At 33.6% G+C, this 57,671-nt stretch carries 48 protein-coding genes and 3 pseudogenes (1 of these 51 running past the window's edge); 49 read left to right on the top strand and 2 right to left on the bottom strand.

The annotated features are described in order from the left end of the window. From ABWP20_RS10400 to ABWP20_RS10370, 7 genes are all read left to right on the top strand, one after another. Nucleotides 1–43, top strand: partial view of a recombinase family protein gene (locus ABWP20_RS10400; RefSeq protein ID WP_353095732.1) — the end only. The gene continues 1,547 nt to the left of window position 1, outside the view; the window shows 43 of its 1,590 coding nt (coding positions 1,548–1,590); its start codon lies beyond the left edge, outside the window; it ends in the stop codon at nt 41–43. Nucleotides 44–53: 10 nt separating this feature from the next. Then, a complete protein-coding gene (locus ABWP20_RS10395) occupies nt 54–968 on the top strand; it encodes a recombinase family protein (RefSeq protein ID WP_353095731.1) in 915 nt (304 codons plus the stop codon). A gap of 1 nt (nt 969) precedes the next feature. After that, nucleotides 970–2,622, top strand: coding sequence for a recombinase family protein (locus ABWP20_RS10390; protein ID WP_503012533.1), 1,653 nt, complete (start codon nt 970–972; stop codon nt 2,620–2,622). Nucleotides 2,623–2,858: 236 nt separating this feature from the next. Further along, nucleotides 2,859–3,074 carry a helix-turn-helix domain-containing protein gene (locus ABWP20_RS10385; RefSeq protein WP_353095730.1) on the top strand — a complete coding sequence of 72 codons (216 nt, stop codon included), beginning with the start codon at nt 2,859–2,861 and terminating at the stop codon, nt 3,072–3,074. 323 nt (nt 3,075–3,397) lie between these two features. Next, the gene (locus tag ABWP20_RS10380; protein ID WP_353095729.1) at nt 3,398–3,835 is read left to right on the top strand and encodes a hypothetical protein; all 438 of its coding nucleotides are present in this window, start codon (nt 3,398–3,400) and stop codon (nt 3,833–3,835) included. Nucleotides 3,836–4,005: 170 nt separating this feature from the next. Next, nucleotides 4,006–5,631 carry an AAA family ATPase gene (locus tag ABWP20_RS10375; protein WP_353095728.1) on the top strand — a complete coding sequence of 542 codons (1,626 nt, stop codon included), beginning with the start codon at nt 4,006–4,008 and terminating at the stop codon, nt 5,629–5,631. Between the two features lie 31 nt (nt 5,632–5,662). Next, entirely contained in the window at nt 5,663–6,976 is a 1,314-nt protein-coding gene (locus ABWP20_RS10370) for an LlaJI family restriction endonuclease (protein WP_353095727.1), read from the top strand. Nucleotides 6,977–6,999: 23 nt separating this feature from the next. Here the strand turns inward: ABWP20_RS10370 and ABWP20_RS10365 are convergent, their stop codons facing one another. Next, nucleotides 7,000–8,196 carry a DNA cytosine methyltransferase gene (locus tag ABWP20_RS10365; protein WP_353095726.1) on the bottom strand — a complete coding sequence of 399 codons (1,197 nt, stop codon included), beginning with the start codon at nt 8,194–8,196 and terminating at the stop codon, nt 7,000–7,002. 330 nt (nt 8,197–8,526) lie between these two features. Here ABWP20_RS10365 and ABWP20_RS10360 point away from each other — a divergent pair, with 330 nt between their 5' ends. The 38 genes and pseudogenes from ABWP20_RS10360 (at nt 8,527) to ABWP20_RS10175 (ending at nt 48,364) form a co-directional block, all read left to right on the top strand. Beyond that, nucleotides 8,527–8,670, top strand: coding sequence for a hypothetical protein (locus tag ABWP20_RS10360; protein ID WP_353095725.1), 144 nt, complete (start codon nt 8,527–8,529; stop codon nt 8,668–8,670). A gap of 436 nt (nt 8,671–9,106) precedes the next feature. Next, complete coding sequence (locus ABWP20_RS10355; RefSeq protein ID WP_353095724.1) at nt 9,107–11,176, top strand: ATP-dependent nuclease; 2,070 nt, start codon at nt 9,107–9,109, stop codon at nt 11,174–11,176. A 2-nt stretch (nt 11,177–11,178) separates the two neighbouring features. Next, nucleotides 11,179–13,245, top strand: coding sequence for a UvrD-helicase domain-containing protein (locus ABWP20_RS10350; RefSeq protein ID WP_353095723.1), 2,067 nt, complete (start codon nt 11,179–11,181; stop codon nt 13,243–13,245). A gap of 452 nt (nt 13,246–13,697) precedes the next feature. Beyond that, nucleotides 13,698–13,934, top strand: coding sequence for a hypothetical protein (locus tag ABWP20_RS10345; protein WP_353095722.1), 237 nt, complete (start codon nt 13,698–13,700; stop codon nt 13,932–13,934). Between the two features lie 29 nt (nt 13,935–13,963). After that, a complete protein-coding gene (locus tag ABWP20_RS10340; RefSeq protein WP_353095721.1) occupies nt 13,964–14,356 on the top strand; it encodes a GNAT family N-acetyltransferase in 393 nt (130 codons plus the stop codon). A gap of 3 nt (nt 14,357–14,359) precedes the next feature. Further along, a complete protein-coding gene (locus tag ABWP20_RS10335) occupies nt 14,360–15,178 on the top strand; it encodes a hypothetical protein (protein ID WP_353095720.1) in 819 nt (272 codons plus the stop codon). A 75-nt stretch (nt 15,179–15,253) separates the two neighbouring features. Further along, nucleotides 15,254–16,912, top strand: a complete 1,659-nt coding sequence (locus ABWP20_RS10330) for a hypothetical protein (RefSeq protein WP_353095719.1) — start codon at nt 15,254–15,256, stop codon at nt 16,910–16,912. Then, entirely contained in the window at nt 16,902–17,861 is a 960-nt protein-coding gene (locus ABWP20_RS10325; protein WP_353095718.1) for a hypothetical protein, read from the top strand. The genes ABWP20_RS10330 and ABWP20_RS10325 overlap by 11 nt, the downstream gene beginning before the upstream one ends. Before the next feature lie 379 nt (nt 17,862–18,240). Next, the gene (locus ABWP20_RS10320) at nt 18,241–19,272 is read left to right on the top strand and encodes a hypothetical protein (RefSeq protein ID WP_353095717.1); all 1,032 of its coding nucleotides are present in this window, start codon (nt 18,241–18,243) and stop codon (nt 19,270–19,272) included. After that, nucleotides 19,269–20,879 (top strand): hypothetical protein, encoded by a 1,611-nt coding sequence (locus ABWP20_RS10315; RefSeq protein WP_353095716.1) that lies wholly within the window; start codon nt 19,269–19,271, stop codon nt 20,877–20,879. Before ABWP20_RS10320 ends, ABWP20_RS10315 begins: the two co-directional genes overlap by 4 nt. 577 nt (nt 20,880–21,456) lie before the next feature. Further along, a complete protein-coding gene (gene pdxR, locus ABWP20_RS10310; RefSeq protein ID WP_353095715.1) occupies nt 21,457–22,872 on the top strand; it encodes a MocR-like pyridoxine biosynthesis transcription factor PdxR in 1,416 nt (471 codons plus the stop codon). A 242-nt stretch (nt 22,873–23,114) separates the two neighbouring features. Beyond that, a complete protein-coding gene (locus ABWP20_RS10305; protein ID WP_353095714.1) occupies nt 23,115–23,576 on the top strand; it encodes a pyridoxamine 5'-phosphate oxidase family protein in 462 nt (153 codons plus the stop codon). 254 nt (nt 23,577–23,830) lie between these two features. Beyond that, a complete protein-coding gene (locus tag ABWP20_RS10300; RefSeq protein WP_353095713.1) occupies nt 23,831–24,652 on the top strand; it encodes a pyridoxamine kinase in 822 nt (273 codons plus the stop codon). A 47-nt stretch (nt 24,653–24,699) separates the two neighbouring features. Then, complete coding sequence (locus tag ABWP20_RS10295) at nt 24,700–25,260, top strand: pyridoxamine 5'-phosphate oxidase family protein (RefSeq protein ID WP_353095712.1); 561 nt, start codon at nt 24,700–24,702, stop codon at nt 25,258–25,260. Between the two features lie 1,104 nt (nt 25,261–26,364). Continuing rightward, the gene (locus tag ABWP20_RS10290; RefSeq protein ID WP_353095711.1) at nt 26,365–28,146 is read left to right on the top strand and encodes a hypothetical protein; all 1,782 of its coding nucleotides are present in this window, start codon (nt 26,365–26,367) and stop codon (nt 28,144–28,146) included. Nucleotides 28,147–28,154: 8 nt separating this feature from the next. Continuing rightward, complete coding sequence (locus ABWP20_RS10285; protein WP_353095710.1) at nt 28,155–29,390, top strand: IS1096 element passenger TnpR family protein; 1,236 nt, start codon at nt 28,155–28,157, stop codon at nt 29,388–29,390. Nucleotides 29,391–29,401: 11 nt separating this feature from the next. Continuing rightward, nucleotides 29,402–29,800 carry a hypothetical protein gene (locus ABWP20_RS10280; RefSeq protein WP_353095709.1) on the top strand — a complete coding sequence of 133 codons (399 nt, stop codon included), beginning with the start codon at nt 29,402–29,404 and terminating at the stop codon, nt 29,798–29,800. Nucleotides 29,801–29,923: 123 nt separating this feature from the next. Further along, nucleotides 29,924–30,100 (top strand): hypothetical protein, encoded by a 177-nt coding sequence (locus ABWP20_RS10275; protein ID WP_342293232.1) that lies wholly within the window; start codon nt 29,924–29,926, stop codon nt 30,098–30,100. 135 nt (nt 30,101–30,235) lie between these two features. Further along, complete coding sequence (locus ABWP20_RS10270; RefSeq protein ID WP_353095708.1) at nt 30,236–31,057, top strand: ParA family protein; 822 nt, start codon at nt 30,236–30,238, stop codon at nt 31,055–31,057. Then, nucleotides 31,014–31,940: a ParB/RepB/Spo0J family partition protein gene (locus ABWP20_RS10265; RefSeq protein ID WP_353095707.1), complete on the top strand. Its 927-nt coding sequence runs from the start codon at nt 31,014–31,016 to the stop codon at nt 31,938–31,940. Before ABWP20_RS10270 ends, ABWP20_RS10265 begins: the two co-directional genes overlap by 44 nt. Before the next feature lie 31 nt (nt 31,941–31,971). Then, nucleotides 31,972–32,916, top strand: a complete 945-nt coding sequence (locus ABWP20_RS10260) for a DUF6017 domain-containing protein (protein ID WP_353095706.1) — start codon at nt 31,972–31,974, stop codon at nt 32,914–32,916. A 75-nt stretch (nt 32,917–32,991) separates the two neighbouring features. After that, on the top strand, nt 32,992–33,468 hold the full coding sequence (locus ABWP20_RS10255; RefSeq protein WP_353095705.1) for a PcfB family protein: 477 nt from the start codon (nt 32,992–32,994) through the stop codon (nt 33,466–33,468). Next, the gene (locus ABWP20_RS10250) at nt 33,465–35,240 is read left to right on the top strand and encodes a VirD4-like conjugal transfer protein, CD1115 family (protein WP_353095704.1); all 1,776 of its coding nucleotides are present in this window, start codon (nt 33,465–33,467) and stop codon (nt 35,238–35,240) included. Before ABWP20_RS10255 ends, ABWP20_RS10250 begins: the two co-directional genes overlap by 4 nt. A gap of 45 nt (nt 35,241–35,285) precedes the next feature. Further along, entirely contained in the window at nt 35,286–35,501 is a 216-nt protein-coding gene (locus ABWP20_RS10245) for a Maff2 family mobile element protein (RefSeq protein ID WP_057994831.1), read from the top strand. An 11-nt stretch (nt 35,502–35,512) separates the two neighbouring features. Then, nucleotides 35,513–36,382 carry a VirB6/TrbL-like conjugal transfer protein, CD1112 family gene (locus ABWP20_RS10240; RefSeq protein WP_353095703.1) on the top strand — a complete coding sequence of 290 codons (870 nt, stop codon included), beginning with the start codon at nt 35,513–35,515 and terminating at the stop codon, nt 36,380–36,382. Nucleotides 36,383–36,411: 29 nt separating this feature from the next. Then, nucleotides 36,412–36,825: a PrgI family protein gene (locus ABWP20_RS10235; protein ID WP_353095702.1), complete on the top strand. Its 414-nt coding sequence runs from the start codon at nt 36,412–36,414 to the stop codon at nt 36,823–36,825. Then, nucleotides 36,764–38,263: a VirB4-like conjugal transfer ATPase, CD1110 family gene (locus ABWP20_RS10230; protein ID WP_503012532.1), complete on the top strand. Its 1,500-nt coding sequence runs from the start codon at nt 36,764–36,766 to the stop codon at nt 38,261–38,263. The genes ABWP20_RS10235 and ABWP20_RS10230 overlap by 62 nt, the downstream gene beginning before the upstream one ends. A gap of 770 nt (nt 38,264–39,033) precedes the next feature. Next, on the top strand, nt 39,034–40,809 hold the full coding sequence (gene ltrA, locus ABWP20_RS10225) for a group II intron reverse transcriptase/maturase (protein WP_353095701.1): 1,776 nt from the start codon (nt 39,034–39,036) through the stop codon (nt 40,807–40,809). A gap of 93 nt (nt 40,810–40,902) precedes the next feature. Further along, nucleotides 40,903–41,820 (top strand): annotated as a pseudogene (locus tag ABWP20_RS10220) (VirB4-like conjugal transfer ATPase, CD1110 family); the annotation flags it as partial. A gap of 10 nt (nt 41,821–41,830) precedes the next feature. Further along, nucleotides 41,831–43,588: a C40 family peptidase gene (locus ABWP20_RS10215; RefSeq protein WP_353095700.1), complete on the top strand. Its 1,758-nt coding sequence runs from the start codon at nt 41,831–41,833 to the stop codon at nt 43,586–43,588. An 11-nt stretch (nt 43,589–43,599) separates the two neighbouring features. Next, nucleotides 43,600–43,848, top strand: a complete 249-nt coding sequence (locus ABWP20_RS10210; RefSeq protein ID WP_353095699.1) for a DUF4315 family protein — start codon at nt 43,600–43,602, stop codon at nt 43,846–43,848. Then, nucleotides 43,838–44,365 carry a DUF4366 domain-containing protein gene (locus tag ABWP20_RS10205; protein ID WP_353095698.1) on the top strand — a complete coding sequence of 176 codons (528 nt, stop codon included), beginning with the start codon at nt 43,838–43,840 and terminating at the stop codon, nt 44,363–44,365. Before ABWP20_RS10210 ends, ABWP20_RS10205 begins: the two co-directional genes overlap by 11 nt. Then, complete coding sequence (locus tag ABWP20_RS10200) at nt 44,350–44,544, top strand: hypothetical protein (RefSeq protein ID WP_353095697.1); 195 nt, start codon at nt 44,350–44,352, stop codon at nt 44,542–44,544. Before ABWP20_RS10205 ends, ABWP20_RS10200 begins: the two co-directional genes overlap by 16 nt. Continuing rightward, entirely contained in the window at nt 44,544–44,717 is a 174-nt protein-coding gene (locus tag ABWP20_RS10195; RefSeq protein WP_353095696.1) for a hypothetical protein, read from the top strand. The genes ABWP20_RS10200 and ABWP20_RS10195 overlap by 1 nt, the downstream gene beginning before the upstream one ends. Further along, entirely contained in the window at nt 44,714–46,792 is a 2,079-nt protein-coding gene (locus tag ABWP20_RS10190) for a DNA topoisomerase 3 (RefSeq protein ID WP_353095695.1), read from the top strand. Before ABWP20_RS10195 ends, ABWP20_RS10190 begins: the two co-directional genes overlap by 4 nt. A gap of 4 nt (nt 46,793–46,796) precedes the next feature. Further along, entirely contained in the window at nt 46,797–46,967 is a 171-nt protein-coding gene (locus ABWP20_RS10185) for a hypothetical protein (RefSeq protein ID WP_353095694.1), read from the top strand. Continuing rightward, on the top strand, nt 46,968–48,143 hold the full coding sequence (radC, locus tag ABWP20_RS10180) for a RadC family protein (RefSeq protein ID WP_353095693.1): 1,176 nt from the start codon (nt 46,968–46,970) through the stop codon (nt 48,141–48,143). Between the two features lie 2 nt (nt 48,144–48,145). After that, the gene (locus tag ABWP20_RS10175) at nt 48,146–48,364 is read left to right on the top strand and encodes a transposon-transfer assisting family protein (protein ID WP_353095692.1); all 219 of its coding nucleotides are present in this window, start codon (nt 48,146–48,148) and stop codon (nt 48,362–48,364) included. Between the two features lie 447 nt (nt 48,365–48,811). Here the strand turns inward: ABWP20_RS10175 and ABWP20_RS10170 are convergent, their stop codons facing one another. Then, entirely contained in the window at nt 48,812–48,979 is a 168-nt protein-coding gene (locus ABWP20_RS10170) for a hypothetical protein (protein WP_353095691.1), read from the bottom strand. A 16-nt stretch (nt 48,980–48,995) separates the two neighbouring features. Between ABWP20_RS10170 and ABWP20_RS10165 the strand changes: the two genes are divergently transcribed. From ABWP20_RS10165 to ABWP20_RS10150, 4 genes and pseudogenes are all read left to right on the top strand, one after another. Next, the gene (locus ABWP20_RS10165; RefSeq protein WP_353095690.1) at nt 48,996–49,409 is read left to right on the top strand and encodes a toll/interleukin-1 receptor domain-containing protein; all 414 of its coding nucleotides are present in this window, start codon (nt 48,996–48,998) and stop codon (nt 49,407–49,409) included. 187 nt (nt 49,410–49,596) lie between these two features. After that, nucleotides 49,597–51,477, top strand: a complete 1,881-nt coding sequence (locus ABWP20_RS18475) for a hypothetical protein (RefSeq protein WP_503012531.1) — start codon at nt 49,597–49,599, stop codon at nt 51,475–51,477. 2,001 nt (nt 51,478–53,478) lie between these two features. Further along, nucleotides 53,479–56,208, top strand: a pseudogene (locus tag ABWP20_RS18470) (helicase-like domain-containing protein); the annotation flags it as partial. Between the two features lie 583 nt (nt 56,209–56,791). Next, a pseudogene (locus tag ABWP20_RS10150) lies at nt 56,792–57,622 on the top strand (reverse transcriptase N-terminal domain-containing protein); the annotation flags it as partial. Nucleotides 57,623–57,671 lie beyond the last annotated feature (49 nt).

The following is a 57,671-nucleotide window of genomic DNA, read 5'->3' as shown; positions in this document are numbered from 1 at the left end:
ACTTATTAATAATCTAGAACTAACAGAATATCAAGGAAAGTGAGGTGCTAGATATGCAAAGACGTATGCCAATAGGCTATAAAATAGTAGATGGAAAAATAGTGCCCAATGCTGAGAAAGTAGAAACAATACAAAAAATATTTAAAGACTATTTAAAGGGAGCATCTATGATTACCATAGCAAAGGAATTAACGGTCACAGGATTTCTTAATGCAAATAATAAGCCTAATTGGAATCATGGCTCAGTAGGTAGGATACTAGAAAATACTAAATATTTAGGAGATAGTATGTATCCTCAAATAATAGATAAGGGCACCTTTGAATTAGTACAGCAACAAAGAAAGTCTAAAAATAAAAAATTAGCCAGAACACCTGAAATTAATACAAGGAAAAATCAAAGCATATTTACCAGTAAATTAAAATGTGGAGAATGTGGGGAGATTTATCGCAAATACATTGAACATGCAGGAAGACCATCAGAAAAGAGCAACTGGAAATGCAAAAGATACGTCTACCAGAATAGAGTTCATTGCAGAAACTTATTTCTAACTGGAAAAGATATAAAGAATGTTTTTATATCAGCAACAAATAAAGTTCTATCAAGAATGTGGATGTTAGATAAGGAGAAGAAAAGAAAACCAACGAAGATGACAGTGGAAATTAAAAATATAGAGGAACGAATCAAAGAGTTAGAGGATGAAAAACGATTTTCATCAAAGGAACTAGCAGAGCTAATATTTAAAAGGGCAAAGGTCTACTACAGTATATCTACAATAGATGATTATGATTACAAGACTAAGAAGATGAAAGAAGAAATTCTTGATAAAGAACTACTGACAGAATTTGATGAAGAATTATTTCTAAATATAGTAAAAGAGATAACCATTTATAAAGATGGAAAAATCCAAGTGAAATATATAAATGGAATCATAGTGGAGGAGGGACATGAGATAAGAAAGGGTGAATGAAATGGCAATGCCAAAAAAGAAAGTAGCCTTTATACCAGCACAACCAATTTATGATAGAAATATAAGGGCAGAGTTAAAAGTTCTAAGAGTAGCAGCCTACTGTAGAGTTAGTACTACCTTGGAACAGCAGGAAGGAAGTTATGAGGCTCAGGTATCTTACTATACAGAGAAGATAAAAAATAATCCAAACTGGAAAAATGCAGGGATTTATGCAGATGATGGTAAATCAGCAACGAATACGAAAAAGAGAGATGATTTTAATGCCATGATAGAAGACTGTATGGCAGGAAAAATAGATATGGTTTTAACAAAATCTGTCAGCAGATTTGCAAGAAACACTGTAGATTCCCTCCAAACCATAAGAAAACTAAAAGAAAAAAATATAGCCGTATATTTTGAGAAGGAAAATATCAATACCTTAGATGGTACAGGGGAATTATTAATTACAATCCTAAGCAGTCAAGCACAAGAGGAAAGTAGAAACTTAAGTGAAAATACAAAATGGGGAATAACAAGAAGATTTGAAAATGGAATTATTTCAATCAATCATAAAAAATTCATGGGTTATACAAAAGATGAAGATGGAGAACTGGTCATAGTACCTGAAGAAGCAGAGATAGTAAAACGAATTTATAGAATGTATTTAGAAGGTAGCAGTATACTAGAGATTACTAGAGCCCTAGAGGCAGATGAAATTAAAACTGCCACAGGGAAAGACACATGGCATCCTGGAGTAATAGAAAAAATGCTAGTCAATGAAAAATATATGGGAGATGCCCTGCTGCAAAAAACCTATACAGTAGATTTTTTAACTAAGAAGCGAGTAAAGAATAACGGAATCGTACCCCAATACTATATTGAAGATAATCATGAGGCAATTATACCAAAGGAATTATTTTATAAAGTACAGGAAGAAAAGGCAAGAAGAGCCAGCCTCAACAAATCGGCAGTTACAAGAAAAGCCAATAAGGCAAAAAAGGAAAAAAGTAAATTCAGCTCCAAATATGCACTAACAGAAATCTTAGTATGTGCCGAATGTGGACATCCATACAGAAGACAAGTCTGGTCAAAATATGGACAAAAAAGTGCGGTATGGAGATGTGAAAATAGGCTAAAAAATGGTGCAAAAGCCACTTGCAAGCACTCACCTACCCTTAAAGAAGAACCATTACATGATATCATTATGACAGCTATAAATAGTGTAGTAGAAAACAATGGAGATTTTATAGGAGCATTTAGAGAGAATGTCATCAGAGTTATAGGTGGATACTCTACAAAGGATATCCCTACAGAATATGATGAGAAGATAGAATCTCTGCAAAAAGAAATGCTAACCTTAATCGAAGAAAATGCAAAACAAGGAGCTGTGGCAGAAGATTTTGATGATGAATACAAAAGGATATCAGAACAGATAAATGAGCTGAAAAAGGCAAAATTAAGACTTGTACAGGAGAAGAAACAGGCAGAAAGCTACGAAGAGCGACTAGCTGAAATGGACAGTACCTTAAAGACTGTAAGACCACAAGTAAGAGAGTTTGATGAGGAGTTAGTTAGAAGATTAATTAAGACCATTAAAGTTAACAAAGGAGAAAGGCTAGAGATACAGTTTGAATCAGGAATAGTCATGGAGCAGATGGTAGATTATTATGATTAAGGGTATAGGAGCAGTAACAAGGATTTAGGACAAGTTACTGCTCTGATGGTAATATAAATATGCCAAGATTAAAGTCCTCAGATGATATGCTGAGGGTTTTAGTTTTGGCATAAAACAATATAGTGAAATTGTGCTTATTGGATGTTGACTTATAGTATTCATCACTATAAAGTTACTATGAGGTGGTATGCGATTATGGATATTATTAAGGTTTTTACTTGTAACGCAGAGAAATATTGCACATTAAAAGGACTATGGCAAGAGAAGCCTTTGCCGAAAAAGTGGGACTATATAGGATTTATATTAGCTATTTAGAACGTGAAAAGAGAAGTATTGCATTGGACAATATTCAAAAAATTGCTGATGCACTTGAAATAGAAACATATTTACTGTTTATTGATAGTACATCGGAAAAAGACTTAATGAAAAAAATGCCCGCTAACATGTTATAATTAAGATGCAATCAAAACTAAACAATGGATCATTTAAGAAACATTCAAAGAGAATTTTCAACATGCATAAATTCATTTACCACACTATTTGTTATGCAATAGAAAATATTCTTGTTAAGGCCAAATTTGGAATTTAAAGTTTTATAACCCAAAATCCTAAATCACAACAATTTGATTCATGCAAATACTTTAATTTAGCGGTTTCTTAATTCCTAGTTTCTAATTTTAGGGAAGCTCAAACTTAAATTATATTGAAAAAAAAATATATATTGATATAATCCAATTATAATTATTTATTAAATCATTAAGAAAGGGTGGAGTTAATGGGGTATTCTTTTATAACAGCTGCTGCTAAACATTTAAGTATGGTAGAAATAGATAATTGGAGTAGTAATCAACATGAGTTTAATGGGGTTGCGTCATTGAGACGTATGTTTGGAACAAAAAGACAATATTTTAATGCAACATTTATTTATTATGATAATACTGGTGAAGTAATGCAAGAATATGGAGAAGTTACTTGGTATGATGCAAGAGAGGCTCATCCAACTAGAACTGAATACAGATTATACTACACTGAGAATAGTGTTGTAAGAAGAGCTAGTATTAATGATTTGCTAATTGTAGGAAAAAAGAGCGACAATACAATAGTTGTTATAATTGCAAAAAGTGGATGCTCATACTATGATTTATTTATGAAATTATTTGGTTTAACTAACATTACTAACACATATGTACTTTATGATAGAATAGCAATATAGTTTTATAAAGATACGATTATATTTACTACTTAAATGATATTCAAAATTAATAAAAATTTATACTTAGCATTATATTATGAATCGATTTTTATATAGTCGGATATATATAAAGCAAATGATAATTTGTGTTAATTGTAACAAATTTATTTAAGTAATTTAAGGGGGTTAATATGGACTTATTTGATCTAAATCAATTAGCTGTTCAAGCTAAAACTAGATATGCAAGCAGTTATAGAAATTATGAGGTTAAGTTACATCAAGGATTTAAGATGGCATTTGAAAATTTTTTACAAAATAAAGGGAATTCAATTATTTTTCTTAACTATTCAGCGGAAATAACTATAGGAGCCTCTCATAATAAGATATTTCTTCCAAATCAATGGTTTTGTATAGCTACGTTTTTGGCGGAATTTGTAAAAGAATTAATAAAATATAAAGAAACCCTTGACCATATAAGGGCAGAGGGTAATCATGGTCTAACGAATAAAAGTTTTTGGGATGCAGTTAAAAGCCAAAAGGGGCGTGAATCTAACTTAATAGATGAACCTTTAAAATCTGCTATTGAAGATTATTTTCAAGACGATACTGAAAGTATGAATTTTATGAAAAAATTTTTAACAGATTATTCATGGTGGAACGGTAGCAAAACAATAGACAGAGCAGATTATTATGTTTCACCAGTATTAAACATTTTAGGAGTTGTTAATGTTGCCCAAGCTTATATAGCTGAAATTATTTACTCGTATGCTACTGACGACGATCTTATGAGTGAGGCAATTAAATTACTTGAGGAAATAGAGAATGATGCATTAATTGATGAAATTATGAGTGGTGGAAAAAATCTAATTGTCTATGGAGCTCCAGGAACTGGAAAGAGTAGATATGTAAATGATAATTATGTAAATATAACCAGAGTAGTTTTTCACTCTGAATATACCTATTATGATTTTGTGGGAACTTATAAGCCTATACCTCTATATAAAGAATCCGATAGTATACTGAAAACTATTGATGGAAATGAATTTGAACTAGGCGAACCATTAATTAATTATAGCTTTGTACCAGGACCATTTATTTCAATAATTTTAAACGCGCTTAGGCAACCAACACAAATGCATACTTTACTAATAGAAGAAATAAATCGTGCAAATGCTGCAGCAGTTTTTGGGGATATGTTTCAACTATTAGACCGAAAAAGCGATGGAACTAGTGAATATACCATAACTCCCTCGAAAGAATTATATAATTACTTACTATCACAAAGAGACATAGCTACTTATTTTGAGAATGGGCTTTTTCTTCCACCTAATTTGAATATTATAGCAACAATGAATAGTGCTGATCAAGGTGTATTTGTATTAGACTCAGCCTTTAAGAGAAGATGGAATTTTAAATATATACCTATTATTGAAGATTTGTTTGCTCATCAAGATGCGTTAGTACCATATGCGGGAAGAAATATTAAGTGGAAATATATGTTGAAATGCATAAATGATAAGTTAAAAGACAACAGAGTAGAAGAAGATCGCCTTATTGGACAATACTTTATTAATACTGATGAAATATTAAATTCAAGCTTTTTAACATCTAAATTATTTATCTATCTATGGGATGATGTACTTAGACATAAGAGAACAGCATTTTTTGCAGAAGGTTTAAGAACATATTCAGAGCTGATTTCTGCATATTATGATGGACAAGATGTATTAAATATTTTAGATTTAATAAGAGAAATTCAGGCTATAGAAAGGAATCAAGACACTGAAGTATCAGAAGATGAGTCAGAAGAAGAGTGATAAGATTAAACTTTAAGAAAGAGGAGATACAATGTATATAGAAAAGATAAACACATATATATTTGTTGAACAGGTAAAATATCAATTAAATAGTATCTCCCCAAAAATCAAAAACATTATGCGAGAATATGATTGTTTAAAAATAAAAGGGAAAGAAATATGGTTTAAAGCTACCGGTTTTTTAGCTTGTGATAATATTTTGGTTATTATCTTTCCCAAGGGGTATGTCGTTGGAGATAATGTAAGATTATTAAATGATGCACGCTTGTTATTTGCTGTTCTAATGAAATACCAGAAAGATACTATTTTAGAGCCAGAAGAAATGAGACTATTGGGCGGAGGTAATGGGAGTGTAAATTCTAGTATCTTTACTGCATTCAAATTGATTGAAGATTATAAAGTAAATGGTCTACTTAAGCGTAATATGAAAATTACAACTAACCAGTTTACTGGAAATGTAAATTGGGCTAGTACTATAAATAAAAAAATACCTATCTTCTCTAATGGTTATCCAATATATCACGATGCGATATATAAAAAGAGCAAACATGATGGAAATAGCATGCTTATTAGTTTGCATAAATATGCCATCTCTAAAAGTGTAACAAGCTTTGGTTGGTTATTTGGGTTGAGTGAACATGATTTTAGCGATTATAGAACTGAAATTCCATGTGAATTAACAAAAGCGATACATTTTCTAGAGATTGAACTAAGGAATACCTTTATTCAGAGAGAAATAGATATTATAAAATGGATCATGAATATATTACTAGAAAAGGACTGTCAAGATACTTCAGTTACCGTAGAAATGTTGCTTACGAAATCTTTTTATTATGTGTGGGAAGCAATATGTAGCAAGATTCTAGGAAACCAATATTCTACACTAAAAGTGTTATTGCCTCAGCCCATATGGGAAATTTATAACTGTAGTAATCCTCCAGCAATATCACATAGACCGGATATATTAATAACCAGAAAAAACAGGTTTTATATATTAGATGCCAAGTATTATGATGTCAATACCAGTCTTCCAGGATGGCATGATGCAGTGAAGCAGTTTTTTTATGGGTTATCTATAAGAAAAAGTATTGAAGAAAGTAATGATTTAATCACTAATGAAGAATTAAAAAAAAGAGTAGCAGATGTTACTATCTATGAAAATGCCTTTGTATTACCATCCTTTAATAAAGAAGAAGTTTCAAAATTGGGCTCCATTACGGTGCCAAATATTTGTGAATATGGTAAAATAGATGTATTTATTATTGATGCGAGATTAGCTATGAAGTGCTATATAGGTGAAAAGAAATACAGTTTCATGAATAAGATTGAATCTTTAATAGGTTGAATTAAGAGAGTCGCTATATTCAATTATATAGCGACTTCTAGTTTTTTACTATGCTTTTGTTTTTTGAAAAAATCAAAAGCATTGAGCTGTTCAACCATTTTATCAGACACCGCTTTCACAACAGGTATTGCAACTGAATTTCCAAATTGCTTGTATGCTTGCGTATCAGAAACTGGAATGATAAAGCTTTCAGGAAACCCTTGTAATCTTGCACATTCTCTAGGAGTTAATTTACGTGGATTTTTATTATCGCCTTGAGAAATTAGAATTTCGCTCCCATCTTTGTAATACCTAGCACTCAATGTATTTGTATAAGAACTTGAAGCATCAAATAATGAGAATCCGAAACCATTCCCTTTCATTTTATGTTCTCTTTTTCTTCTTAAATGTCCTTCATATAATCTATCACTGATTGTATATTTTTCATCAACACTTTCTTCTAGAATATCTCCTACTTTAGTAATAGGTTTAGGTGGAATTGGAAATTTAAACTCGAAGTTATCATTAATAGAGAAGTATTCTTTATCAAATCCAACTATAAATAATCTTTCTCTATTCTGAGGAACTCCAAAATCAGCTGCTCTCAATACGTCAGTATCGACAGTATAGTTTAATTCTTTAAGATGTTCAATTATTATTTTTAAAGTTCTACCTCTGTCATGCCCTTTTAATTGTTTTACATTTTCTAGAAGAAATGCCTTAGGTCTTTTATCAGCAATAATTCTTTCAATTTCAAAAAAAAGTGTTCCTCTTGTATCAGAAAAGCCTTTTTTCAAGCCAGCTTGAGAAAAGGGTTGACATGGAAAACCCGCTAATAAGATATCAAAACTAGGAATTGAATCTGAGGTTATATTTGTTATATCTCCAGCTGGAGAATCTCCAAAATTTATTTTATAAGTTTTTTGTGCAAACTTATCCCATTCTGACGTGAATACGCATTTTCCACCATTTTGTTGAAAAGGAATACGAATACCTCCAATACCTGCAAATAAATCTATAAAAGTAAAAAGATAATTATCTGATGAATTCTCAGCAAGAGGAGTTTCATTTGCAAAATTTAATATAGCTTGGATTTCAATATTTGAAGGATGAGATTCACCATTTTCCCATCTTCTTAATGTACGATCGCCATTTTTTCCAAGGCCTAAAGCATCTGAGAATTCTTTTTGTGTAAGACCTAATTGTATTCGTTTTTCTTTTATTTGTTGTCCTATGTCCATATGCATGCCTCCTTAGGTCATTATGTCCTCATAATAACACAAATAAACGTTTTTGTAAAGACTAAAGTTTTTATAAAAAATACAGATAGAAGATAATACAGAGTACTACTTATAGGTGAATTTTATGAGAATCAATATAAGTTTAAAACCAATATTTATAAAATAACTGACTAATTTCTTCTTATTATTGAATAGAAGATGAATAAAAATTCTTTTCAAATTATGGACAAATACATTTTTTCTGAGTATAAAATTAATTTATTGTTTGGAATATTGAAATTAGAATACCATTTAACATACTATAGATATACAAGAGGAGGAATGATTGTCATGCCATTATCAACGCCAAGAGGAAAACAAGAAGAGGTTCTTGATTTATTAGAACAAGGATATTATGTAGTTTTAGGAATTGCGAGGAGTGAAAAGCTTGAATCAGGTATTGTCGTGCAACAGACGGTATACTATTATGAATAAAGATAGTAGGAGCAGAAACTAGGATAGAGTGTTACTGCCTTGGTAGCAATAACAATATGCTAAGACTAAAATCCTCAGGTTGACTGAGGACTTTATTGTTGGCAGATTACTAGATACAGATAAATGAAATATTTGAAAAAATTTGGCAAATAATACAATTCTGAGTTGAGAAATATTGGAATATGCTATAAAATGATAATAACGATGTCGTTTTATAGCGTTATTTGAAAGGAATGATATACTTGAAAGATTATTATAGTTAGTAACTATGTAAAAGAAGAGTATAGACAAAATAAAGCTTTACATATGAGTTAATTCATAGAGTTGAGGAGGATTATTATATAGTTTTGTAATAGCTGTTGGTCGATAAATGTATATAAGATATAGCTACAACATTAATAGAAAGATAAATTCTGTAAAATAATGGGGGAATTATATGTATCTAAAAAGCATATTACTTGAAAACTTTAGAAAATTTCGAGATAAAGATAATATAATTGAGTTTATAAATGCAGAAGATTATAAGAAAGATCTAGACATTAATATAGCTCCTAAAACAACATTAATAATTGGTAAAAATAATTGTGGAAAGACAACAGTAATAGATTCTTTAAATAAGTTGATTAACGGTATACCATTTAGAGCAACAGATTTTAATTTCAATTATCTGAAAGAATTATTAGAGCTATATACAGATGAATATTTAGATACTGAAACTATAAAGCTACCTGAATTAAAGTTTGTTATTACAGTTGGAATTGATAACAATAAAGAAGACTTATTAACAAATATTATTCCATTTATGTCACTTGAAGATACAAAAAAATCAGAAATAGAAATTACAATTATGTGGACAATAAAGGATAGTGAATTATTCATCAAAGATTTAAAAAAATTCATTCAAAAAGATTTTAAAAGTCAAAAATTTGATAGATTTTTAGATTTGATTGATAAATCTGAGTATGAAGTTTCATATTTTAACTCTAATAATGAAAAACGAAAAGGCTTTTCTTTAAAAAGTTTGATTGAATTGACTTCGATCAAAGCAAATAATATTAATAATGATAATTGTTTATCGGAAGCTTTTCGTAAGATTATAGATTATAGGTACACTAAAGTTATTGATCCTTTAATTGCCGATAAATTAGATACTCAAATTGTTAATATTAATGAAAACTTAACTGAAGACATAAGTGAGCAACATACTAATAACATTAATTTATCATTAAGCAAAATTGTTTTGGGAGAGAAGTGTCAGATTTTACTAAAGTCCGACTTGAATTTTCAAAAGCTTATTAAGAATATCTTAAAATATGAATATATAGAGGGGAATAACAACATACCTGAACAACAGTTTGGATTAGGGTATACTAATTTAATGATGATTATTGCTGAGATAATTACATATATGGAAAAATATCCAGAAACATCATTTAATAGTCACATTAATCTGATTTCTATAGAAGAACCAGAAACTTTTATGCATCCACAAATGCAGGAGCAGTTTATAAAAAATATTAATGAAATGATCACTTCTCTTCTTGAAAATAATAATAAGCATGTAAATAGTCAGATTATCATAACGACACATTCATCCCATATTCTTAACAGCAAGATACATGAAGGAAATACATTTAATAATATTAACTATATCACAACTGATAATGGCTATTCAAAATCAGTTTGCTTAAATGATAGTGTAGTAGTTGAGCGTGCTAAAAGCCAAAAAAAGCAATGTGAAAGAGAACAAAACCTTAGATTTCTTAAGAAACATATTAAATATAAGGTGTCTGAATTATTTTTTGCAGATGCTGTCATATTCGTTGAAGGAATAACAGAGTATACACTACTTCAACACTATTTAAATATAAATTCCAAGCTTAACAAGTACTACATTTCAATATTTTTAGCAGATGGTGCTCATGCTAAAGTTTATGAAAACCTAATTGTAGCTTTAAGTATACCTACTTTGATTATTACAGACATTGATATTAAACGTGAAAAATTTGAGAAAGGAGAAAAAGATAAAGAAAATCCGGATAAGCAACTAGAATATTTACAAATTTGTAAATTACAGATAAGTGACAGAAAAACTACCAATAGCACGCTATCTCATTTTTATGGAAGTGAAAATGTTGAAAATATTGTTCGAGGAGATTATAAGCAGATAGATAATTTGATGATACTTTGCCAAAAAGATCCTATAGAAAATTATTATGCTACTAGTTTTGAAGAGGCTTTTATATTAACCAATTCACAGAACTATATAGTTAATAGTACGTTAGAGAAGGTTAAACCTGATGTATATAAAAATATTATTAATGATGGTGGTATTGTAAAAAATTCGTTTAAATTGCAAAAAAAATTATCAGATTCTAAAAGTGATTTTGCAAATACATTGCTATATGAAGTTTTAGTATGTAATGATGAAACAAGTATTCCTAAACTACCTAAATATATTGAAGATGGGTTACAGTTCTTACAAGATAGATTGGGAGGTAGCTAAAAGTGTATACTAAGAATTTATCTATTTTAACTGAAAATAAAATTAGGGAACAACAAGTTTTTGAGAAAATTATACAATGTATTGATAGGAAAAAAAGCATGGTTTTTGATGCTGGAGCAGGTGCTGGAAAAACTTATGCATTAGTACAATCATTAAAATATATTATAAGTCAGTACGGTAAAGACTTAAAGTTTCATAATCAGAAAGTTCTATGCATAACATATACTAATGTTGCAGTTTCTGAAGTTAAAGAGAGAATAGGAAACAGCAGTTTAATTTTAGTGTCTACTATTCATGAATGTGTTTGGGATATCATAGAGCCATATCAAAAGCAGCTTGTAGAAATTCACTATGATAAATTGCAAGATGAGCTCTATACGATGGAAGAATCACTAGAAAGTGAAAAATGGGCGGAAAAATATAGAGATTTGTCTAAAGAAGAAAAGAATGCTTTCCTAGAAATGATGATTGAAAAAAAAGAAGATTACTATAAATATAGAAATGAAAGAGCAGCAATATTTAGATCCTCATTACCTGATATATCAAAAGATTATTCTAAACTAATGAGCAATGTTGAAAACTTTAAAAAAATAGTGAACAAGCTGTTTACAATCATAAGATATAAAGAAACTATTAACAAAATAGAAGCTAATGAAAGTAAATTTAATAAAGTAAAGTATGATGCACGATTTAACAATGATAGGCTTGAGTCAATGAGAATCAGCCATGATACTTTATTAGAATACACTGAAAAACTTGTTCAGAAAAGCGATCTGCTAAAACAAATTATTTGTAATAGATGTCCATTCGTTTTAGTAGATGAATATCAAGATACAAATCCAAAAGTGATCAATATATTACGTCTTTTGGAGGAATATTCTAAAGTAATTCAACATGATTTTTTTGTAGGATATTATGGAGATGTAAAGCAAAATATCTATGATACTGGTGTTGGAAGTAATTTTTATGATATTCACAAAGGGCTAAATCGAATACAAAAAACATTCAATAGAAGATCAGCAACAGAAATAATAAATGTAGCTAATCATATTAGAAATGATGACTTAAAACAGGAAACAATATATGACAATTTTTCTAAAGGCAGTGTGTTTTTTTATAATATTAAGATTAGTAGTCAGGAATTCATTGATGCACATATTAAAAAGTGGAATATTACGGAAAAAAACAAACTACATTGTTTTGAATTAACTAATGAGCTTGTTGCACAGAAAAGTGGATTTGAAAATATTTATAATTTTTTTAGTAATTCAGCTTGGTATAAAAGAGGAACAAACTATAAATTATTACGTGATCATGTTTTAAGTTTGGATATCAAGAAACTAGGCATAGTACAAAACTTACTGTTTAGAATTTTAGATTTTAGATCTAAAATTCTACAAGATAAAACAATGATTTTGGATGTTATTCTTGATGAAGTAATAAGAGATATAAATATCCTAGAACTAAGAAATTTAATAGAAAAATTAAGAAAAATTACGGGAGAAACGTTGGGAGACTATATTAAAAGTATGTTTTCAGAATATAATAGAGGAGATGATAAATATGATAAATGTTTAGAATATATAATGAGTGAAGGCATTAAATCTTATTCTGACATTGAAAATTTTATTCTAAATCAACTTTATTTTTTTGGCGAGGAAGAACAATCAGATAATTATATTCAAGTAAGTAAAGATGCTGTATCTGATTTCCTTAGAGGTAGTATGACTGAATTTGATTTATGGTATTCTTTTATTATGGATAAAAGTGAAGGCAATATTATTTATCATACATACCATGGAACAAAGGGATTGGAGTTTGATAATGTAATAATCTTTATGCAATCTAAGTTTGGAAGAGATAATGATTACTTTAGTCGATTGCTAAGGGTTTTATCTATGAAAAATGAAGTAGAAGAAAAAAATACAAAAATAGAAGAGGCTAGGAATTTATTTTATGTTGCAGTGACAAGATCTGTTCTAAATTTAAGTGTAGTTTATTCAGACGATATAACTGATTTCAAAGAGCAAATTGAAAATGTCTTTGGCGACATTAAGTATGAAATCTAACTTAGTAGAAAATTTTATATGTTTTAATAAAGCATAAAAGAACCATCCCTTTGTGCGAAGAAAAATTTCACCAATACTATCCAAGTCAATATAGACTTAACACTTAACACAAAATGGTAATAGATGATACCTGTGGTATTTTTGTTTATCTGATTGATTAAACAGTTAGATGTAGGTTTAAACTTGGATAAAATGCTACACTTAATGGTTTATTTTAGCATTATAGCTTAATGGATAGGGTTTACATGGTTTACTATGAAAAATTGTATTATATGCAAGAAGTTGTCGTTTAATTTATGGAATCTGCTAAAACGTAGAGTGTATAATTAGAGAAAAAGTAAAGTCAATTATTCTGTTATTTAGATATTCTCCTCGTTAAAATGGAGAAAATTATTATAAACTTGAAACTCATTTACAAGTAATTCGTAGATTATTGATTCTAAGGATCTATCATGATGAACATTAGATATGAAATGAGGCTAGTAGAGACTAGGGTTGTCACTCCGCTATTCATCATCACCTTGATGTTTTTACTTATTTTGTTAGTAATTATATTAGAAACAGGCAATCACCTACTAGAGAGGTTATTAAAGGAGGAGATGGCAATGTTCAAAAATACAGTAAAGGGATTCGGCGAAGTAATTTTGGCATTTGGGGTTAATATGGTCAGTGGAGTGATACTGGCCTGATTTCATATTGATTGGGAGGTAGAGTTTTTATGATTCAAGAATTGATTAATCTAATATCAGATGTTGAAGGAAAGGAGTTAAAAAACTATTCAAGAATAAATAAACATTACGATATTGCACCTATAAATACAAATGGAAGTCCTATTGAAGATGCTTCAGCAAGGCCTACTCTTGTATTTGATATTTTGGATGATGAATTGGCAGTAAAGTGGATATACCTGAACGTGCAAAATCAGGGGCTTGGAACAAGAATCATTCAATGGTTTATAGACTATTGCAGAAAGAACGGTATTGGTAAAATATCTATTCGTTTGGTTGGAGAAGATAATAGCAGAATGAGAACTTTATCTGAAAAACTGGGTTTCAGAGTTATCAGAAAAAGAAACTGTAGTTTGGATTATGAGTTATTAGTAGAGGATTAAGTAATGGCAAAAAAACAGAAACTAATTAAAATTGGTGAATGTGCCTTATGTAAAACAGATAATATTGAACTTAGGGAAAGTCATATAATACCCAAATTTGTTTATCGTAGGATGCAAGAATTTCCAAATTCAAGGTTTAGAAACTTGTATCAGATAAAAGATATTTACCAAGATGGCGAAAAAAGGCCCATGCTATGCAATGGCTGTGAGCAGTTTTTTAATAAGTTTGAGACACCGTATACAAATAGGATTCTTGATCCGTATTTAAAGGGTGAAGACCCGAAAGAGTTATCTGATGATATTATGAACAACTTCATTAACTCAATGAGCTGGAGAATTGTTTATGATGATTTGTATAATAATGAATCCTTTATAGGTACAAGCCATAGGAATATATTTGTATGTATTGAAAATTCATTGTGGAAACACTTAAATGAAGTTAGAATTGGAGCAACAAGTCGTGGGAACATTGAACACTTCAAAAACCATATTTTCAAAATAGATGACTTCAATTATAAGTTACCTGTGAAGGAGTTATTTAGTCACACGACATTTGGGTATTGTCATTCGAATGAGTATGGAAATTACTTTATTATAATTTATTTTTTGGACTTGGTTTTTGTAACTGAGTTTATACCAATGTTTATTGGTACAGATGGTTTGATTAAGAATATTATTAACCATCAGAAAAGAATGAATGTAAAGGCAAGAGTAAAAGAGGAACTTCTCAAATGTGCATATGATGTAGCAAAACAGTTTAATGATAACGAAAAGATTCTTGAAGAAGGGTTAAGAGACACCATTAGTAAGAGGTATAAATAAGAGAGCTGATAAGTTGAAAGGCTAGTAGCTGTTTACTCTATAATTTTAATATACATTATTAGGGGGGCTATTATCATGTTAACAATTGAAGACTATATTGCTTCAAGAAAGAAAAAAGATAAATTGGATGAATTTGATTTCCAGAAACATTCAGAAAATATGGGAGCGGTTATTCAATATGTAATGGAGTATTTTAATGAGTATTTAAATTTGGAAGATTATAGTTATGAGCAAGTTAAAACACAGCAAGTGATTGATAAGTTTAAAGAAGGAATAATTGAAAACTTTCCAACAACTTATGAATTTATAATTTCTTATTATTGGTCAAACAAAAAACGTATAGATAAACTAGTATCCAAGGCATATGAAGAAATTGAAGATATAGAACTGTTTTATTTACCAGAGGATGACATAAAGGTTGCGGAGTATGTCTGTAAAAAGAAGTTAGGAGTTACTGCAACTGAAGAACTATTAAGTAATATAGCAACAATGTCAAAGGAGTACCGACAAACCCAAACAGAAGAACCTATTATGTCTGACATGAAGGAACTTGACAATGCAATTTCAGATTGGGTAATAGAAGTTTATAGAAAATATAAAGTAGATTTGTTAGATTATGCAAGGGGAATTTCATATAAATTTTATGAGAAATATGTAGATCATGAATATGATAGACAGACCGAAGCTTTTTACTATATTAATAAATATGATTATAGATATCAGGATAATCCTTTCAATATTAATGATATCTATAATAGAAATAGACATCGTGAGTTTATAGAGGGTCATAAAGGTGAGCTGGAAATGTTGATAATGTATTTTTGGTTATTCGAAGATGTACATGATCAAGATTACTGGCCAGAATATGTAAAACTATGTATTGAAAATGAAAGGGTAAGTTTAGCAAAGAAAAAAAGAATATTAAATCCTGTGTTTATTCAGGGGTTGAGTTATCCCTCTGATATACATTCGAATATAAAATATATAGAAACTAAGAATGGGATATTAAAAGAAGATCCTGGACAAAATTATGTTCTTTCAATAATATATGAAAAGTCAAATGATGAAATTTGGAAAGACAGAGATGCATTAGACAATATAATAAAGAACCTTCATTTAAGTTTTAAGCAGTTTGGAGCACCAAAATTATTGGAATTTTTATCCCCTTATCAAGCACCTGGCTATACGAAAGAGAAATTCTTTGAAAAATACCAAGTGTTTGAGAAAGGCATGAGACGATATACTAAAATGAAAATAGCTGTTATCAATGGCTATACAAGGAGAACTAAGGATAAAGAATACTTGTTTTCAACAGTTGAAGATATTGCATGTCTAAGAAATACATGTAAAGAATTAAAGCTACAATTGAAACTGTCAGTAGATTTTACTGATACAAATAGAAGAAATAAGATAAAGAAAAATATGGATGATATGATTAACACTCTTGCAGGTATGAGAAATCTTATAATAGGTATTCACATTAATGAAATAGATTCCTGGGGTGTTAATAGACATATTTATTACAATAACAAAAGGCGTGAATATATAAATTCAATGGACTATACTACAATGTCTACTTTCATGGCTGGTTTAACAACCATTCTTCAAGACAGCAGATCTAGGTACTTTATACCAAATACAGTTAAGGATTCCGAAAAATTAGAAACACTAATAGATACGTTATATCGAGTAGGGTGTTGTTTTGAAAGTGAGGAAACAGAGAATGAAGAATAATACCCAGAAGGTTAATATTGAAAATGAGGAAGAATACATTAAATGGTGCAAGAGTATAAAGGTAGACGAAAAAATAAATCTGTTTAATCCATTGATTAATAAACATAATAGTGAAATTGAAATCAGAAAAGCAAAAGCGAAAAACAAATTTAAAGATTATTTACCTTTTAGCGTTCAATATAGATTGAAATACGAAAGACATCCAGAAAATAGTGCGGTTCTTAATATAGATGTTTCAGATGAACATAGGAATAGGGCCTATAGATTTATGCATTGTTTTATAGAAATGGTACAGGCATTAGGAGGAACTGTACTTGTTGACTCTCAAAATAACGATAATACAGTGATTAGGTTTCCTTACGGTATTGTTGAGTGCTCGCTGGTTGAAAAAAGAGGTAAATATCGAGATGTTAAGTTAAAAGATACAAAGACAATGAGACCATTATATGACCCAATTAATACGGGTAAATTTATTTTTAAGATTTATACAGTAAATAAAGATAGAAAACAACAAAATGAAATTATTTATGATGAAGAGAATCTATCGTTACATGATCAGATTACAGATATATTTATTGCAATTCGTCCTATATTAATAGATTTAACTAAAGAAAGTATGGAAATTGAAGAAAAGCGTAAAAAAGAATATGAAATGATGGAATTACAATGGGAAAAAGAAAAGAAGGAAGAAGAGCAAAAGAAACATAAAGAGAATAGAATTAAGCAGCAATCTATAATTGGGAAACATATTGAAAAATGGGAACATATAAAGTTGATAGAGGCATATTTAGAAGAAATAAAAATTTATGCAGAAGATAAACCACAGGATATTAAGAAGCTAATAGAACAGTATTGTGACTATGTTTTAGATTTATTTGACAAAAATGAGTTTTATATAGGTATAATAGAGTTTATTCAACAAGCAAGTAATATGGATATTTTGGAGTAAGTTTGTGTGTTATAATGCTAATTAATTTTATACTTAGGGTTAGTATTAATATAGGTGTTGAAATGAAAGATAATAAGTGAAGTCACCTGAGTGATAGGAGGTATTAAGAGGTGCTAGAAAAGCAAACATCAACAGATTTTCATATATATAATATATGAAAAATTCCACATTCTTTTGATGTCTTTATTCATAAAGAGAGCTACATTTATCTCTCAGTGTGTTGTTTATTGGTAAATTTTGATATATAATGAAAACAACCATTTTAAAATAAGAGGTTGTTCAAAAATATTGTTTCAATTGTTAATTATTAGAGATAAAATGACTTGTTAGCAAGAGGGTACTACGCCTTGATACGAAATTTCAAAAGAGGTGATATTACTTGCCATATACAGTTAAATCTACAGAGAAATTAAGAAAATCTTGTGCTGAAATGGAAACTAAAGCACTTCTATATTTAATGAATTTCCGTGATGATAGTGATGAAATTCATTACTTTGTTGTTGATTTTTTTAATGATTTAACAGGCATGGATAGAACATCGTCTAAACTTTGGGATATACAGTCTAAAGGTGCCTCTAATTCATCTCCTAAAGCTATAGGAAAAGAATTGGTAACACTATATAAAAACTTCTTAAGTGATTTGACTTTTAGTAATCTCATTCTTTTCTTAGGAGGAGTTTCTAATACTGTTCGAACTGATGATTCTAAAAATATTTTTGGCATAGAAAATATAAAGAAAGAAGCCCTAACTAAGGTGATAGAAGGTCTAAAAGAAGAAAGTAAAAATAAAACATATATAAATTCAAGTCAAATAACGACAAAATCGATTGATGATTTTTTAAAAAAAGTTCTTTTTGTGATTGATGATAAGCCTGCATGCGATTATGTGCGAGCTATCATAAAAGACCATCCTCATATTATACCTGAAGAAAATGTGCTTAATGCTATTTTTAATGAGATTAGAGATGAACAATCTAGCAAAAAAAATGGACATGCTATAGAGGGGCTTATGATTTCTACAAGTGATGAATCTTTAAACTATTATCGTCATTTGACAAATAATGAAATAAGATTAATGACTCTGCAAAGGATTATTAATCGTGACCCTGTCTCTCAAGGAGTACCTTTATCATTTATGCCGATTCTAAATCAGTGTCCACCAGAAAAACAAAAAGATATGATTGACGAGTGCAAAAGTTCATTGTGTAGAGCATTATTTAATAAAAATGCAGCTCAGAGTTTTTGGTCAATTTTTGAACAAATATATTTTATAATACTAAAGAACCCTTCTGATGATATTCAAAATTTATATAGTAAAGTAGATAAGACCTTAATTAAAAATTGTCCTGATTTTGATGTACTGTCGGTTAAGTATTTCATTTCAGTTGTAAAGGATGGGATTCAAGTATGATAATTAAAAAAATAGCTGTGGGTAATTTAGAGGAAGCTTTTATTGAAGATTCTCTATCTAAAGACTTTAATATAATCTCAAGCGATGATAATAATAAAGGCAAAACCATAATTATTCAGTCTTTAATGTATGCTTTAGGGAATGATCCAACATTTCCATCATCATTTTCTTATAAAAACTATTTTCACTTTGTTGAATTTGAGATAGGAGAAATCACATATTTCATTTGTAGAAGAAATGATGGATTTGTTCTAAAAACACCATCTGCTCTAATGATATTTGATAATGTATCAGAACTAAAAAGATATTGGAAAAAAAACATCTTTACCTTACCTAAAATATATAAAAATGAAATGTTAAGAATAGCGGATCCTGTCCTTTTCTTGCAATTATTCTTTGTAGGGCAAGATAAAAAAGCTACCTTTAATATTTCAAATGCTGGTTATTATAATAAAATTGACTTTATTAATATGTTGTTTGATTTTTGTGATTTGGGTTCGCAATATCTAAGTACAGAAGACATTATTACTACAAAAAAACGAATTTCTCAATTGAAAGAAGAAAGAACCACCCTCTTAAAACAGCATAAAATATTAAAATCTCCGAAAACTGCTGCCAGTTATTTAAGTGCAATTAGCGATAAAACATCTTTTGGTGAAAAGATAAAACAGTTAGATAAAGTTAATGATAAAATAACTGAACTACGAAAAGAGCGAAACATCGCTGCAACTCGAAAGGCAAGATGGGAGGCCACCATTAAGGAACTTCGATCATTAAATAGAACTATTGATTGCGGAGAATTGCGTTGTATGGACTGTGATTCAACTAGTATTTCCTTTAGCACATCAAAAAAGTCCTCATATGCTTTCGATGTATCCACTGTTGCCATGAGGAATGAAATAATTAATTCTATAAATGAGAAAATAGCATCTTATAATGAAGAAATCGAAAAATTAACTTCATTTATAAACAAAGAACAAGATTACTTACAAAAATTGATGTTTGACGATAATATATCACTTGAATCAATAGTTGCATATAAGAATCAAATTGTTGATGCATTAGATACTGAAATTAGGATAAAGGAAATTGACTCTCAGTTAGATATATTAAATAACTCTCTTAATTCACATGAAGATAGTACAAAGGATCAGAAAGAAAAACAAAACAAATTAATAGACGATATCGTGTCTCTTATGATAGAAATATATACAACTATTGACCCTAATAGCAATTCAGCTATTGATGGTATATTTACGAAGCGAGATGAAGTATTTTCAGGCAGCGAGGCAACCATTTTTCATCTTGCGAAGTTATATGCGATTCAGAAAAATACAAGTCATAATTTTCCGATAGTTGTTGACTCTTTTAGAGCTGAAGACTTATCAACTTCAAAAGAAAAAATAGTGCTAGATTTATATAAAGAAATACAGAATCAGAAGATTTTCACAACGACACTAAAAACAGAAGAACTCGGTAAGTATGATGACTTAAGTTATATAAATAGTATAGACTATACGGAACATATGCCTAGCAAAATGTTAAATGATTCGTATAATTTAGAATTCAGAAAGTTGCTTTCTAATTTGTCAATTGAATTAAGTTAAAAATATATATATTTTAGCTCTTTGTCAAAGCATAAAAATTATAATGAGAATGCATATATTTCAATATAAAAATGTAGGAATATATGCATTCTTATTAAGTGTTTTTGTTACAAAAATATTTAATAAGAAAACATTTTAGAAATATGCACTGACACCAAGGGGGTACTAGATACTTACGACATCATTATTGTACTCTCAAGGCACGTTGAAGTTATCGTTAGGCTCGAAAAGCAATAGAATGTAGTAATATCAATAGTTTAAGCCATTAAGTGTGTAGATGACATTCAATGGCTTTCTGTTTTTGGAAACATGTCCATAGAAAAACATGAGGACTATGATGTGGCGAGATTGATTGTATTTGGAGATATGTAAAATAAGGAAATATAGGTTTATATGATAAAATCTATAAGGTACAATGATTATAACTATAAAATTATGGATTAAATTTTGTACAAAATATTTAGATAAGGGGTTAACCTATGGAACACCTTTAAAAATAATCACAGAAGTGATAATAATGGATATAACTCTACAAGAAATATCGTGTATAATTGATAATTATAAGGAGGTAAAAAAGATGCTACATATTGACCGTAATAGCAATCTGCCTATTTATCAACAAATTTATGAACAAATTAAAAGTGATATTTTATCTGGAAACTTCCCTGAAGGTTTACGTATTACTTCAATAAGAGCATTGGCAAGTGAACTAAAGGTTGGAAGAAATTCAGTTAAAAATGCTTATGAACAGCTTGTCTTGGAGGGGTATATAACAGGGATACCGGGTTCAGGATATGTTGTTAATAAATTGGATTTTTATTTACACCAAGAATTATCTGATTACCAAAAACATGAAAAGTGGTCAACTAGGCAATCTGATAACACTGTGAATAAAATCCGATATAGCTTCCAGTATGGAGAACTAGAAGCTGCAAGTTTTCCCAATAAGCTCTGGTGTACATATGTAGCAGATATTCTTGATGGACCACAGGCACAATTGGTGCATGGGCTTGGAGATGTGAAAGGAGATTTAGAGTTGCGGCAACAGCTAAAGCAATATTTGTATCGTAGCAGGGGTGTAAAGTGCGAAACAGAACAGATTATTATTTGTAGTGGTACACAACTTGCTTTGGAAATTATCATAAGAATTTTTCCATGTGGAAAGAAAGTTGCTATGGAAGAACCTTGTTATGATGGTGCAAGTACAGTATTTCAAAGTAATGGTTTTGAAATACAAACTGTCCCAGTTGATAAGAATGGTATTGACATAAAAAGACTTTCATCTATGTCCGTTCCTATGGTTCATATTGCTCCATCACATCAATTCCCGACAGGTGCTGTTATGCCAATCCAAAACCGAATGGAAATCTTAAATCTCGCCTATCGGCGTAATATGGTAATAATTGAAGATGACTATGATAGCGAATTTAGGTACAAAGGGCTTCCAATTCCATCACTGCAATCCATTGACCAAGCTGAGCGGGTGATTTATGTAGGCACTTTTTCTAAAGCTTTATCAGCAGGTTTACGAATGGCATATCTGGTATTGCCGTATTGGTTACTATCCACTTACAATAAAAAATACAGAGGATACCAGTGTACAGTTCCATTGCTTCAGCAAAGAGTTTTAGCTAAATTTATGCGAGATGGCCATTGGGAAAAGCATATTCGAAAACTATGTCTAAGTCAAAAAAGGAAGCATGATATCTTGGTTGATGCAATCAAAAAAAATATGGACGGTAAGGTTCGGATATATGGCCATGAAGCGGGATTACACATTCTAATGGAATTTACAGATGGACAGAAAGAAGATGTTCTTATTCAAAAAGCTTTAGCATGTGGTGTTCAAGTTTGTCCAGTATCCCCATTTTGGCTTAACAATGCTGCTAATCAAGGAAATTTCATTGTATTAGGTTATGGAAAGATTAAAGAAAAGGATATTGTGCCAGCCATAGAACTTCTTGCTGATATCTGGTTTAATAGTACTAATTAAAACAACAGCAGGTTCCAGTAAGGAATTGCTGTTGTTTTTTGTGAATAAACTTGCATATTACACTGCCACAATAAAAGGCTGTATATCGTTAAGGTAAGTCTTTGCATTTACATCTTCTTTATGTTTATGAAGTAGAACTGTGTCCTAAAAAAAGTTAATAACCGTCCCTTGATACGGGAACAATTTTAAAATATACTTATAAGCAAAAGAAAGTATATGGAGGGAATTTGATGTAATATAGAATGAAAACACACCAATTAACAGATGAAAAAATTAAGAACTTGTTACTTAGGGTACAAACAGGAAGTTTTTCCACTATTAATACAGACGGTACCTCTTATATTACCCTAATTCATTTTGTCTATATGGATAACCAAATATACATTCATGGGTTATCAAAAGGGCAAAAGATTGACAATAGCATTCGCAATGACAAGATTGGATTTTTAGCTTATGATATGCAGGGACTTCCTCTAGACCCAAATGGTGTGGTCTGTGACACCAATACAGAATATGAAAGTGTAATTATAACAGGAAATGCTACTTTGGTTGAGGATATAGAGGCAAAAAGAATAGTATTGCAAAATATAGTTCAGAAGTATACTCCACATTTAGCAGATTCGATACTTCCTGAACCTATGATTAAAGGTATTGCTGTAATACAGATTAATATTTTAGAGGTAACGGGAAAATACTATAATTAAAAAGATATTTTGAGGGAGTAAATATCAACATTATAAGTATAGTTTTAATAAAGATGGCAGAACACTATTAATAAAGGGAAAAAGCATACAAATGAGCATGATATATATTTCAAGATGTAAATGTATTATTCAATATAAAGAAATCAGCAAGTGGGTAAGGATCTATGTCAAGGATAGCTTGATGCTGAGATAGCGAGGTTCTGAATTAGTATTTAATTAGCTAACTTTTGTACCAGTATGAAAAGAGGGATAATTTGAGTGACAAGATATTATTGATAAATGATTTGCCAGGTTATGGGAAGGTGGCACTAGCTGCGATGATTCCCGTACTATCCCATATGGGTTTTGATCTGTATAATCTACCCACAGCATTGATTTCAAACACATTTGATTATGGAAAATTTGAAATATTGGAAACAACTGAATATATGAAAAACACAATATCTGTATGGAAAGAGCTAGGATTTAACTTTGATGGGATTTCAACAGGCTTTATTGTGTCTGAGGAACAGGTAAGACTTGTAGCAGATTATTGTCAAGAACAATCCCAGAAGGGCACCATAGTATTTGTAGACCCTATTATGGGGGATGGCGGGAAGTTATATAATGGAGTAACTAATCAAACTATAGAATACATGAGACAACTCTGTTCAGTTGCAGATTATATCGTTCCTAATTATACAGAAGCAGCATTTTTAGCAGGTGTAGATATTAAAAATGAAGGAATATCATTGGAAGAAGGATATGAATTAATAGATAGATTAAGAGAATTAGGTTCTAAATCTATTGTAATTACAAGTGTAAATCTTAAGGATAATACTGCTGTATTGGGCTACGATTCCAAAGAAGATACATATTTTAGCCTGTCATTTGAGTATGTGGCAGTCAGATTTCCAGGAACGGGAGATGTATTTTCATCAGTAATGATGGGAAAAGTGCTTTTGGGAGCACCTTTACAGGACTCTGCACAAAAAGCTATGGATTACGTAAAGGATATTATAATACTGAGTAAGGATAATGTAGATAAATTCAAAGGGATACCAATAGAAGCTTGGCTTGATAAAATGGATATATAAATAATCTGATTCTTTGAAGAATGAATAGTAAAAAGGAGTTCATAAACATGAGGAGAAAAGATAGAGAAATGGGTAGGGACTTTGGATACTATGTAATAGATAAGGCCAGATACGGAATACTCTCAATGATAGATGGTGATGAACCATATGGGATACCTCTGTCCATAGTAAGACATGAAGAAAATCTTTACTTTCATTCAGCTAAGGATGGAAGAAAGGTATGTACATTGACAAATAACCCGAGTGTCAGTGTAGCATTTGTAGGGGGGATAAGAATTCCAGATAACTTTACTGAAGAGGAATTAAAAGAAATAGCATCTGATGAATCTAAAGCTATATTATTGATTAGCAGTGTATTTACTACTGAATATGAATCAGCAGTAATAAAAGGCAAAGTTGAAATAGTTGAAGATGAGGAAGAAAGAATCAAAGCCATGAGGCTTATATGTGAAAAATATATCCCGACAAAGATGAAGTATTTTGATATGGCAATTAAGGCCGGATTAAAAAGAACGAATATATATAGAATCCGCATGGAAGAAATAAAATCTAAAAGAAAGAGATATGACAAACAAGGCAAAGAGATGAAATATGGGAGAATGGAATAAAATTTGGATTTCTATGATGAAGTGACTTTGGAAAAGTGCATAGATAATTAATATTAGAAAGAATAAAAACTTAGAAAAGAAGAGTGAGCTTAGGAATACTTATGCAGAGAGCTAAAGTTGGTGAGATTGAGCAAGGGATAGCAAGACGAACATGGTCTTAAAGTTGGGAGATCGAATCTATCTTAGATATCCACGTAGATGCACGTTATAGTCATAAAATGTTTATGGATTATTTCCAGCATATTTGATGAGGTATATACAGTAAGGTCTATATAAAATTGGAGTGGTAACATGAAGCTCCTATCCCTTTGCATTTTGCAAAGGGATAGGAGCTTTTTTAAATTTACAAAATAAAATATAAAGAATAAGAGTATGATAAAATGAACGAAAGGAAATTATATTTTGAAAATATACCCTTCCACCAAGGAATCACTGGGTTCTTACGACATCTTTATTGTCACCTCAAGGCATTGCGAGATTTGCGTCGAAATATGTCGCGTAAAATAACAAATGGTAATGTACGTTATATCCTCTATATGGTAAAATAAAGGAAAAGGCAGCTACTAAAAATTAATTTTCTTCTGACCTCACATTTAGAACGTGGGCTGAATTATTATGAAATGGGAGCAGTTGAGAACATATAGAAGACTGAGGCGGGCTTTTGTGCTTCTGTAGTGGAGGTTTAATGGAATTTTTATAGCTAGAGTAAGATTTATGAAAATATGCATCTTTTTGATAACTGCTCATATGAGCTTTAAGAAAAACTTTACAGTTGCCAGTTATAAAGAAAAACTTAATAACTGAATTAGAATGAAAATCTGAAATTAATGGGAGGTTTGAGACTTTGCAAGAGCAGAGATTTACAAAGGTGGATTGGTGCCTTTGTTAAGAAGTAGCTTAGAGTATATGGAGTTTTGAATGATTGACCCTTATGAAATGCCCTATTGAAACAATAAAGGGTATACAGTTTGGATTTGCCATCTTCAAAGCGAAATCAGAAGTTTTCGGGCTGAACGGATTTTGCGGATATAGTGGCCGTAAATGATAGAAATTCGTACGTTATTAAAGATAAATAAAAAAGAGTTGAAAAGAAGGAAGAAAAAAATGAATAGTGAGCGCATGAAGTTGCCTAAATTTCTCAAAGAAGTGGATGCACTTTCAAAGAATTTAAGCCATGAAAATATGGAAATGCTGATCCACGAAATAGCAAGAACGTGGCCTGAAAATAGAAGAAACAATTTGCTGCAATTGATGAGGTCTTATGAAAATATATCAGAGAGCGAATCCTACCAGAAGTGCATTGATGATGGAATATCTCAAATAATACTTAGCATAGAAAGCATTAAAGAGAGATTAACACAAATCAACTCCGCAAGTCGTCTTTTAGAAAGTGAATATAATGAAGAGTGGGATGACTGGTACAATAGTGATGTGGATGAGGTTCTCTTCTCTGACCCAAAGGGAATTTTAAAGGATATTAATGAAGCAATGGAATTAATTCATATCTGCGTTGATAGGGAGTTATATAAAGAGGGATATGAGCTTTCAGAAATTCTATCTGTATTGGAGGTTTCTTCGGAAGGGGATTATTGCGATTATAATGGCTCCCCTTTATATATGTATGAGTTAGATCAATATAATTTATTAGGGCATGAGTATATTCCGTTTGTAAAGGAATGTTTATATCTTACCTATATGGGAAACCAACTTGAAGATAGAGCAGATGAAATATATTGCATGATGGAAAATTTTAGGTGTTATGATATGAAACTTGAGGATATCATGCAATCTGGAAATGATGAATTGTCACAGTTTGATGCTTTTCTTCCGATGTGGATAGGATACCTCGGTGCACAAAAAAGTAAATCAGCGGAGAAATTATTAAGAGAAGCTCAGTCCATGATTCAAGATGAAAGCTGTCTATTGGAAAATGCAAGAAAATATGTGACGGAGCATCCTTCTTTGTATCAGCAGTTTTTAGAGATAAAACTAAATTCTGATGAAAGTGATAGCATGTTTCAAATTGGGATAGAAGCAATGGAGAAAATACCATCTTCTTATCTAGTCAGGAGCGAAATAGCACTTCTTACAGCGGAGTATGCAGTGAAATTGAATGATCCTGAGAAGATGGAAAAATGCTGGATCGAAGCATTTCGTTCTGAAACTACAGTGGTTAACTATATGCGAATAAGAATCTGCACTAATAATTGGAAACAATGGGAACAGGAACTTAAATTTATTATAGAACAGACTTATCAGAAAACGAAAAATCGAGATAAAAGTCTTTTTTACGACATGAATGCCGAGAGGGAAAATTATCTTTATCGAGAGGGCTATTGTACTATGCTGTTTTTTGAAGAACAGTTTGAAAGGATGTATTCTGTGGGTATGAATGAAAAGAATGCCCTTGGTTGGTCATCAACGTTTATGAAGCAGGGACTGGCATTTATGTTTTTGCTTCTGTTTCAAGGAGAAAAATTTCCGGAAGGTATGAAGGCAATGCAAGGCAGGGCAAAGTCTGCCTGCGAAATATCCGCTGATAAGTTTTATCGGGGAACGGAAATCAATTCTAAACTATCGGATAATGAATTGTTTTCACAGCTTTTCAATTCATGGAAGAATGAAGTACAACTGACAGCAGAGGAAACAAAGAAATGGTTAGAGAAAATTGAAAAATGGATTGCCGGCAGAGTGACTGGGATTATGGAAGGAAATCATAGAAACTATTATGGAGAGTGTGCTTCCTTTATTGCTGCATTTGGAGAAGTACAGGAGTCTCTTGGTATTCCTGATGCTAAGGCGCATATTATGGAGAGATATAGAAGTGAGTATTCCCGACGAAGTGCGTTCCACAAGGAATTGGTGACATATGGAATGAAAAAATAGATGAACCAATGATATTAAAAACAGCGGATGGAATATGGAAGTGGACATACTCCATCGATACAAAAGGAGATTATATGAACCTATTTCAAAATGCAGCAGAAAAATTAGAAAAGGAATATCAACTATTCCTGGATTATTTTGAGCTAAATGAAGTACAACTGTCAAAGCGTACAGGCCATATTGGGAAAAAGGATTGCTTTGCATTGAATGGTTTGTTTGATATAGTTCGGGAGAAATACCTGTCATATGGAAGGATGCAGGATTATTATACAGTGATTGATTTCTTTTATTTTTTCTCGATACGTACCGGTATCCTTCAGGTTATGAGCAAGAAGGGGAAAAGTATGACCGTTCAAAAGGGTCAAAGATATTCAATATTTTTCCATATGTCAGCTATGGAACGGTATATTCTTATGATGACGATATGGCTTGGGGAGTATCAGGAGGCATTGGGTGATTCTCGTTCGTCATTTATGAGAGGAAGAATATTTGAGGTGATTAGAAAAGCGAGGGAAGAGGAAGCACTACTGGATCCATTCAGAGGAAGGATAGCGTCACCCTGGGGAAGCCATTATATTCCGGAGATCCGTCTTTTTGCATTATTCCAATTGCTTCGTATTGAATGGTTGGAGGATAAAGAAGAGAATAAAGATAATAAGTTTCGAATTAAGACACTTTATCTGACAGAGGAAGGGTATGTCTGGAAAGATCTATTGGAAAAACAGGATAGGGTATTTGGGTATAATCCAGATGTCAGTACGGTGTTATCAACCATAAGGAATGTCGTAAGAGATGATACTGTTAACATGGAAGAGAAGCTGATGGGTTTTTGGGCATATCCGGTGGAAGCAGGCTCTCACACAATTAAATTTAAAATAACGATTGGTTCCTGTATCAGGAAAATAACAATAGGTGATCAGTTTACTCTGGAGGAATTGCATTATTTGATACAAAAAAGTGTTGGCTTTGACATGGATCATCTGTATTATTTTCAAATTGGCTCAGGAACTTCCCAAAGAAGGTACTATGCACCGGAGTGTAAGGATGAAATATGGCAGGCAGATACAGTTTTATTGGCAGAGCTTTTGCCTTATGAAGGAATGCAATTCGGATATTTATTTGATTTTGGGGATGAGTGGTATTTTCAGATTACAGTAGAACGTATATTGAATGAACATACACAGGAATGCGAGATAAGTGAGGTAAAAGGTGAAGCACCGGTGCAGTATGGTTGCGATTGGTAGTAAAAGGGGGATTGAGCGGTACATATATGAACAATATTGAACTGAAACGTAAGGTATGGTCATCTGCAGGTGATATACTAAAAGAAAGAAATTATATTTCGCCTGTGGATTTGCTGATGAAGCTGGGAGTATTATCATATCAAGATTATGAGAACTGGAGATTTCATCGGATACCTTACCTGGAAAAGGTATGTAAAACCAACTTGAGTAAGCTGTCATTAATTATGAAAGAGCTTAAGGCATATGCCGGAGAAAATCAATTAAAAGCTTCCTGGACAGCATATTATCAATGGGGAGTTAAAGGGAAAAAAACACCCCTGCACTTTAGTAAATACGGAGAACCTAATATAGAAGAAGCTTATGCTACACACTTTGTTCTCATGAATAAGGGAGACACAGAGGCATTATAAGAGCATTTACCTATTACTGAAGAATAACAGCCAATATAAAGCAAGAATGTCGTAAAGATATCCAGACGCTAAGGGGGCACTAGGCTCAAAGGGCATCTTTTTTATCTCCTCAAGGCATGTGGAGTGCGTAATAGGAATGCAAAGGAAAGATACGTAGAAATCCTTAATTTTCAACACTTTACGAGGTATGTCACTTTTACTAAAGATGGTGATGATTTTAGAAATAAGGAATTGAGAAATAAAATTGAAGTATCAGTAGTTTTAGATATGGAGTGTGTAGATATGTTGATAGATGATTAAATCAAGATATTCAGCAATATTTATACATGTAATGCTAAGTAAAATTAAATTAAGTATAAATAGAAAAAGCCGTTTTCTTTATTGAAAAATAAAGCAAGCGGTTTTTTTGTACCCAAAATGAAGGGAGGAACAAATTTGAATGCAAAGATAATTGCCATAGCCAATCAGAAAGGTGGTGTGGGCAAAACAACCACCTGTGCCAACTTAGGCATAGGGATGGCTTTGGAAGGTAAAAAGGTTTTGCTTGTAGATGCAGATCCACAAGGTAGTTTATCCATTAGTTTAGGATTCCCACAGCCGGATAAGCTTCCAACAACCATTGCAACAGTAATGGGAAAGGTTATTACAGACACAACTATTGAGCCTAGAGAGGGCATCTTACAACATTATGAGAGGGTAGACTTACTTCCTGCAAACATTGAATTATCTGGTATGGAAGTATCCCTTGTTAATGCTATGAGCAGGGAAACAATACTTAAACAATGCCTTGATATGGTAAAGAAGGATTATGATTATATACTTTTAGACTGTATGCCCTCTTTAGGTATGCTGACGATTAATGCCCTTACTGCATCTGATAGTGTAATCATTCCAGTACAGGCTGATTATCTACCAGCAAAGGGATTGGAACAGCTTTTACAGACCATTGGAAAGGTACGTAGACAGATAAACCCTAAACTAAAAATTGATGGTATTTTATTGACTATGGTAGATGGGCGTACCAATTTTGCAAAGGACATTAGCAGCTTGGTAAGAGAAACTTATGAAGGCAGTATTAAAGTATTTAAAGCAGATATACCTCGTTCTGTAAAAGCCGCTGAAATCAGTGCAGAGGGGAAAAGTATTTTTGCCCATGACCCAAAGGGAAAGGTTGCTGAAGGGTATGGAAATTTAACCAAGGAGGTGTTGAAAATTGAAAAGCTCCGCCAAAAACATAAAGCTGACATCAGTAGATGATTTATTTTCCACAGAGGAAAGTAGGGCTGATGAAAACCGGGAAAAGATAATTGAAATCCCCTTAATAGAATTACATCCCTTTAAAGACCACCCATTTAAGGTAATCGATAATGAAGCTATGTTTGACACAGCAGAAAGTGTTAAACAATATGGTGTTCTAGTTCCTGCCATTGCAAGACCTCGTGATGAAGGTGGTTACGAACTTGTGGCAGGACACCGAAGAAAAAGAGCCTGCGAACTTGCAGAATTAGAAATAATGCCTGTCATAGTCCGTAACCTTGACGATGATGCCGCCATTATTATCATGGTTGACAGCAACTTGCAAAGAGAAAATATCTTACCAAGTGAAAGAGCCTTTGCTTATAAAATGAAATTAGATGCTATAAAAAATCAGGGTGCTAGGAATGATTTAACTTCCCGACAAGTTGTCGGAAAGTTAGAAACAGCAGATATTGTAGGTAAGGAAGGTGGAGATAGTGGCAGACAGGTACAGCGTTTCATCCGTCTTACCCATCTTATTCCTGAAATACTTTCGATGGTAGATGAAAAGAAAATAGCCTTCAATCCTGCTGTAGAAATATCCTTCCTTAAAAGTGAGGAGCAAGCTGATTTACTTGAAGCTATGGATATGGAACAGGCAACTCCCTCACTTTCACAGGCACAAAGATTAAAGAAATTTAGTAATGAGGGGAAGTTAAGCCTTGAAGTCATGAGCGCCATAATGAGCGAGGAAAAGAAAGGGGATTTAGATAAGGTAACCCTCACTGGAGATAAGCTAAAAAAGTATTTTCCCAAATCATATACACCTAGACAAATGGAGGAAACCATTATAAAACTCCTTGAAGGATGGCACAAAAAACGAACAAGGGATCAAGAAAGATAGATAAATATAAGCAGGAAAAGAGGTGATAGAGATGGCAGTTTTTAGAGTGGAAAAAACACGGGACTATACAGTGATGTCAAACCATCATTTAAGAAATATAGAGCTTTCCCTAAAGGCAAAAGGCTTATTATCCCTTATGCTTTCTTTACCAGAAAACTGGGATTATACGACTAAGGGACTTTCTATGATATGTAAGGATGGCATAGATAGTATTAACAGTGGAGTAAAAGAATTGGAGACTAATGGCTATGTGATTCGTAGGCGGTTAAGGAATGAAAAAGGGCAACTGACTACTACAGAATATACTATTTTTGAACAGCCCCAAAGTCTTGATATTATTGATACTCCACCTAAAGGGGAAAATCCAATACTGGATAATCCTATCTTGGATAACTCGGCGCAGGAGAAGCCAATACTGGAAAATCCAATCTTGGAAAAACCTAAACAGGCTGAGCCTATCTTGGGAAAACCCCACCAATTAAGTACTAATATATTAAATACTAATTCACTAAATACTGATTTATTAAATACGGAGGTATTAAATCCTTATCCATCAAATCCCTATCAATCAAATAAAGAACCACAAGAAAAAAAGATGAGATACGATGAGATTGGATGTGATGGTCTAGCAGAAATAAAAGAAATGGTTTTAAAAAATATTGAATATGAGTATATCAAGAATAACCATAACCGTGAGCGTTTAGATGAAATCGTAGACCTAATGGTAGAAACTCTATGTTCTACAAAAGCCATAATAAATGTTGCAGGAGATGATTACCCATCACAACTTGTAAAGGAAAAGCTACTAAAGATAAATTGTCTGCATATTGACTATGTCTTTGAATGTCTTGATAAGACCACCACTTACATCCGTAACATCAGGCGGTATTTACTGGCTACCTTGTTTAATGCACCATCAACCATAGATAGTTATTACTCAGCATTGGTAAATCATGATTTAAACAGAAACCCCTAAAGGCATTTTGTACCTGATACAAGAGGATTACAAAATGTCTTTTTCTATGTCAAAAACAGAAGGGAGGAGCTTCCTATGCAGGAAGAAGTAGAAAATAGAACAGTAGCACTTGTGATAAGCGGTACAAAGCTTACAGCAAGAAGTTTAAAGGCAGCTATTCTTAAATATTTAGCATGGCGTAAGGATAAGAAAAATCACCCTGAAATTCCTCAAGGTAAGCAAAGTATAAAAGACCTTGCCAAGCAAAATGCAGGAATGACTAATATTGAAATTACAGATAAAAACATTAAAAGCTTTGAAAGATCAGCAAGAAAATACGGTGTGGATTTTGCTGTTAAAAAAGATAAAAGTGTAAGGCCATCTAAATATCTGGTCTTTTTCAAGGGAAGGGATGCAGATGCCATTACTGCCGCATTTGCAGATTTTACAGCTAAAATGGTAAAAAGAGCAGAAAGACCTTCCGTACTTTCACAGCTTAAAAAGTTTACCCAGCTTGTGAAAAATACAGTTACAGATAGGGTGAAAAGTAAAGATAGGGAGCAAAGCCTATGAATACAAGACTAAAAAGAATACTAATTCTAAATATCCCCTATCTATTTCTTGCCTTGTTTTTTACCAAGGTATCACAGGCATGGAGACTTGCCTTTGGATATGATATGGGACAAAAGATTCTAAACCTAATGAATGGTTTTAGGCTAGCGTTTGATAACCCACTTCCAAGTTTCAACCCAAAAGATTTACTATTTGGTATAGCTATAGCTCTTATTATTCGCCTTACAGTTTATCTAAAGGGAAAGAATGCTAAGAAATATAGAAAAGGAATAGAATACGGCTCTGCTCGTTGGGGTAATAGAGAGGATATTCGCCCTTTTCAAGACCCCGTATTCCAAAATAATGTGATACTAACTGAAACAGAAAGGCTTATGATGTCTAATCGTCCCAAAGATCCAAAGAACGCAAGAAATAAAAATGTACTAATCGTAGGTGGTTCTGGCTCAGGAAAGACAAGATTTTGGCTAAAGCCAAATCTAATGCAGTGTCATAGTTCCTATGTGGTTACAGATCCAAAGGGCAGTATTGTGGTGGAGTGCGGGAAGTTATTACAGCGTATGGGATATAAGATTAAGATTCTTAACACCATTAATTTTAAGAAATCCATGCACTATAATCCCTTTGCCTATATCAAAAATGAAAAAGATATTTTAAAACTGGTTACCACTTTGATTGCCAATACCAAAGGTGAGGGCAAGGCAGGTGATGATTTTTGGGTCAAAGCAGAAACCCTACTTTACACAGCCCTTATTGGCTATATCTATTTTGAAGCTCCAGAGCATGAGCAAAACTTTTCCACACTTATTGAATTTATCAATGCCTCAGAAGTAAGAGAAGATGATGAGGACTTTAAAAATCCAGTAGATTTAATGTTTGATGCCTTAGAGGAAAAAGACCCAGAGCATTTTGCAGTAAGACAATATAAGAAATATAAATTAGCAGCAGGGAAAACTGCAAAATCTATTCTTATCTCCTGTGGTGCAAGACTGGCTCCTTTTGATATTAGAGAATTAAGGGAAATTACTGCCTATGATGAAATGGAATTAGATACCTTGGGAGATAGAAAAACAGCCTTGTTTATCATAATCAGTGATACAGATGATACTTTTAACTTTTTAGTATCTATGGCATATACCCAACTTTTTAATTTGCTTTGTGATAAGGCAGATGATGTATATGGTGGAAGGCTTCCTATTCATGTAAGATGTCTAATTGATGAAGCAGCTAATATTGGGCAGATTCCAAAACTAGAGAAACTTATGGCAACCATTCGTAGCCGTGAGATTTCAGCCTGCCTTGTATTACAGGCACAAAGTCAATTAAAGGCTTTATATAAGGATAATGCGGATACCATTATCGGTAACTGTGACAGTATGATCTTCCTTGGAGGTAAGGAAAAAACCACCCTCAAGGATTTATCAGAAACCCTCGGAAAAGAAACTATTGATATGTTCAATACTTCCGATACCAGAGGGACACAAAGGAGTTATGGGCTTAATTATCAAAAGCTGGGAAAGGAGCTTATGAGTATGGATGAACTTGCTGTTATGGATGGAGGCAAGTGCATTTTACAGCTAAGGGGTGTTCGCCCATTTCTATCGGATAAGTATGACATCACAAAGCATCCTAATTACAAATACTTATCGGATTTTGATAAAAGAAACACCTTTAATATTGAAAAGTATCTATCCACAAGGCTAAAAGTAAAATCTAACGAGGTTTATAATGTTTATGAAATAGACCTTGAAGATGAAAATAAAACCGCTGACTAGGCGGTTATTTTAATTCAAAATAAAATAAATTAGGAGGAAATGATTATGGCATTTTTTAATTCGGCAGTAGATGTATTACAAACATTGGTAGTTGCTCTTGGTGCAGGACTTGGTATTTGGGGAGTTATTAATCTTTTAGAAGGCTATGGTAATGATAATCCAGGAGCAAAATCACAAGGGATGAAACAGCTTATGGCAGGCGGTGGCGTAGCACTGATTGGCATGACCCTTGTACCCCTTCTTTCAGGGTTATTTGGTTAAGGTAAAAGATTATGCAAAGCATCATCGACAGTATTACTCAGTGGCTCACGGAGCTATTAGTAGGCGGTATAACGGATAACTTGTCGGGGATGTTCGATAACGTCAATCAAAAGGTTGGCGAAATCGCAGGTGAAGTAGGGATGACACCGTCAGTATGGAATGGCGGTGTCTTTTCCATGATACAAAACCTCTCCGAAACAGTGATTATTCCTATTGCCGGCATTATCTTGACCTTTATCATGTGCTACGAACTGATACAAATGGTCATAGAAAAGAATAATATGCATGACTTTGAAACCTTTATGTTCTTCAAATGGATATTTAAAACCTTTGTGGCAGTAATGATAATAACCAACACCTTTAATATCATTATGGGAATCTTTGATTTATCCCAGCATGTTGTTTCAGGTGCAGCAGGTGTCATTATAAGCGATACTAATATAGATATAAGTTCTGCCATAGCAGATATGGAAACACGGCTTTTGGCAATGGAACTTGGACCCCTCTTTGGCTTGTGGCTACAAAGTATGTTTGTTGGATTTACTATGAATGCCCTTACTATCTGTATTTTTGTAGTTATCTACGGGCGAATGGTAGAGATATATTTAATGACATCCCTAGCACCTATACCCTTTTCTACAATGGCAAATAGGGAGTGGGGCAGTATGGGGCAAAACTATTTAAAATCCATGTTTGCCCTTGGCTTTCAAGCCTTTCTCATTATGGTATGTGTAGGGATTTACGCAGTCTTGGTACAATCCATTGCTACAGATGCTGATATTATGAGTGCAATATGGACTTGCGTAGGCTATACAGTTCTACTTTGCTTTACTCTATTTAAAACAGGTTCACTAGCAAAGAGTGTTTTCAATTCACATTAAAATAAAATTTAAATGGAAAGGAGTATTTTATGGCATATGTACCTATACCAAAAGATTTAAGTACTGTAAAAACCAAGGTAATGTTTAACCTTACTAAAAGGCAGTTGATCTGTTTTTCCATTGCCCTTGTGGTAGGTTTACCTATCTTTTTTCTTATAAAGGACAGCACTGGAACAAGTACAGCCACACTTATAATGATTTTTTCTATGTTGCCATTTTTTATGTTTGCTATGTATGAAAAGCATGGGCAACCACTGGAATTAATATTAAAGCATTATATTGAGGTGCATTTTATAAGACCTAAATACAGACCCTATAAAACAAAGAACTTCTATAGCCTTTTAATTAGGCAGAATCAGCTAGATGAGGAGGTAAAGTATATTGTTAAAAAAGCAAAATCAAGATGGTCCCAAGCTAACAAAAGAAGAAAAAAGAGCAATTAATACTGCAATAGTAAGGGCGAGGGGGAAAAGTAAAAAGGAACAATCAGCACAGGATACCATCCCCTATGAGCGTATGTATCCTGATGGGATTTGCAGGGTAACGGATAAGCTTTATACAAAAACAATCCGCTTTCAAGATATAAACTACCAGCTTGCCCAAAATGAAGATAAGACAGCAATCTTTGAAAGTTGGTGTGATTTTCTTAATTATTTTGATAGCTCTATTAAATTTCAGCTTTCTTTTCTCAATATGACGGCTAATACAAAGGATTATGAAAGTAGTATTCATATTAAATCACAGGAAGATGACTTTGATAGTATCCGTACTGAATATACCCAGATGCTTCATAATCAACTTGCCAAGGGGAATAATGGTTTAATGAAAAGTAAGTACCTAACCTTTGGAATTGAAGCGGATAGTATAAAGATAGCAAAACCTCGTTTAGAGCGTATTGAAAATGACCTTTGGAATGGATTTAAAAGATTGGGGGTGGTGGTAGACTCTATAGAAGGGAAGGAAAGACTAAAGCTATGCCACAATATCTTGCACATGGATGGAAATGTACCCTTTAATTTTGATTGGAAATGGATTGCACCATCAGGCTTATCTACCAAAGACTTTATTGCTCCATCTTCCTTTGAATTTAGGGAAGGGAGAAGTTTTAAAACAGGTAATAAGTTTGGTGCTATGTCCTTTCTACAAATCCTTGCACCTGAATTAAATGACCGTATTTTAGCAGATTTTCTTGATATGGAAAGTAATCTTTTACTGACCATGCACATTCAATCTGTAGACCAGACAAAGGCTATTAAGACCATTAAAAGAAAAATAACTGACCTTGATAAGATGAAAATAGAGGAACAAAAGAAGGCAGTAAGAGCTGGATATGATATGGATATTATTCCTTCAGACCTTGCTACCTATGGAGCAGAAGCAAAGAAATTATTACAGGATTTACAAAGCCGTAATGAGAGAATGTTTCTTTTAACATTTCTTGTTATGAATACAGCCGATACCAAACAGGAACTTGAAAATATTGTCTTTGGTGCAGCGGGTATAGCCCAAAAACATAACTGTCTATTAGTACGATTGGACTTTCAGCAGGAACAAGGCTTTTTATCTTCACTTCCCCTTGGACTAAATCAAGTGGAGATAGAAAGAAGTCTAACTACATCTGCTACTGCAATCTTTGTGCCTTTTACTACACAGGAGTTATTCCAATCCAGTGGTGAGTCTTTATACTACGGACTAAATGCCTTATCCAATAATTTAATTATGGTAGACCGTAAGAAACTAAAAAACCCCAACGGCTTAATATTAGGAACACCGGGAAGTGGTAAATCCTTCTCAGCAAAAAGGGAGATTACCAATATCTTCTTGATTACCACCGATGACATTATTATTTGTGATCCGGAGGCGGGTGCGACACGTTCGTAACTGAAAAGGTTACGCACAAGAGATAATTTAACTTAAATTAGTTCTTGGAGAACTGATAATCTGATAGGTGGAATGAGGGAGTAACGCCCCAAAACGCCTGCTTAATACTCCGAGTGGCATTTTATTAATTAAGTAATGAAGTGTCATAAGCTCGGTGAAGTCAGCTGAGAGTACACCCTAACGTATAATGGCGAGGAACTGCGAACCAGAGGTGGTCGAGTGTACGATAGGCTGGAGTTCTATAAAATACCTATGGTGAGAATGTTTAACTGCAAAAACGGTTAAATGACGAACTTTCGAATGTACGGGTCTATACGGGGAATTAGTTGAAAGACTATAATTGCTAAACGCAAGGTCTGTGAGGGTGAGTAAAACTCGTGCTTTATGAAAATCCTTATACTGTTACAGGCAGTATCAAGCAGACAGGCTTATAGAAAGCACCTAAGGGTATATGTACAGATAAGATTATCGGAACGTGGTAAGCTGAAAACACAGAGGGCTTAATCCCAATGAAGTGGTAGCAAGGAAAACCAATATGTATAACTTGCTTTTGTTTCAGTGAAGGCAGTGGCACAGTACCAATGAAACCGTGATAATAAACGGTTGAGGGATAGCCACAAGTCAATATTTACAGTAAAACACAATTTCATAACAAAATATGCATAAGGTTCGAGTATGACTAATAGAGGTTATTACTTTCAAAAGGAAGTGAAACCGACTTATGACAACAGAAACTCAAAGGCTTAAAAAGAAACAGAAAATCAGAAATAATGAATATTATAATACTCAAACTGTTTTTTGATGACCTTTATTCCAAAGCAATTAATAACCAAAATTTTTACAAGTTATATGACATTATTACAAGTGAACAAAATATTTTACTAGCCTACCGTAATATAAAGAAAAATAAAGGCAGTAAAACAAGCGGTACAAATAAAAACTCAATTATTGATATTGGGGGGAATGAACCAGTAAAGCTTGTAAATTATGCTCGTCAAAGAATGGGAAACTTTATCCCTCATTCTGTAAGAAGGGTAGAAATAGATAAAGAAAATGGTAAAAAGAGACATCTTGGTATTCCTACTATCGAAGATAGGTTGATACAACAATGTATAAAGCAAGTCTTAGAGCCAATTTGCGAAGCAAAGTTTCATAATCATAGTTATGGATTTAGACCCAATAGGGGGACGCACCATGCTATCGCAAGAGCATTATATTTGACAAATCTTAAAAATTATCAATATGTAGTGGATATTGATATTAAAGGGTTTTTCGATAATGTAAATCACGGAAAACTTTTAAAACAGATGTGGTCATTGGGGATTCGAGATAAGCGGCTGCTTTGTATAGTATCAAAAATGCTTAAGGCTGAAATAAAAGGAATAGGAATACCTGATAAAGGTGTCCCACAAGGGGGAATATTAAGTCCATTACTATCCAATATTGTCCTAAATGAACTGGACTGGTGGATATCTTCCCAATGGGAGACAAATCCTATTAGGAAAAGATATGCTAATCATCAGATTAAAGGTAGTAAAGGTACACTAAAGCAAATATATATAGTTCGTTATGCAGATGATTTTAAGTTATGCTGTAATAATAGAACAGATGCTGAAAAAATTTTTATTGCTACCCAAAATTGGTTAAAAGAACGCTTAGGATTGGAAATAAGTCCTGAAAAATCTAAAATAGTTAATCTAAAGAAGAACTATTCAGAGTTTTTAGGGATGAAAATGAAACTTTGGAAAAAGGGTAATAAATACGTTATTAAATCTTATTTGACTGATAAGTCTATTAAAAAATGTAAAGATAAATTAAGAGGAAAAATAAAAGACATTGGTAAACTTGCAAGTATTGAAAATGTACAAGCCTATAATGCTACTGTACTAGGAATGCATAATTATTATAAAATTGCGACCAATGTAAACCTTGATTTTCATAGAATAACCTTTGATGTCAAAAAGAGCCTTAAATGCAGAACTAAAGATAGAAGGAATAAAAATGGTACAAAAAGCAAAGCCTTTATTAAATTTTATGGTGATTACAAGGGTAAGATTACCTATATTCGAGGGATAGCTCTATACCCTATTGTAGCAGTTAAAACAAAACCACCTATGTGTTTTTCACAAGATATCTGTAACTACACAAAGGAAGGACGAGAAAAAATTCATAAGAGGCTGCAAACAATAGACAGTAGTATTCTGAAATATCTTATGTTAAACCCAGTTAAGGGAGAAACGATAGAATACAACGATAATAGAATATCTTTATATATTGCACAACGAGGCAAATGCTATATCAGTGGTAACCGTCTTGAAATAGGATTAATGCATACACATCATAAAAAGCCTAAATATTTAGGTGGGACAGATGAATACTCAAATCTTGTTTTCTTGACAATGGATATGCATAGACTTGTACATGCAACGGATAGTAACACTATAACTCAATTATTAAAGGCTAACCTAAAAACCATTATTGATTTTCAGCGTCTTAACAAGCTAAGAATTTTAGTTGGAAATAATGAAATTAGTGTAAATAAGTAAATATTGATGGAACGCCGTGTAATGTGAAAGCATTACGCACGGTGTGAATGGGGGGAAAAGTTGGAGATAATATCAAAGACTTACCTATCCATACAGTATTATCCCCTTGTTAACCGACTAAAGGGGCAAGTAATTAAGATTTCGCCTACTTCCCCTGACTATGTAAATCCTATGGATATTAATCTTAATTATTCTGAAGATGAAAATCCTTTATCTTTAAAATCTGACTTTATCTTATCTCTATGTGAGTTAATTGTAGGGGGGAAGGATGGTTTAAAACCAGTTGAGAAAAGTATCATAGATAGGTGTGTACGATTAATTTATGCAGATTATTTAGCAGACCCAGTACCTGAGAAAATGCCTATATTGGGGGATTTATATGATGCACTTGAAAATCAAGAAGAAAAAGAAGCCCAGCATATAAGGGCTGCCCTTGAAATTTATGTAACAGGCTCCCTGAATCTATTTAATCATCGTACCAATGTAGATATAACCAATCGCCTTGTTTGCTTTGACATTAAGGAATTAGGGAAACAGCTTAAAAAACTAGGTATGTTGGTGGTGCAAGACCAAGTATGGAATAGGGTAACAGTAAACCGTGCAGAAAAGCGTTCAACAAGGTATTATATGGATGAGTTCCACTTACTATTAAAGGAGGAACAGACAGCAGCCTATAGCGTAGAAATTTGGAAAAGGTTTAGAAAATGGGGAGGTATTCCAACGGGTATTACTCAAAATGTAAAAGACCTCTTATCCTCCCGTGAGGTAGAGAATATCTTTGAAAACTCTGATTTTATCTATATGCTGAATCAGGCATCGGGAGACAGACAAATCCTTGCCAAACAACTTAATATTTCACCCCATCAATTGTCCTATGTAACTCATTCAGGTGAGGGAGAAGGACTTTTGTTTTATGGAAATGTGATTTTGCCCTTTACTGATAAGTTTCCAAAAGATACAGAGCTATATGGTATTATGACTACCAAACCAAATGAAATTATAGGGGAATAGGGGGTGCTTTATGAGCCAAAAAAGTAAAAAACCATTCCGTCCTGCTGGCAAGGTATCCAGACTTACCTTTACAGAAGAACGAGCTAATCCTAATCTTGAAAACCCATTAAAGAAAGCGGAAAAGGCAGGGGATAAATTAGAAAAGGCACAGGATAAAATTCCAAAAAAGAAAAGTTTAGTTACCAAACGCACCGTTGATGCTAAGACAAGCAAAGCAAAGGTGCGTTTATATTTTGAAGAAAGTGATAAACCTAATCCACCTTCTAAGTTTTCTCATAAGTTAAAGACTATACCACAAAGAGAACTCCTTGCTAAAATTCATAAGGAAATCAGGGAAGGTGAAGAAGATAATGTAGGAGTAGAAGCGGCTCATAAAACTGAAAAAGGTGGAGAATTTGTTGTAAATAGGGTAAGAAGTGGTTATCACAGTCATAAATTAAAACCTTATAGACAGCTTGCAAGGGCAGAAAAAAAGACAGTTAAGGCAGAGGTAAACTATCTTTATAAAAAAAGTTTAGGAGAGAATCCAAAGCCTACTACCAATCCAATTTCCCGTTGGCAACAAAAACAGGCAATTAAAAAGGAATATATTGCAAAGAGGTATGGGAAGGGAGTAAAGAAAACCCAACAAACAGTTAAAAACACTAAAAAAGCAGTGGGAAAGCTAGCAGATACAACAGAGAAAATAACAAAGCTTGCTGTTAAAAACTATAAAGCCATCCTAATTATTCTTGGAATTGGGGCAGCACTTTTATTTTTAATGAGTGTAATTTCATCCTGTTCCATTATCTTGGAGGGTGGGCTTCAAAGTGTTGTAGGTACTTCCTATACATCAGAAGATGAGGATATTATTGCTGTAGAAGAAGATTATGCAGAACTTGAAAAAGAACTACAAGGTAAAATTGATAATATAGAAAGTGAATATCCAGACTATGATGAATACCAATACCATTTAGATGAGATAGGGCATAATCCTTTTACCCTTGCCTCATATCTAACGGCAAAGCTACAGGTTTATACTAGATCTGAAGTAGAGTCAGAGTTAAAAGCCTTGTTTGACGAGCAATACACCTTGACTACCCATGAGGAAATACAGGTGCGTTATCGAACGGAAACAAGGACTGATACATGGACAGATAGTGATGGCAATACCTATAGTGATACCTATACAGTAGAAGTTCCTTATGATTATTATATTCTTCATATTACGCTGAAGAATAAGGATATTAGTTTTATTGCCTCAAACAATTTAACCACAGAGCAATATGAAATGTTTGGGGTCTATATGGAAACACAGGGCAATAAGCCCTATTTATTTGCAGGAAATATTTATGCTCCTAATAAGGGGGAATATACGGACTATGATATACCACCAGATGCACTAACTGACCCTGACTTTGCTACCCTTATTAAAGAGGCTGAAAAGTATTTGGGATACCCTTATGTATGGGGTGGAAGTTCTCCCTCTACCAGCTTTGATTGTTCAGGATTTGTATGTTGGGTACTAAGAGAATCAGGGGTTTATAACATTGGCAGGACAACGGCACAAGGTATTTTTAATGAATGTGCAAAAATTCCACCAAGCGAATCAAGACCGGGAGATATTATCTTCTTTACAGGCACTTATGCAAGTAGTGGTGCAGTATCCCATGTTGGTATATATGTAGGAAACGGCATGATGATCCATTGTGGCAATCCTATCCAGTATGCCTCAGTTAATAGCCCTTACTGGACAGAGCATTTCTATGCTTATGGGAGATTAAATTAAGGAGGGATTTAATGAGTAAGAAAAAACAAAAAGTTATTTCAGATATTAAGAAAACAAAGGAAAAGATATCTGAGTTACAAAGTAAGCTTAGACAACTTGAAAATCAGAAAACAGAACTTGAAAACACGGAAATTGTGGAACTTGTCCGTGGTACAAAAATGAATACCAGTGAACTTGCTATATTTTTAAAGGCGTATCGTGAAAAAGGTGATGCGTCTTTTTTAATTGAAAAAGAGGAGGAAAGAAGTCATGAGGAATAAGAGCCGCATATTGGCTACCTTAATTACAATTATGCTTTGCTTTACTACATTTTCAACAGTAGCCTTTGCAGGAGGTGGTGAAGAAGAAATACCAACTATTCCAGAAGTTAATGAGCCAGTAAAGTCTAATCCAACTTCTCTTACGCCTGATGGAAATTTAACTCTAGTAGACGATATTTCAGGAGAAGAGGCAGAAAATAAACAATTCGTTACTGTTGTTTCAAAGAATGGTAACTATTTCTACCTAGTTATTGACCGAGCAGGAGATAGGCAAAATGTATATTTCCTTAATCTTGTAGATGAAGAAGATTTACTTGCCTTAATTGAGGAAGATAAACCCAAACAGCAAGAAACACCACAGAGATGTAACTGTATTAATCTTTGTGAGGAAGGAAAAATAGACCCTAATTGTTCCCTTTGTAGAAATGACCTTACTAAATGTACAGGAAAGCCATTAACTTCTACATCTACCCCTGAACCTGAAAAGGAAAAAATAAGGGCATGGGCAGTATCTTAGTCTTACTGATAGTAGGTATGACAGGTGGTGGCATTTATTATTTCAAAGTGTTAAAAAACAAGCCTAATACTAAGGGAAATACCATCCTTGATGATTATGACTTTGAGGATGATGAAGATGATGATTATGAATATGAAACAGAAATTGATGATGAAGATGAAAGTGAGGTTGATATTTAGTGGCCTATTTTACTGATAGCATTTATGAACGGATGATGACGCAAAGACCAAGATACAGGCAGGGGAAAGAAACTCCAGCCCAAAAAAGTAAGAATGTAAGTAATGGTATAAATGATAAGCTTAAATATCGTAAACTGATTATTCTTCCAAAGGAAGGAAGTGGAAAAAGATGAGGCTAGTTATTGCAGAAAAGCCATCTGTAGCCCAAAGTATAGGAGCTGTTTTAGGTGCTAATAGTAGAAAAGATGGATATATGGAAGGTAACGGTTACATTGTAACATGGTGCGTGGGGCATTTGGTTGGACTTGCCCCTGCTGATTATTATGATGAAAAATATGCCAAGTGGCAGTATAAAGATTTACCTATCTTACCGCAAAACTGGAAGTATGTTATTTCAAAGGGTAAGGAAAAGCAAATGAAAATCATTGGTCAATTAATGAATCGAACAGAAATTAAAGAAATTATAGCGGCTACGGATTCAGGGCGTGAAGGAGAATTAATTTTTAGATTGTTATATGAGAAATTAAGATGCAAGAAACCTATTAAAAGATTATGGATTTCTTCAATGGAGGAAAGTGCCATTGCCAAGGGATTTGAGAATCTACGAAATGGGGCAGACTATGAGCTTTTATATCATTCAGCACTTTGTAGGGCTAAGGCAGATTGGATTGTAGGGATTAATGCAACCCGTCTTTTTTCTGTTCTTTATGGACAGACCCTAAATGTAGGTAGGGTAATGACTCCAACTCTTGCCATGATAGTAGAAAGACAAGTAAACATTTCAGAATTTAAAGCAGAACCATTTTATATTGTAGAACTGGATTGTGGGGATTTCATTCTTTCAAGTGAGAGGATAAATGATAAAGAGATGGCTGAAACACTTTGTAAATCCTGCAATGGACAAAGTATTGCCATAGAAAAGGTAGAGGAAAAAGAAAAGACAGAAAAACCACCAAAGCTATATGATTTAACTACTTTGCAAAGGGAAGCAAACAGGCAATTAGGTTTTACTGCTAATCAGACTCTTGAATATACACAAAGCCTTTATGAGAAAAAACTTGTTACCTATCCCCGTACTGATAGCCGTTATTTAACAGAAGATATGAAAGATAATATCCCTGCCTTGGTAAATATCAATGCAGGGATATTTTTATCCCAAGATACTAACCTACCCATAAATATAGAACAGGTAATTGATAACAGTAAGGTAAGTGATCATCACGGAATTATTACCACGATGGGTATTGAAAACTATGATATTCATTCACTGCCCTTTGGAGAAAAGGAAATATTAAAGATGGTTGCCATAGGCTTAATTTGTGCCGTAGGAGATAATCACCGTTATGCTGAAACCACTATAACAGCAAAATGTAATGAAACCATATTTACTGCAAAGGGCAAGACAGTCCTTGCAGATGGATTTAAAGCAGTTGAAAACTTATATCCCAAAAACAAAAAGAAACCAACTAAAGTTAATAAGGATAAAGCCCTACCACCAATTTCCCAAGGAGGAGTATTTACTGCAAAAGCATCGATCAAAGAAGGTAAAACCAGCCCGCCAAAACACTATACAGATGATACCTTGCTTTCTGCTATGGAAAATGCCAATAATGCACTGGAGGATATGGAGAGAAAAGGTATTGGAACTCCTGCCACCCGTGCAGGAATTTTAGAAAAGCTTATTAAGACAGGATTTGCACAGCGTAAAGGGGATAAAAAAACTAAACATTTTATTCCTACACATAAAGGTATGTCCCTTATTACTATTTTGCCAGAAATCATCCAATCACCTATACTGACTGCTGAGTGGGAAGAAAAGCTAAAACAGATTGAACAGGGTAGTCTTTCTCCAGATGAGTTTTTACAGGAAATCAATGAAATGATAGAAAGCCTTGTAAAAACCTATGAAATAATAAAGGGGACAGATAATCTATTTCCATCTAATGAAGAAGGTATCGGTAAATGCCCTAGATGTGGCGGAAATGTAGTAGAAAATAGGAAAGGATTTTGCTGTGGAAACAAGGATTGTGCCTTTGCACTTTGGAAGGAAAATAAATTTTTTACAATGAAGAAAAAGACTTTGACAAAAGAAATAGCAATCAAACTTTTAAAAGAAGGTAGGGTAAAACTTACAGGCTGTTATTCAGAAAAGACAGGTAAAACCTATGATGCTATTGTTATCCTTGATGATAATGGTGGTAAGTATGTAAACTTTAAAATAGAGTTCCCTACAAAGAAAGGAAGATAAAAGCATGAGTATTAAAAATTTAATTAAGACCCTCTTAGATATAGAAGTAGAAACTGATAACTTGCTGGAACTACGTGATAATCCAAATAAATATGTTGCTAAAAAAGAGGATATAGAAAAGCTAAATGACTTATTTTTACTCATAGATTTACTAGATAAGCAGGAGGTGGAATAAATGAGGGATACTGATGAACTTCGTTATATTCAGGCCTTTGCAAGAATTATAGGCGTAAAAGAAGATGCTGCTATAGAATATGCAGAGAGAAAAGGATTAAATTCATTGGTAGACAACGCTACCCAACTTCTTGCTACCCCAGTTCAGCGGGAGAAACATCAGGCTTTTCTTGATTTATATAGAATGAGTAGTACCATCAATACTAGAAATCCTATCATCAACTCCCTGGAAAAGGCATCCTCCTACTTTCATTCAGTAATGGATGAAATATATGATAAGGAAGCCTTTGTAGTTGCCTTTTTAAACACTAAAAATCGTGTTATCGACCATGAAGTTGTATCCGTTGGAACGATTAACAGTTCAATCGTACACCCAAGAGAAGTCTTTAGAAATGCCATAATTAACAAGGCTAATTCCGTAATTCTTTGCCATAACCATCCATCAGGCGACTTAACCCCAAGTACAGAAGATATTAATATTACAAGAAGGCTAAAAGAAACTGGCAACCTTTTAGGTATTAAGGTTTTAGACCATTTGATTATCAGTGGCATTAATCAAAATGAAGTATATTCCTTCCAAGCTAAGGGAGTACTAGAAGCAGTAGAAGCCTATGGTATTGATTCATCACAATCAGTAGGGGAAATAAAATCTGACTATATGATGCCTATGCAAGAACATAGCTATCCCATGCCTGACCCTAATATAAGTATTGCAGATAGAAATTCCTACGGATACTTAGATGATGAAATGCTACCACTATCAAAAGAACGAGCTACAGAATTGTTTAAAAAGAATTTACCTGTATTCTTACTCTATGAAGATGATTCTGAGGCAATTGCTTTTGACCTGAAGGATATAGATAATCATAAAGGTATCTTTGGAATTGAGCGTATTAGCTGGATAGACCAAGAAAACCATTTAGAAACTACTGAAAAATCAATAGAGCAAAATTATAATCAAATAGATGGGATAATTAATAATATACCTACAGTGGAGGAACTGGAACAGGCTGTAAAAGCAGGTAGTAATCTTTCATTATTAGATCTTGCAAATGCAGTAAAGGCAGAAAGAGAAGAAAAGAAAACTTCTATAGTAAAGCAACTTAAAGCGAAACCACCTATAGATAAAGAAAAGCAGAAAAAACTACCCCAAATAGGTACAGAAATGGAGCGATGATTATGGATAAATTTACAGTAGAAGAAACAAATTTAATATGTATCTACAATACAGGAACGAGGGAAGGCTTACTTGAAGAACTATCGGAAATGCAGACCCATTTAGAACAGGATGAAACGGAACTTACAGAGCTTACAAAGTCAGTTATGGATAAGATAAGTGCTATGAAGGATGAGGAGTTTGTAGATGTTATACTAGAATTAGTGGCTGATTTTAATTAGCTATTTGTTGTGATATGTTAGATTTCGTAGTAAGATATAAACAAATAGGAATGTGTAGGTGGACATAATGCACCTTGATTCTGGTGATGCTTCATCTTAGTCACGGGCTTCACCCTATGAATAACGACAAGAGGGGGGCTTATCTGTAAACATAAAGCAAATCCCTTCTTGCCACTATTTGCATGGCTCACTACTAATATGCAAATTTTCAATTTTCGAAAGAAGCAGGGTCGAGAAAAGACATAGAATTATGATTAAATAAATGGTATAATGAGGAAAGAAACTAGAAATTGATATTTTAATAACACACATAGACGGATAAATTTTATAAAAAAATAGGGGGAATGAAATTATGGCAAGATGCACAGCACCAATTCACGGTCATCGTACACCAAGTGGAAGGGCAAACTGCCCAGCGTGTGGAGGCACCTATCGAGGTTACAACACTTATTCCACATATTCTTCACCGTATTCTTCATTGTCAAATAGTTCTAAAAGCAGCAGTAATAATAGCAGCGGACAAACCAAGACAAAAGCAAGCTGGTCTTCAGCTAGTTCTACCATTTTATATACTCCTGCGGAAATTCGAACACTTACTCCTGTGCGTAACAACATTGAGAAGCGTTTGGAATTGCCAGATTTACGGGATGTATTTCTTTGTCATGCTTGGGATGACCGTAAAGGTGCAGCTAAAGAATTACACGATATACTTGAATCAAAAGGTGTAACTGTTTGGTTTAGTGAAAAGGATGTTCTTTTAGGCTCATCTTTACTTCGTGAAATTGATAAAGGGTTGGCAAAATCTCGTGTTGGTATTGTATTGGTTACACCCTCATTTCTTAAACGTGTTCAAGGGGAAGGAATAGCAGATAAAGAGCTTTCAGCTTTGCTAGCTCGTGATTTACTTGTACCTATTGTACATAATACGACTTTTGAGGGTTTACGGGAAGTTAGTCCGTTACTTGGCTCGCGAAGTGGTTTAAGTACTATTGAGGAATCAATGGAAGATGTTGCTGCTAAATTAGCAGAATTGGTTATTTCATAAATAATAAAAGAAAAATCAGAGAAATATTTGATGGTAAAAAATTAGTAGTAAATGAATGGTATAATGATAATCTGCATCCTAGCAAATTTCAATTTATTAGCTAATTATTTATTAACATAGACATAAAAGCAACTCCTTTTTTAACGGGAGTTGCTTTTTTCTTTGAAAAAAGTAAAGGAGGACTAATATGGCAACTAAAATACAAACCTATGCACAATTGGCAGAAGATACAGCCAAAGGCTTAACTAGAAGCCTTGAAGCTTGGACAGGTTTTCTAACCACTATGGGAAGGCTATATAAATATCCATACCATGAACAGCTAATGATTTACGCACAAAGACCTGATGCTAGGGCTTGTGCAGAATATGACCTATGGAATAACACGATGAATAGGTATGTTCGCCGTGGCTCAAAGGGAATCGCACTACTTGATACTACAGCTGATATTCCAAGGCTAAGATATGTTTTTGATGTTTCTGATACAGGAGGCAGAGAAAATTCCCGTTATCCTTATCTTTGGGATATGAAAGAAGATCACAAAGGGCCAATTTTAGATATGCTAAAGGATAAGTATCATTCAGAGGAAAATAATCTTTTTGATGTCTTTTATAAGATTGCAAGAAATATGTCTAAAGAGTATTATAATAATCATAAAAGGGATATTGGCTATCTCATAGAAAATAGCTTTTTAGAGGAATATGATGAGGATAATCTTCAAAAGACTTTTGAAGATGCAGCAACTGTCAGTACGGCATATACCCTAATGAAAAGATGTGGATTGGATGCTGATGGATATTTTGAACATGAGGATTTTCTACCTGTATTTAATTTTAACACTGCTGATGCCATCGCCTTATTAGGTACAGCAATTAGTAAGCAATCAGAGGAAATATTTAGAGAAATAGCCATTACCATTATTAAAACAGAGCGTGAAAGGAGCGAGGAATATGAAAGAAATTACTTACAAAAGGAATGGGGAATACCTGATACCCGACATAGAATTGGCAGGACAGACGACAAACAAAGACCAGATTCCACTGGGCAAATACGGCAGAATGAGGAAACAATATCTTCAGGAACACAGGAAAGCACTATTCAACTCTCTACTCCTAGCGGAGAAACTGTTCCCACACCTGTTGGAGATAGACAAGACGGCAAACAGGCGGATGGAGCAAATCATGATAGACTTACAGAAGGCACAGACTCCACCAGACAAGATGACAGACCAGATGGAATGGGTGGGTTACATGAACAATCTGAAAGCACAGGCAGAGGAAATGATACTGACGGAGCTTATATACAATTAACTCTGTTTCCTACGGAACAAGAACAGATACAAAGGATAGCGGGGAAGGAAAGGATTAATAAACCTTTTACCTACTCCGCTTTTTCTATGCCACAAAATCAGATTGACTCCATATTAAGGACAGGGAATAACAAGGATGATGGATTACTAAGGATTATTTCATTCTACCAAAAGGAAAAAGCACTAGAAGAAAAGTCAGATTTTTTAAAAAGGGAATATCAGGGTGGAAAAGGACTTTATATTGAAAACCAAAAAGTATCTTTATGGTTTTATGATGATGGTATTCATATAGCTAGGGGAGATACTGCCCTTTATTCTAATTCCAAAAAAGTAATTAGCTGGACAGATGTTACAGTAAGAATAGAGGAACTTTTAAAGGATGGACAATTTGTAACACAGGATATATTAGATAAGGCAGGAGCCTATCAAAGACAAGAAATTGCACAAACATTATGGTATCTACATCAGGATTTTTCTGATAAGGCAAGAAACCAATTTTTTGATGAAGAAATATTTAAAGGTGGCTTTCCTGACTCAACAAAACATATAACACAGTTATTAGATAATCCTAAGGAAAGAGAAATAATTATTGAATCATTACAACAGTTTAATTCTGCCTATGAAGAAGACCCTGAACTTTTGCGTTTCCATTTCCATAGACCTCAAAAGTTACTTTCTGACATTAAAGATTTACAGCTACCTAGACGTGAATTTAATGCAAGTATTACCGAGATTTCTGATTATAAAATGTTTATCACGTAAGATGAAGTAGATAAGGAACTTACCAGTGGAAGTGGTATCCAAGGCGGTAAATTTCGTATATATGAATTTTTCACAGAGGCTCACAGTCCTAAAGAAAAAGAGGATTTTTTAAAGCAGGAATATGGTACAGGGGGTAGGAGCCATGCCCTTTCTGGAGCTGATAGTAGTACCCAAATGCACGATGCAAATGGCATTGTATATACCCGTAAGGATGGGGATGACAAATTACTTTTAAACTGGGGTAAAGTTGCCAAGCGAATTGATTACCTTATCTCCACTGACCGTTATATAACTGCTGAGGAAAGGATAAGGCTCGAGGAAATACAAAGAGATAAGGCAGGGCTAACAGAACCATTATCCATACCTGAGATAGCAGAGCCTATGGAAGAAACTATTGATTCCACTTCTATTTCTGTATCAAAGCAAGAAGGAATAAAACAAGAAGAAACAAGCCAAGAAATGGCACAGGATGATACAGAAAATATTATTCCTATTCCCTATAGAAAAGGTGATACCATATATTTAGAAAATGGTACATCTTTTTTAATTGAAGAAATTACGGATTATAGGATAACTCTTCGTGATCCATCTTTGCTATATCCAATACTTAGGGTAGAAAGCAGGGAAAGTTTTTTACAACTTTTAGAGCGTTATCCTCAATCAGAAGTATCAGAGGAAAAAGCTGAAAACTTTCGTATCACTGATGAAGATTTAGGACAAGGAAGTAAAAGAGAGAAATTTTTAGAAAATATAAATGCCATTAGCACCTTACAGACCATTGAAAGGGAAAATCGTCCTGCAACAAAAGAAGAACAAGAAATCCTATCTCACTATGTAGGCTGGGGAGGCTTATCAGAAGTCTTTGATAAGGACAATAGTAGTTTTGCTAATGAATATGTACAGCTAAAATCCTTACTATCTGAAGATGAGTATAGTATGGCAAGAGCCTCTACCTTAAATGCTCATTATACAAGTCCCATAGTTATTAAAGCCATATATGATGCAGTGGATAGGATGGGATTTACAAGGGGAAATATATTAGAGCCTTCCTGTGGAATTGGAAGTTTCTTTGGTATGCTTCCTGATAATATGCAAAATTCTAATCTATATGGGATTGAACTAGATAGCATTACAGGTAGAATTGCAAAACAGCTTTACCCCACTGCCCACATATCTATAAATGGATTTGAAAAGACAGAACTACCTGATAGTTTTTTTGACCTTGCTATTGGAAATGTACCCTTTGGTAACTACAAGTTAAATGAAAAGAAATATGACAATCTGAACTTCCTCATACATGACCACTTCTTTGCAAAGGCGTTAGATAAAGTCCGCCCAGGAGGGGTAGTTGCCTTTATCACTTCCAAGGGAACAATGGATAAGCAAAGTCCTGATGTACGCAGATACCTTACACAAAGGGCTGAATTATTAGGTGCAATTAGACTGACTAACAACGCCTTTAAAAATGCAGGTGCAGAGGTTACAAGCGATATTATCTTTCTGCAAAAGAGAGATAGACCTATTGATATGGATAGGGATTGGATTCATCTTGATACCGATGAAGATGGCATTACCTTGAATAGCTATTTTGTAAATAATTCTGAGATGATTCTAGGAAAAATGGAAATGAAAAGCGGACCCTTTGGAATGGAAAGCACTTGTACACCCCTTCCAGATGCTGACCTTTCAGAACAGCTAAAGGTGGCTATCCAAAAGATTGAAGGTAGTATATCAGAAATAGATTTACCTGATATGGAATTAGATACTGGTACATCCATCCCTGCTGACCCAACAGTTAAGAACTTCTCCTATACCCTTGTAGACGGTGAAATATACTACCGTGAAAACTCCCGTATGATAAAGCCAAATACCAATGAGAGGGCTAAGGAAAGAATTAAGGGAATGGTAGAGCTGAGGGAGTGTGTAGATAATCTTATACGCTACCAGTTGGAGGATTACAGTGAGGAAACTATTAAAGAGGAACAGGAAACCCTTAATCGGCTTTATGATAGCTTCACGGAAAAATATGGACTTATTAACAGCCGTGGTAATAGTCTTGCCTTTTGTGATGACAACTCCTATTATCTCCTATGTTCCCTTGAAGATGTAGATGAAAATGGCAATCTAAAAGCGAAGGCAGATATGTTTACTAAGCGTACCATTAAAAAGCGTACATCTGTCCATTCTGTGGATACTGCAAGCGAGGCATTGGCACTATCTATAGCTGAAAAAGCAAAGGTAGATATGGGGTATATGAGTAGGTTAACAGGACTTAATGAAGAAGAACTTGCCAATGATTTAAGAGGTGTTATCTTTCCTATTCCCAATATTTATGATAATAATACTTCTTATGAGTATGTTACAGCAGATGAATATCTTTCCGGTAATGTAAGGGAAAAACTCCAAACAGCTAAACTTGCCCTACAAACATCAGATATTTATAGAATCAATGTTGAAACCTTGGAATCGGCACAGCCAAAGGATTTAGATGCCTCTGAAATTGATGTCCGTCTAGGTGCTACCTGGATTGATAAGGAATATATTCAGCAGTTTATGTATGAATTATTTGATACCCCCTACCGTTATCAAGGGCAAATTGAAGTTAAATACGCTCCATTTACTGCTGAATGGAATATTAGCAATAAAAATGCCGTTGGATATAATAATGTAGCCGCTTATGTCACTTATGGTACAGATAGAGCCAATGCTTATAAGATTTTAGAAGATAGTCTAAACCTTCGTGATATTCGGATTTATGATACCATAACCGATGCTGATGGCAAGGAAAAGCGCGTACTAAATAAGGATGCCACCACCTTGGCACAGCAAAAACAACAAGCTATTAAGGATGAATTTCAGGATTGGATTTGGAAGGATGTAGATAGAAGGCAGAATTTAGTTAAGAAATATAATGAGAAGTTTAATTCCATCCGTCCTCGTGAATACGATGGAAAGCATATAAATTTTGTTGGTATGAATCCTGAAATCACATTAAGACCCCACCAAGTCAATGCCATTGCCCATATTCTTTACGGGGATAATGTTCTTCTTGCCCATGAGGTAGGTGCAGGGAAAACCTTTGAAATGGTAGCAGCTGCTATGGAAAGTAAAAGGTTAGGGCTTTGTCAAAAACCACTCTTTGCTGTTCCTAATCATTTAACCGAGCAATGGGCAAGTGAGTTTTTAAGACTTTACCCTGCCGCTAATATTTTAGTGGCCACAAAGAAAGATTTTGAAACAAGAAATAGAAAGAAATTTTGTGCAAGGATAGCTACAGGGGAATATGATGCAGTTATTATAGGGCATAGCCAGTTTGAGCGTATTCCTATGTCTATTGAAAGGCAGGAGAGACTCCTGCGTGAACAGATTGATGAAATCTTAGAAGGAATTGAAGAAGTAAAGGCAAGTGGTGGTGAAAGATTTACTGTTAAACAGTTGGAAAGAACAAAAAAGGGTTTGGAACAAAGGCTAGATAAATTACAGTCCCAAGAAAGAAAAGATGATGTTGTAACCTTTGAACAACTGGGTGTTGATAGGCTATATGTAGATGAAGCACATAATTATAAGAATCTATTTTTATATACCAAAATGCGTAATGTAGCAGGATTATCTACTACTGATGCTCAAAAGTCTAGCGATATGTTTATGAAATGCCGTTATATGGATGAATTAACAGGTGGTAAGGGCATTGTATTTGCCACAGGTACACCTGTTTCAAACTCAATGACTGAACTCTATACCATGATGAGGTATCTTCAATATAACACATTACAAAGAAACGGACTTGTTCACTTTGATAGCTGGGCAAGTACCTTTGGGGAAACTGTAACTGCCATTGAACTTGCTCCTGAAGGCACAGGCTATAGGGCAAGGACTAGATTTTCAAAATTCTTTAATCTTCCTGAACTTATGGCAATGTTTAAAGAGGTTGCAGATATTAAAACTGCTGACCAATTAAATCTACCTACTCCTAAAGCAAACTATCATACCATTGCTGTAAAACCTACAGAAATACAAGAGGAGATGGTAAAGGATTTATCAGATAGGGCAGCTGATGTTCATGCAAATAAGGTTGACCCTACTATTGATAATATGTTAAAGATCACGTCGGATGGAAGAAAACTAGGATTAGACCAAAGGATTATTAACCCACTCCTACCAGACGATGAAAATAGCAAGGTAAATGCCTGTATCAATAACATTTATAATATTTGGGATAGGGGTAAACCTGAAAAATTAACTCAGCTTGTTTTCTGTGACATTTCTACACCTAAAGGCAGGGCATCACAAGTGCAAAGGGTGGCAGAGGTAGGGAATAAAACCGTTAATGGCACAGAACTTTATGCTTTACAAGATGGACTAGGTCAAAAGGAAGCTCAATATAGAGCTACATTTAATGTTTATGATGATATAAGGGATAAGCTAGTAGCAATGGGTGTACCTGCTCATGAAGTAGCCTTTATTCATGAGGCAAATACAGAAGTTAGAAAAAGAGATCTCTTTGCAAAAGTGCGTAATGGCGATGTTCGGGTACTAATTGGTAGTACCCAAAAATGTGGTGCAGGTACCAATATTCAAGACCGTCTTGTGGCACTTCATGATTTAGATTGTCCGTGGCGACCAGGAGATTTAACCCAGAGAGCGGGAAGAATTGAAAGACAGGGGAATATGAATGAGAAGGTAGATATTTTTCGCTATGTAACAGAAGCAACATTTGATGCGTATTTGTGGGTGCGACATGAAGTCGCCTAATTAATTGTCTGGCATTATGACCAGACCAACTATTCCGTTAGTTGAGCCTAATATCAACTGCATTGCTGGAACGGTAATGTGGTAAGCTGATATGAAAATGTAGCCCTATTTTGAGGCAAAGCCGTGAGGCAGAGCCAAAACTGTTAGCACAATACGGTTAGGGAGCAGGCTCGATGGCATGGTTAACGTAAGTGAACTACTGATAAACGTCGTTAAGGCGAACAGGCTAAAGTTGCTGATAAGCCTGAACCAAAATGGTACGCAGTCGGATAACCCTTTCCATAGTGGGGTTACACGGACATAAGACTGCCGGCGAAGAGGTAGAACCTAAACCATCATTTATTAATTAGGCGGAACATGGTAAGCCCGTATTGTTGCTTTTAGCAAAGCAGACCGTAAGGAATGCCGATAGCAGTGCGGGTAAAGGAAAATGGAAAAAGCGAATGCCATCTTGTAATGAGGTGAATAGGGGTTCGAAATTTGCCCTAACTCGAAAGGGTGCAGACTTCCATTAGGTTTCTAATTACGAGATAATTTATAGAATTTTGAAAGGAGAAAGCAAATGAACGTAAAAACGTGTGCTACTTCTGACATGGCAAGAGAATGGGAAAGCATTGACTGGAACAAGGCTCAAAGTTATGTTAAAAACCTACAAATGCGTATTGTGAAAGCATGGCAGGAGGGTAAGTTAAATAAAGTAAAATCATTACAACACTTGCTCACCACCTCTTTTTATGCCAAAGCATTGGCAGTAAAAAGGGTTACTGAAAATCAAGGCAAAAACACACCAGGAGTTGACGGAGAAATCTGGGCAGCACCAAAAGACAAATATCAAGCAATAGCAAGGCTAAAACGCAGAGGATATAACCCAATGCCATTAAAAAGGGTTTATATTCCTAAGAAAAATGGCAAGAAAAGACCTTTAAGTATTCCAACTATGATTGATAGAGCCATGCAGACTTTATATAAATTTGCATTAGAGCCGATTACAGAAACAACAGCAGACCCTAATTCATATGGATTTCGGGCAAAAAGATGCACACAAGATGCAATCGAGCAGTGCTTTAAAAACCTGAATAAAGGGAAATCAGCCAAATGGGTGCTTGAAGGGGATATTAAAGGTTGCTTTGACAATATTAGTCACGAATGGATACTAGAAAATATCCCAATGGATAAGGAAATATTAGAAAAGTGGCTTAAATGTGGATATATTGAAACCCAAAAACTGTTTCCAACAGAATTTGGAAGTCCACAGGGGTCACCCATTTCACCGACAATCTGTAATATGGTACTTGATGGCTTAGAAAAGACAATCAAGGATAAATACCATAAACGGAAGGTGAACGGAAAAACATATTTTCCAAAAGTCAATTTCGTGAGATATGCTGATGACTGTGCGCCACGAAGGCGTGTCCAAGTAGCGTAGCTACTTGAAGACAGCT

The organism is Tissierella praeacuta (genome assembly GCF_040396155.1).
GTDB classification, from domain to species: Bacteria; Bacillota; Clostridia; order Tissierellales; family Tissierellaceae; genus Tissierella; species Tissierella praeacuta_A.
Note: the sequence above shows the minus strand (reverse complement) of the source record. Positions and strands in the feature narration are given on the sequence as shown.

Bases quoted from the DNA above. Each gene is read 5' to 3' on its own strand.
- ABWP20_RS10395 (WP_353095731.1), top strand. From the start codon at position 54: ATGCAAAGACGTATGCCAATAGGCTATAAAATAGTAGATGGAAAAATA.
- ABWP20_RS10390 (WP_503012533.1), top strand. From the start codon at position 970: ATGGCAATGCCAAAAAAGAAAGTAGCCTTTATACCAGCACAACCAATT.
- ABWP20_RS10380 (WP_353095729.1), top strand. From the start codon at position 3,398: ATGGGGTATTCTTTTATAACAGCTGCTGCTAAACATTTAAGTATGGTA.
- ABWP20_RS10375 (WP_353095728.1), top strand. From the start codon at position 4,006: ATGGACTTATTTGATCTAAATCAATTAGCTGTTCAAGCTAAAACTAGA.
- ABWP20_RS10370 (WP_353095727.1), top strand. From the start codon at position 5,663: ATGTATATAGAAAAGATAAACACATATATATTTGTTGAACAGGTAAAA.
- ABWP20_RS10365 (WP_353095726.1), bottom strand. From the start codon at position 8,196: ATGGACATAGGACAACAAATAAAAGAAAAACGAATACAATTAGGTCTT.
- ABWP20_RS10360 (WP_353095725.1), top strand. From the start codon at position 8,527: ATGCCATTATCAACGCCAAGAGGAAAACAAGAAGAGGTTCTTGATTTA.
- ABWP20_RS10355 (WP_353095724.1), top strand. From the start codon at position 9,107: ATGTATCTAAAAAGCATATTACTTGAAAACTTTAGAAAATTTCGAGAT.
- ABWP20_RS10345 (WP_353095722.1), top strand. From the start codon at position 13,698: ATGATGAACATTAGATATGAAATGAGGCTAGTAGAGACTAGGGTTGTC.
- ABWP20_RS10340 (WP_353095721.1), top strand. From the start codon at position 13,964: ATGATTCAAGAATTGATTAATCTAATATCAGATGTTGAAGGAAAGGAG.
- ABWP20_RS10335 (WP_353095720.1), top strand. From the start codon at position 14,360: ATGGCAAAAAAACAGAAACTAATTAAAATTGGTGAATGTGCCTTATGT.
- ABWP20_RS10330 (WP_353095719.1), top strand. From the start codon at position 15,254: ATGTTAACAATTGAAGACTATATTGCTTCAAGAAAGAAAAAAGATAAA.
- ABWP20_RS10325 (WP_353095718.1), top strand. From the start codon at position 16,902: ATGAAGAATAATACCCAGAAGGTTAATATTGAAAATGAGGAAGAATAC.
- ABWP20_RS10315 (WP_353095716.1), top strand. From the start codon at position 19,269: ATGATAATTAAAAAAATAGCTGTGGGTAATTTAGAGGAAGCTTTTATT.
- pdxR (WP_353095715.1), top strand. From the start codon at position 21,457: ATGCTACATATTGACCGTAATAGCAATCTGCCTATTTATCAACAAATT.
- ABWP20_RS10305 (WP_353095714.1), top strand. From the start codon at position 23,115: ATGAAAACACACCAATTAACAGATGAAAAAATTAAGAACTTGTTACTT.
- ABWP20_RS10295 (WP_353095712.1), top strand. From the start codon at position 24,700: ATGAGGAGAAAAGATAGAGAAATGGGTAGGGACTTTGGATACTATGTA.
- ABWP20_RS10290 (WP_353095711.1), top strand. From the start codon at position 26,365: ATGAATAGTGAGCGCATGAAGTTGCCTAAATTTCTCAAAGAAGTGGAT.
- ABWP20_RS10285 (WP_353095710.1), top strand. From the start codon at position 28,155: ATGATATTAAAAACAGCGGATGGAATATGGAAGTGGACATACTCCATC.
- ABWP20_RS10260 (WP_353095706.1), top strand. From the start codon at position 31,972: ATGGCAGTTTTTAGAGTGGAAAAAACACGGGACTATACAGTGATGTCA.
- ABWP20_RS10255 (WP_353095705.1), top strand. From the start codon at position 32,992: ATGCAGGAAGAAGTAGAAAATAGAACAGTAGCACTTGTGATAAGCGGT.
- ABWP20_RS10250 (WP_353095704.1), top strand. From the start codon at position 33,465: ATGAATACAAGACTAAAAAGAATACTAATTCTAAATATCCCCTATCTA.
- ABWP20_RS10245 (WP_057994831.1), top strand. From the start codon at position 35,286: ATGGCATTTTTTAATTCGGCAGTAGATGTATTACAAACATTGGTAGTT.
- ABWP20_RS10240 (WP_353095703.1), top strand. From the start codon at position 35,513: ATGCAAAGCATCATCGACAGTATTACTCAGTGGCTCACGGAGCTATTA.
- ABWP20_RS10235 (WP_353095702.1), top strand. From the start codon at position 36,412: ATGGCATATGTACCTATACCAAAAGATTTAAGTACTGTAAAAACCAAG.
- ltrA (WP_353095701.1), top strand. From the start codon at position 39,034: ATGAATATTATAATACTCAAACTGTTTTTTGATGACCTTTATTCCAAA.
- ABWP20_RS10215 (WP_353095700.1), top strand. From the start codon at position 41,831: ATGAGCCAAAAAAGTAAAAAACCATTCCGTCCTGCTGGCAAGGTATCC.
- ABWP20_RS10210 (WP_353095699.1), top strand. From the start codon at position 43,600: ATGAGTAAGAAAAAACAAAAAGTTATTTCAGATATTAAGAAAACAAAG.
- ABWP20_RS10205 (WP_353095698.1), top strand. From the start codon at position 43,838: ATGAGGAATAAGAGCCGCATATTGGCTACCTTAATTACAATTATGCTT.
- ABWP20_RS10200 (WP_353095697.1), top strand. From the start codon at position 44,350: ATGGGCAGTATCTTAGTCTTACTGATAGTAGGTATGACAGGTGGTGGC.
- ABWP20_RS10190 (WP_353095695.1), top strand. From the start codon at position 44,714: ATGAGGCTAGTTATTGCAGAAAAGCCATCTGTAGCCCAAAGTATAGGA.
- ABWP20_RS10185 (WP_353095694.1), top strand. From the start codon at position 46,797: ATGAGTATTAAAAATTTAATTAAGACCCTCTTAGATATAGAAGTAGAA.
- radC (WP_353095693.1), top strand. From the start codon at position 46,968: ATGAGGGATACTGATGAACTTCGTTATATTCAGGCCTTTGCAAGAATT.
- ABWP20_RS10175 (WP_353095692.1), top strand. From the start codon at position 48,146: ATGGATAAATTTACAGTAGAAGAAACAAATTTAATATGTATCTACAAT.
- ABWP20_RS10170 (WP_353095691.1), bottom strand. From the start codon at position 48,979: ATGTTGTTACGCACAGGAGTAAGTGTTCGAATTTCCGCAGGAGTATAT.
- ABWP20_RS18475 (WP_503012531.1), top strand. From the start codon at position 49,597: ATGGCAACTAAAATACAAACCTATGCACAATTGGCAGAAGATACAGCC.